This window comes from Streptomyces sp. NPDC048018 (assembly GCF_043202995.1).
Classification (GTDB): Bacteria; Actinomycetota; Actinomycetes; order Streptomycetales; family Streptomycetaceae; genus Streptomyces.
In genome coordinates this window covers 169,839-225,422 of sequence record NZ_JBIDBK010000009.1, presented here as the reverse complement: position 1 = coordinate 225,422, position 55,584 = coordinate 169,839, and the positions used below count along the sequence as shown (strand labels likewise).

Sequence of the window (55,584 nt, the reverse complement as noted above, 5' to 3'; positions counted from 1 at the left end):
GTCGACCGCATCAAGGACCTGGTGATCCGGGGCGGCGAGAACGTCTACTGCGTCGAGGTCGAGGGGGTCCTGCAGGCCCACCCGGACGTCCTGGAGGCCGCCGTCCTCGGCGTCCCGCACGCCGTGCTCGGCGAGGAGGTGGCCGCCGTGGTCCGGCTGCGGCCGGACGCGACCGCGGGGCCGGACGAGCTGCGGGCCCATGCCGGGGCGCGGCTCGCCGCCTTCAAGGTGCCCGCGCACGTCGTCGTACGGGACGGGGAGCTGCCGCGGAACGCGGCGGGCAAGGTCCTCAAGCGGGAGCTGCGCGCCGGGCTCACGGGGCTCGGGGGCCGGTGAGGCGCGCGGCGCGGGGTCAGCTCCGGGTGATGCGGATCCGGTAGCCGCCGGTCTCCGTGTCCTCGTCGAGGACGGTGACGCGGATGCCGTTGGCCCGGTCGTGGAAGCTCTCGCCCGGTCCGTAGGGGGCGTCCGAGAGCTCTGAGTGGACGTTCGGGCGCCGGGTGCAGCCGCCGCTGCCGTGATCGCTGTCGGTGACGGTGACCGGCCCGTGGCCGGTGTCCACGTCGGTGTCGACCCGGTAGACCAGGACGCCGGGCTTGCAGACCGCCTCGTCGTTGCCCTCGCGGGTGCGTGCCTCGATCGCGTAGCCGGAGGTGCCGGAGAGCGGGACGAAGGCGAGCTTCGGGCCGCCGGCGGTGGCCAGCGGGGTCAGGGTGTACTCGAAGTCGCCGGTCTTGGCGGCGCAGCCGACCTGGTCGTTGTCGAGCCAGCCGAGCTTCCACTTGTGCCAGCCGAGCAGGTCGTTGTTGGCCCCCCAGTCCTCGGACATGATGTCCCAGTGCCCCACGGTGCCGCCGCCGTCGACGGTGTAGAGGTCGGGCAGCCCGAAGACGTGCCCGTTCTCGTGGGGCAGGACGCGGTAGCCGGTGTCGGTGTAGTTCCCCGAGCCGTCGTCCTGCCGGCTGTAGACGAAGGACGTGTTGGCGAGCGGGACGCCGTCCGCGTAGGGGGCGTCGTCGTTCCCCGAGAAGGTCACGGACAGCACGGTGTCGAGGGCCGAGGGGCCGGCGTTCGGCGTGACGAGGACGTTGACCAGGTCGTAGGCGCTGAAGTCGACCCGGGAGTCGGCGGCCTTCACGATGTCCTCGACGAGCCTGCGGTAGCCCGGCTCGTACGGGGAGCCGCGCTCGATCCCGTACGAGGAGAAGGGGTGCGGCATCCGCAGCCAGTCGGATATGGGGGCGTCGGGCCGGTAGACCAGGCGTCCGTAGGAGCTGGTGCGGAACCACTCGGTGGTCTTCGGGAAGAACTCGTCGTAGCGGCTCGTCGCGGCGCCCTGCCCGGGCGCGTCCGGGAAGTCGATCATCAGGTTGAGGGCCCGGACCAGGCCCGTGGAGCGGGCGTACCCGGGAGAGGTGGGCATTCCCTCCGACATCTGCACACCCATCGCCGTGGCGATCCGGCACGGTCCCAGCGGCGCTTCCCCGGGGCCCGCGGCCACGGGTCCCGAGGAGGCGGGCGCCGGGCCGGGCAGGGTCGAGCTGGCCGTGGCCAGCGCGGCGAGCGCGAGTGCCGTGCCCGCGGCCAGGGCGATGGGTCTGCGTATCCGTCGGCGGGTGCCGTGCATCCGGTCGCCTCTCTGAGCAGCGTCATCGATGCGATCAGCCTCGGCCGGGGGCGGGGGGCGCGCGCGCCGGGTGGCCCGACCGGGGTAGTCCGAACGCGCCCCGCGGCATGTGACCCAGGTCACACGAGGGTCGGGAAATAACCGGGGACCTAGTCCCCGTTTAACCCTGTGTTCAGCGAAGTGGGGACTCGTTCCCCGGATGGCTTTCGGCGCTGGACTCCGAGACGGACAGAGGGAGAGGCACCGTGAGCACCAGCACCGCCGGCACCGCGCCCGCCCGCCGCATGCCGCGCCCCCGCGCGGACGCGCTGCGCAACCGGGAGCGGATCGTGGCGGCGGCCCGCGAGATGTTCGTCGAGTCCGGCGCCCAGGTGCCGCTCGACGAGATCGCGCGCCGCGCCGGCGTCGGCAACGCCACGCTCTACCGGAACTTCCCCGAGCGCGACGACCTCGTCCGCGAGGTGGTCGTCTCCCTGATGGCCCGCATCACCGAGCGGGCCCGGGAGGCCGCCGAGCAGGAGAGCGACCCCTTCGCCGCCCTCCGCCGCTTCACCCACGCGGCCGCCGACGAGCGCATCGGCGCCCTGTGCCCGATGCTCGACGGCGACTTCGACAAGCACCACCCCGACCTGGACGCCGAACGCATCCGCCTGGAGGAGGCCGTCGAAGGCCTCGTCGAGCGGGCGCGGGCGGCGGGCAGGCTGCGCGCCGACGTCGGCGTCGGGGACCTGATGGTCGCGGTCTCCCAGCTGACCCGACCGCTGCCCGGGACGGGCTGTCTGGACATGGACCGGTTCGTCCACCGCCATCTGCAGGTGTTCCTGGACGGTCTGGAGGCGCCCGCGCGCTCCGACCTGCCCGGTTCCGCCGCGACCCTGGAAGACCTGAGGAGCCGGTCCTGCTCCGGATCGTGACCCCGGCCGCGGCTCCGTAACGCCGCACCCCCCTTCATCTCCGTACCTTTTCGCTGTTTTTCACCGTTCCGCGCCAAGAGGTGGCTACCCCCATGTCGAAAATCACCGCGACCCCTCCCTCGGCCCAGGCCGACCCCAGTCGCTGGAAAGCCCTGGTCTTCATCGCCCTCGCCCAACTGATGGTCGTGCTCGACGCGACGATCGTGAACATCGCCCTGCCCTCCGCCCAGCAGGACCTGGGCATCTCCGACGGCAACCGGCAGTGGGTCATCACGGCCTACGCCCTCGCCTTCGGCGGACTGCTCCTGTTCGGCGGCCGGATCGCCGACCTGTGGGGCCGCAAGCGCACCTTCGTCGTCGGCCTGATCGGCTTCGCCGCGGCCTCCGCCCTCGGTGGCGCCGCCACCGGCGAGGCCATGATGCTCGGCGCCCGCGCCCTGCAGGGCGCGTTCGGCGCGCTGCTCGCCCCGGCCGCCCTCTCGCTGCTCGCGGTGATGTTCACCGACGGCAAGGAGCGCGCCAAGGCCTTCGGCATCTACGGTGCGATCGCCGGCGGCGGCGGCGCCGTGGGCCTGATCCTCGGCGGCTTCCTCACCGAGTACCTGAACTGGCGCTGGACCTTCTTCGTCAACATCCCCTTCGCGATCGTCGCGGCGGTCGGCGCCTACTTCGTGATCCGTGAGCCGGCCGGCGGCCGCAACCGCTCGCCGCTCGACATCCCCGGTGTGGTCCTGTCCACCCTCGGTCTGGTCTCGCTGGTCTACGGCTTCACGCGCGCCGAGTCCGACGGCTGGTCCGACCCCATGACCATCGGCCTGTTCATCGCCTCCGCGGTGCTGCTCGCCGCCTTCGCCGTCGCCGAGTCCCGCATGAAGTCCCCGCTGCTGCCCCTGCGCGTCGTCACCGACCGCAACCGCGGCGGTGTCTACCTCTCGCTCGGCCTCGCCGTCATCGCGATGTTCGGCCTGTTCCTGTTCCTGACCTACTACCTGCAGGTCGTGAAGGGGTACTCGCCGGTCAAGACCGGCTTCGCCTTCCTGCCGATGATCGCGGGCATGATCACCGGATCCACCCAGATCGGCGCCCGCCTGATGACCCGGGTCCCCCCGCGCCTGCTGATGGGCCCCGGCTTCCTGACCGCCGCCGTCGGCATGCTGCTGCTGACCCAGCTGGAGATCGGCTCCTCGTACGCCGGGCTGATCCTGCCCGCGCAGCTCCTGCTCGGCCTCGGCATGGGCACGGCGTTCATGCCGGCCATGTCCCTGGCCACGCACGGGGTCGACCCGCGTGACGCAGGCGTCGCCTCCGCGATGGTCAACACCTCGCAGCAGGTCGGCGGTGCCATCGGTACGGCCCTGCTGAACACCATCGCCGCCTCGGCGACCACCGCGTACCTCGCCGACCACGCGGCCGGGGCCACCACCCCGGCGTCCCAGAAGCTGCTCCAGCTCCAGGGCATGGTCGAGGGCTACTCGGCCGCCATCTGGTGGGCGGTCGGCATCCTGGCCGTCTCCGCGACCCTGGCGCTGACCCTGATCAACACCGGCAGGCCCGGCACCGGCGTGGTGGCCGGTTCCGGCTCGGGCGAGGGCGCGGGCGCCCAGGACGAGTTGAAGGTCCCCGTCATCGCCCACTGACCCCCGGCCGCCCGGTGCGGTCCACCTCCACGGCGCCTCCTGCCCTGGCCCCGCCGAGCTCCCGGCTCAGCGAAGCCAGGGCAGGTCCGCGTTCGGGTCCGTCGGCTGCAGGCCCTCGGCGACGGTCCGCATGATCGCGCCGAGCTGCTCGACCTGCTCCGCCGTCAGCCGGTCGAAGAGCGCCTGCCGTACGGCGTCGACATGACCGGGCGCGGTGCGGCTCAGCACCGCGTACCCCTCGTCGGTCAGCGTGGCGAACTGGCCGCGCTTGTCGGAGGGGCACTCCTCGCGCGCCACCCAGCCGTTCTTCTCCAGGCGCGCGATGGCGTGGGAGAGGCGCGAGCGGGTGATCTTCACGTCCTTGGCCAGCTCCGTCATGCGCATCCGGCGCCGCGGGGCCTGGGACAGCTGCACGAGCAGCCCGTAGTAGATGTGCGGCATCCCGGCGTCGCGCTGCAGCTGGCGGTCGAGATGGTCCTCGAGGAGGGTGGTGGCGTGGAGGTAGGCGCGCCACACGCGCTGTTCCTCGTCGCTGAGCCAGCGGGGTTCGGTCATGGATCCATGGTACGACCAATCCTTGAAAGTTGAACTAGATCGGGTCTAAGGTGGTCCCGAGCGTCAAGCTTGAAACTTCAAGGAATATGTCGGGTTCCCGGCCCCCGGACCCCCGGCGACCCCCTACGCGCAGCCAAGGAGGCGGACACCATGGACGCCACGCTCGAGCGGAACCCCGCCCCCACCACCCGGATGCCCGCCCTCTACCTCTCGCACGGCGCCCCGCCGCTCGCCGACGACCCCGTCTGGCCCGGCGAGCTCGCCGCGTGGTCCGCCGGACTGCCCCGCCCGACGGCGATCCTCATGGTCTCGGCCCACTGGGAGGAGGCACCCCTCGCCCTCGGTGCCACCGAGACCGTGCCCCTCGTCTACGACTTCTGGGGCTTCCCCGAGCACTACTACCGGGTCCGTTACGAGGCCCCCGGCGCCCCCGCGCTCGCCGAGTCCGTCCGCAAGCTGCTGCGCGCCCCCGGCACGCCGGTGCAGGACATCCCCGACCGGGGCCTCGACCACGGCGCCTACGTCCCGCTCGTGGAGATGTTCCCCGGGGCGGACATCCCCGTCCTGCAGATCTCCATGCCCACCCTCGACCCGCGCCGCCTCATGGACATCGGGCGCAAGCTCGCCCCGCTGCGCGACGAGGGCGTCCTCATCGTCGGCAGCGGCTTCTTCACCCACAACCTGGCCGCCCTGCGGCACCCCGGCGGCGGCGTGCCCGCATGGTCCGCAGAGTTCGACGCCTGGGGCCACGAGGCGCTCGCCGCACGCGACGTCGACGCCCTGCTCGACTTCGAGCGCAAGTCGCCCGCGGGCCGGCTCGCCCACCCCCGCACCGAGCACTTCGCCCCGCTCTTCGTCACGATGGGCGCCGCGGACGCGGCCGGCGACCTGGACGAGGAGCGCAGCGTGATCGACGGCTTCTGGCTGGGCCTGGCGAAGCGCTCGGTCCAGTTCGGATGAGGCGCGGGCGGCCGGGGAGGGCCCCTCAGAGCTCCTTCTCGAACCAGGCCACGTCCCAGTAGCGGCCGAACTTCCGCCCCACCTCCCGGTAGACCCCGACGGGGCGGAAGCCGAAGCGGGCGTGCAGGCGCGCCGAGGCCTCGTTGGGCTGCGCGATGCCCGCGTACACCCGATGGACGTCCTCCCCGGCCAGCGCCGCGAACAGCTCCTCGTAGAGGAGCGTGCCGATGCCCCGCCCGCCGGCCGTGGGGGAGAGGTACACGCTCACCTCCACGGAGGTGGCGTACGCGGGCTTCGGCCGGAACGCGCTGCTCGTCGCGTAGCCGAGGATCTCGCCGGACCGCTCGTCCCTGGCAACCAGAAGGCGGTGCGGGCCGTCTTCTCGATGGGAGCGGAGCCAGGGACGTCGCTGCTCCGGAGTGAAGGGTTCCGTGTCGAATGTGATCGCGGTCTCACGGACGTAGTGGTTGTAGAGCTCGGTGAGCGCGCCGAGATCGGCCTCTTCTCCCGCTCTGACCTGCACATCCGTGGGTCGCATGGCGCATTCCCCCATGTCGGCGGCGGAGTTTCGGCGGCGCAGGATACTGCATGATCGCGAAAATCCCTGCGCCGGTGGGAATTCTGTCCTGATTCCAGTCGTTGTTTCCGTCGGATGCAGGGCACCCGAAAGGTGTCGCGACCTACTCAGCAAGGGAGCACGCATGGCAACCCGTGCCGTCGCCCGTCGTCAGTCGTCCGCCGCGAGCGGAGGCAGCCGGGCAAGCAGCGTTCGCGCCGTGGGCGGGGAGATCGCCGACCGCGACCTGGTCGGCATGTACCTCGACGAGATCGCGCGCACGCCCCTGCTCGACGCCGCCAGGGAGGTCGAGCTCTCCCAGACCATCGAGGCGGGCGTCTACGCCCAGCAGCTCCTCGACGGCACCGTGACCCCGGCCGCCGGCACGGCCGGATCCGGCGAGGCGGGCGGGGCGACCCGCGAGGAGCTCGAAGCGCTCGTCGCCGAGGGCGAGCGGGCCAAGGACCTCTTCATCAAGTCCAACCTGCGCCTGGTCGTCGCCGTGGCCCGCCGCTACCCGCGCAGCGGCCTCCCGCTGCTCGATCTGATCCAGGAGGGGAACGCGGGCCTGGTGCGCGCGGTCGAGAAGTTCGACTACGCCAAGGGCTTCAAGTTCTCCACGTACGCGACCTGGTGGATCCGTCAGGCCATCACCCGCTCCATTGCCGACCAGTCCCGCACCATCCGGCTCCCCGTCCACCTGGTGGAGGAGCTCGGCCGCATCCGCCGGGTGCAGCGCGAGTTCAACCGTGAGCACGGCCGTGAGCCGGAGCCCGCGGAGATCGCCACCGAGCTGGGCTCGACGCCCGAGCGGGTCACCGACGTCCTGGACTGGGCCCGCGACCCGGTCTCGCTCAACATGTCGGTGGACGACGAGGGCGAGACGCAGTTCGGCGACCTCCTGGAGGACACCTCGGCGATCTCCCCGGAGCAGTCGGTCCTCACCCTGCTGCGCAGCGAGGAGCTGGACGACCTCATCGACAAGCTCGACAACCGCACGGCGTCCATCATCCGCATGCGCTACGGCATCGAGGACGGCCGCGAGCGCACCCTCACGGAGGTCGGCAAGGAGCACGGCCTGACCCGCGAGCGCATCCGCCAGATCGAGAAGCACGCGCTCCTGGAACTGAAGAAGATGGCCCGCGACACGGGCTTCGACGCGGTCGCCTGAGCGTCCCCGGGCGACCGGGACCTCGCTCCGCCGCACGGCCGGGCGAGGTGCCCGGGCCGCCCCGGCGGCCCGCCGCCGGCCCGCGTGCCGTCCGGCCGGCCGCCGCTACCGGCGGCCCGCCGCCGCGCCGAGACGCGTCGCCAGGTCCCGCGTGTACTCCACGAGCGAGACCGGCCCGTGGATCGTGAAGGGTGCGTCGACCAGCGCCAGCCGGACCGCCAGCCACTCGGTGGAGTCGCTGGTGCGCACCCGCAGCCGGCAGCTCGTCGCCGTCACCGGCGCCGGCGCGAGATGCGCCGGCAGGCGCGCCGCGACGAACTCCGCCGGCGCCTCGAAGGCGACGTCGAGCTCGACCTCGGGCTGGGCCCGCGCCATCGACCGCGTCAGATACGCCGCCGCGTCCCCCGTCGGCAGCTCCCGCGGTGTGAACCGGACCGCGGTCGGGAAGGGCTCGCTGACCCGGTCCACCCGGAAGGTCCGCCAGTCCTCCCGCCCCATGTCGTACGCGACGAGATACCAGCGCCGCCCGGTCGACACCAGCCGGTAGGGCTCCACGAGCCGCTTCGTCTCGGTGCCGTCGCCCGCCCGGTAGCCGAACCGCAGCCGCTCCTGCCCCGTCACCGCGCCCGCGAGCGCCGTGAGCGTGGACGGCGCGACCGTCGCGCCGTCCCCCCGGGTCAGCGGGATCGTGGCGTTCTGGAGCGTGGAGACCCGGTGCCGCAGCCGGGACGGCAGCACCTGCTCCAGCTTGGCCAGGGCCCGTACGGACGCCTCCTCGACCCCCTCGATGGCGTGCCCCGCGCCCGCCCGGAGCCCGACCGCGATGGCCACCGCCTCCTCGTCGTCCAGGAGCAGCGGCGGCATGGCCGTCCCGGCCACCAGCCGGTAGCCGCCGACCGCGCCCTTCGTCGCCTCGACCGGGTAGCCCAGCTCCCGCAGCCGGTCGATGTCCCGCCGGATCGTGCGTGCCGAGACCGAGAGGCGTTCGGCCAGCTCGCTGCCGGGCCACTCGCGCGGGGTCTGGAGGAGCGACAGCAGATTCAGGAGTCGTGCCGGGGTGTCCGTCATGTCTTCCAGGATGGCGCCCATCTAGGACATGAGCTGACCTATATGACCTCTACTTTCCTCCTATGAGTTCACACGACGCCGTCACGGATGCGGCTCCCACGGATCGGCGGCGCTGGATCGCCCTCGCCATCGTCATGACCGCCGCCTTCATGGACCTGGTCGACGCCACGATCGTCAACATCGCGATCCCCAGCATCGAGCGGGACCTGGGTGCCACGTTCGGCGCGATCCAGTGGATCACCGCCGGTTACGCGCTCGCCTTCGCCGCAGGCCTCATCACCGGCGGCCGGCTCGGTGACATCTACGGCCGCAAGCGCCTCTTCCTCGTCGGCACCGCGGGCTTCACCGTCGCCTCCGCGCTCTGCGGAGTCGCCGCCAACCAGGAGATGCTCGTCGGCTCCCGCCTGCTCCAGGGCGCGGCGGCGGCGCTGATGGTGCCGCAGGTCCTGTCGATCGTGCACGTCACCTTCCCGGCGCACGAGCGGGGCAAGGTGTTCGGCATGTTCGGCGCGATCATCGGCCTGGGCGCGGTCTCCGGGCCGCTGCTGGGCGCGCTGCTCACCCAGTGGAACGTCGCGGGCCTGGAGTGGCGCCCGATCTTCCTCATCAACCTGCCGGTCGGCGTCGCCGCGCTCGTCCTCGGCCGTCGCTTCATCACCGAGTCCAAGGCGCCGCAGGCGCTCCGGCTCGACCTGGTCGGCGTGGCCCTGGTGACGGTCGGCCTGCTCATGCTGATCTACCCGCTGACCCGCGGCCGCGAGCTCGGCTGGCCGCTGTGGGGCCACCTGATGATGGCCGGCAGCCTCGTCGTCTTCGCCGCCCTCGTCGCGTACGAGAAGTACAAGACCCGGAAGGACGGCTCGCCGCTCATCGAGCTGTCGCTCTTCAAGGTCAAGTCCTTCGCGGCCGGCGTAGAGGTTACACCCTGACACCTTGCAGAGATGCCCAGTTCAGAGAACGACGAAGCCCCGCCCGGCAGGTGCCGAACGGGGCGTTTTGCTGTCTGCGAGGGCGCCTAGATCGGGGCGTCCATGTCCGCGCGGTCCGCGTTCCACGCTTCTTCATAGCGCTTCCGGTCCCGCTTAAGCCGGTCCTCGGGCTTGATGTCCTCGGTCACGTACTCCGCGTGCTTAAGCGCGATCAGCGCGGCTCGCTCCATCCCTGCGGCGGTCTGCTTCGCCGACTTCTGTCGGGCGGGGCTGCTGTTCCGCTGTGAGTTCAGGACCAGTCCCCACGCCTCGCACACGATGTGCGCGTACACCGTGCTCACTTCCTCAGCGAGCGTCTGCGCGAGGTACTGCCGCTCTTGTGATGCCGGGGCCATGTCCGCCCCTCCCTTCTGTGCGGTGTCCGATAGTGCCAGTGCGCGGGCTCTAGGCGCCCTGTTCAAGCTCTCCGGGCATCGGGCCAGGGGTCAGTTCCTCCGCGTGCTCCGGGCACGCCCAAAGGGTTGTTCCGGGGCCGCTGTTGCTCTGAATCCAGCGGACGGCAACCGGCTTGCTCGTGAGCGTGTGGCACTTGATGCACAGAGCGACGTGGGCGGGGGGCAGCGGGTTGGTGAGTCCTTCGCGGGTCACGCGGTCACCTCCGCAGCGGCGAGACCGGCGAGGGTTGAGAACTGGTCCCCGTCATAGCTGTACGGGTAGTCCACGCCGAGTGTGGCGAGGACAGCAGCCGTGCGACGCTCGCCGATCACCCCGAAGCTCGCCAATTCGTGGGATGCGAGGACGTAGGGGCGAATCAGCGGAGTGTCCTCACCAGTGAGGGGCAGAGACCGCAGCGTCACATGGTCGGGGGTCGGGGTGGGCCACGCTGCCGCTCGGGGTGTCGCCACGGTCGGCAGGGTCTTCGGCGCCTGATAGGCGGCGGAGTGGCGTCCGGGCCGGCGAGGGGTCAGACCGAGGGCGCTCCACAGGATGAGCAGCGCTCCGGCCGCAAGGCTGGTGAGGGCGATAAACTCGCGCATGTCGTTTCAGCTCCCAATAGCTGATCGGCGGAGCCCCGGCGGACCGGTCCTAAGCGGTCTTCCGGGGCGCTTTCGTTTGGTGCTCCGTAAGACGGTAGAGCAACTGGTCTAACTGGTCTACCTCCTCTAAGGGGTCCACTGGTCTAAGTCGCCCGAATCTCGCCCGTTGTCTACGCTTCGCCTCATGTCTGACCAGCCGAGGAATCCGCACGCGCCGTACATGACGGTTCTCGACGTGCTCACGGCCGAGATTCAGGCGGGCAAGTACAAGCCGGGCGACAAGATCCCGAGCGACCGCGAGTTGTCCGAGCGGTTCGGTGTGGCCCGGATGACCGCGCGCCGAGCGGTCGCGGAACTCCGGGAGCGTGCACTCGTCCACACCGAGTGGGGGCGGGGAACGTTTGTAGTCGGCTCCGCCGGCTCGGGCAGCGAGGGCGACGACCAGGTGGACGCGTAGACCGCTCGGGGTTCAGCGGTGCGGGAGGTCTACGGCTTCCCAGGAGTGCCCGCACCCGTGGTCCGTGGGCAAGGTGCACGCCTGTTGCTGGCCCGGCGGCAGGGTCTCGTCTGACTGCCCGCACGGCGTCAGTCTCACGAACTCAATGTTCCCGTCGTCGTCCCACTCGACCCAGAGTTCCGGTTCCGTACCGCAAGCGAACTTGTACTCGGCGTGCCGCTCTCCGTGGCCGCTGCCAAGTTCACAGCAGCCAACCGAGTCATAGGGTCGGGGGTAGTCCTCTTCCTTTGCCCCAGCGTCCCGCATGGCAGCCACCAGCTCGTCAGGGGGGAGCCGAAACGTGTCGTTGCAGAGGTACATGGTCGTTCCTTGCTTCCGAGATGAAGAAGCCCCGCCCATGCGCCACGGGGGGGAGCGCACGGACGGGGCGGTATGTAGGCGCGCGTCGCGTGGCTCTACGTGGCGAGCATCAGCGCCGTGCAGATCTCATCGGCCGTCGGCCGGTCTGACGGGTGATAGCTCAACATGGCGTCCGTGAGCCTGCCGAGTTCCCCAGCGATCACGACCGGACGATGCGGCTTGTCTACGATCGCCTGCCGCTGTTCCTCCCGCGACGCATCGTCGGCGTAGGCAACGTGACGCCACCCGGTGGCACTGATCAGCAGGGAGGCGCCCAACGCGTACACGTCGGATTCGCGGGTGGGCTCGGCGGTGCCGTGCGCGAGGACGCTCCGAGCAATCTCGGGCGCTTCGTAGTGGACGAGACAACCCTTGTAGGGGAAGTCCCACCGAGCCGGAACGTGCCCACCTCGGGCGAGGCCGAGATCAATCAAGGTGGCCCCGGCGCTGCCCATGATCAGGTGCGCCGGCTGCACGTCGCCATGGACCCATCCGGACCGGTGCAGGTTGGCGAGGGCCGTAGCACTGGCGAGGGCATCGAGTCGACTCGGAACGGCCTTGTTGCCGGGTGCGCGGTGCGGCGCCCACTTGTCGTACAGGCTCGGGCCCGAGTGCCACGGCTGCACGCTCCACGTGCCCTCGGCCCATTCGCCGTCATGAATGGGTCCGACCCCGAGGGCGCGCAGGATGTGTGCTTCGCGGCTCGGAGCGAGGGCGGTATGGGCGTGCGTGTGGCTCGGGTATCCGATCTTCACCGCGTACGTTCCGCCCTCGGCCACGACGTGCCAGACCGTCGACCCTCGCCGGTTGACCACGGGCCGGGCGCTCGTCGGCGTGATCACGTCCAGTACCCCACGAGGGAATTCTTTGGGCGGTGTGCTTGTCGTCATTCTCGACTCTCCCAACGGCACGGAGCCGACCACCGAGACGGCAGCCGGCCCCGTGCACTCTCACAGCCGGACCGTACTGACTACACGGCCCGGTAGTCGCGCCCGCAGTCGGAGTCACACTGCGCCGCGTTCTCACCGTTCACGGTCCACAGGTCGTCCAGGACCATGAAGCCCTTCGCCTTCATGGCGTGCGCGGTCGCCTGCACCTCCTCCAGGACCCGACCGCCACCGCCGGGGCGCGGGTTGTGCTCCAGGAACCGGCCCGCGTACTTGTGGCAGAACTCGCGGTAGTCGGCGGTGTGCAGGATGAACGCGTGCAGCGCGCCGTCCACGTCGTCGGACGGGACCATCTTCACCGTGGCCGTGCCGACCGTGGCGACGAACGCCAACGCCTGGTCGGTCGCGCGCTCCGCCTTCTCCGGGGTGTAGCCGAAGTGCATCGCGGTGAACTCGGCGATGCTGTCGAACAGTTCCGCGTCGACCAGGCTGCGGCCGGTGCGGAGATCGGAAGATACAGCGGTCATGCTCTCACTCCTCTTGGTGGTGGTGCGCATGGAACCTGCCCGCGCAACGGACAGGGTCTTGCCCGTTCCCTCAGCTCGGGACCTCCCCGCAGATAGGGGCCAAGCCGAGGAAACGGAGTCTGTGTGCGGGTTCCGTCCATGCCCGGGGAGGAACGTGGACGGAACCCGTGTGCAGTCCCCCACCGCCAGCGTTGGAGGGAGCCGGCGGCACCGCTGTAGAGACCCGAGGGCGCCCTATGGGGTGGCTCCGCGCGGGGGAGCTTCCACCGTCCGATCCGGTTCGGGCGGTTCTTGGCTCGCAGGACTGCACGCCCCGCCCGTGGGGACGGGGAGCGTTGGACTACGGCTTCAGGACGCGGACGCCGTCGGGGAGCGTGAAACCTACGGCAGCCGGAGCGGGGTCGAGGCTCAACTGAACCGGCGTAGCCGGGTGGAGCATCGACCGGGCCCGCAGGGGGCCCACCCAGTCCACCAGGACCCACATGTGGTGGAAGCCGTGGCGCGTCTGCACCTTGTCCACAACACGCACAGTTCCGTTGCCCGCGAGAACGCGGTGTCCGCTCCGTAAGGCCGTCGGAGACAATCGCTCGGTACGCATGAGTTCGCTTTCGGGTTGGGCCCGCTCTCCCCGCCCGGTCGGGACCACGGGAGGGGAGAGCGGAGTATCAGCGGAGCACGATAAGAAGGAAGCCGACCAGGAACGCAGCTCCGAACTGCGTGCACTTCCAGGCGAGTTGGCGCCCGGTCATCGCGTCGCGACCAGAGCGAGGGTGAGCACCAGAGCGGAGCCGGTGACCACGGCCGCCACGGCCACGAGCTTCACTCGGTGCCTCCTGTGCGGGTCACCAGCGCCACGTATTCCAGGGCTACCGTGAAAACGTCGTGCCCGGTGTCGGCGGTGTGCGACTCACACGCCACGGTGGCGCTCGCCGGCTCGGTCGTCGGCTGTGTTTCCCACGTGCATTCTCCGTCGAGACAGCGAGCCGTCATCGTCACTTCCGCACTGGGGTGCTTGTCCATGCGGTAGACCGGGGATGCGACTACCGCCGTGGTCACGGTCTCGGCTCCGCTCGGTGCTGCGGCGGGGCGTGCTCCGGGAGGGTGAGTTTCGGCGGTGAGTGCGGGTGGTTCCGGATCTCCACCACGTAGTCCGTGGCGCGGGAGCCGTCGCCTTCCGCGATGTAGTGACGGGACCACTGTGCGAGCAGCGCACACGCGGTGCAGTCCTCGGCAGGCTCGGCGCGAGGGGCGAACCCTCCGTCGGGAGAGAGCACGACCGGGGCCGGGTCCGGGGAAGTCTGTCTTCCGTCCGTCACAGTTCCACCGCCGGAACAGGGGTCGTCAGCGTACGGATTCGTGCGCACTCGTCCTCGGTCGGGCGACGCAGCTCGGCAGGTGTCGCCGTCCACTTCGTGCCCCCACCCGGGGGCGACAGGTGGACCACGTCACCGTCCCACGCGGTCACCCTTCCGAGCCGGGACGCCCCAGTGGCGGTGTCTGCCGCCATGAACGTTCCGAGATCGGGGACGGGCGCCGGCTGCGGGCTCGGGCTCGGGCGAGCGTTGTGTTCGGGCACGATCGCTCCTCTCCGTAGCGCTTCCACTACCAGGGGCCGTAAGCGTGGCCTACAGTCGGAGGCCGTTCAACGTGTCAAGAGAGGACGACAAGTTGGGGGCAGAGTGGTGAACCGGAAGGACTTAGACCCGGATGCCTCACCGCAAGCAGCTTTCGGAGCACGTCTCCGCAGCTTGCGAGAGGAACGGGGGCTATCGCAGGTCGAGTTGGGTATCCCGATGGGATATTCAGGGACGCATATTTCGGGCGTCGAAACTGGGCGCAAGTTCCCGACTTTGCGGCTCGCTCGGCGCGCGGATGCGGCACTCGGGACCGGCGACATGTTCGAACGCGAGTGGCGCGAGATGAACCAGGGCTCGCTACTGGAAGGCTTCCCCGAGTACGTAGAACACGAGGGGCAGGCCGTAGAGCTGCGGCTCTTTGACATTGGGATTGTTCCCGGTCTGCTCCAGACTCCGGAGTACGCTCGGTGTCTGGCCAACAGCAAGGCTCGGCGAGGTGCCATAACGTACGAGCAAGCGGACGAGCTGGTGGCCTTTCTGGCGGAGCGGCAAGCCACGCTCGCGCGCCCTCGGCCACCCATGATGTTGGTGGTCATGGACGAAAGTTGCATCCGGCGACAAGTGGGGGGCCCCGGGACAATGGGGGCGCAACTGGACCGCCTGTTGGAGTTCGCCGAACTCCCGAACACGGTGCTCCAGATTGCGCCGTTCGAGATAGGCGAACAACGGGCGCTCTACCTCCCTACGAACCTGTTGACGCTGCCAGACATGACCGTCGTGGCCTACGCCGAGTCGCAGATGCGGGGGTACCTAGAGCGGGACTCGGCGGCAGTGTTCCCCCTACTGACGGCCTACCATCAGTTGCAAGCCGAATCCCTCGCTCAGAGTGCGACGGTTGACATGATCCGTGAGGTACGAAAGGGCTACCCGTGACCGAAAACCCGCAGTGGTTCAAGTCCTCCTATAGCGACACCGGCGGCAACTGCGTTGAGGTCGCCCGAAACCTCGTGCCGACCCTCGGTGTCGTCCCCGTCCGTGACTCGAAGACCCTCGCCGGTCCCGTGCTGAACCTGCCCGCCCCCGCGTTCGCCGCGTTCATCGAGGGCGTCAAGGGCGGGCAGCTCGGCGCCTGAAACGCCAAAAGCCCCGCCCTGCCCCCGAGTTGGGAGTAGGGCGGGGCTTCGTCATGCTGCCGCGCGGGGCCGCACTGGCGGCATGAAGGGCAGACCCACGGGCGGGTCCTCGTCGGGCGTCCGGTCAGTGAGCCAGACCCCCCAACCTTCGTCGTTCCGGGATACGGGGATGCGGTGGACACTTACGCCGTAGCGCTTGGTCAGTCCAGCACGGACCAGCACTTGCGCCATGCGCATGGAGTGGTCGTAAGCGTCGGTCTTGGACTCGAAGCCGTCGACAAACGTACGGGTGGGGGCAGCAGAGGTGTTCACACCGCGCCCCCGTTCTTCGCAGCCCGCTCGTTGGCGCGCTGCAACGCTTCAACCCGAAGCCGATCGTCCCAGACGCACCACGGCTCGCCGGCGGGGACCCAACGGCCGGATTCCGAAGATCGCACCCACGTCCATTCGCCCACGGGGTTGCCCGTGGTGAGGCAGTGCGCGGTGATCCGCCACGTCACCTCGGAACTTGCTTCCATGAGCCCGGCGACTCGCGGCCCATGCAAGGCGAGCTGTGCCGCGAGGGCGCTTTCCGTGTAGACAGCCACCCGCAGCGGGGGCACACAGTGCGCCGGTACCCACTCCCAGAAGACCCCCCCGGGTCCCGCTTGGAAGATTTCTACGCGCAGCTCGGCCGTGGCGGCGCCGCCCTCGCCGGCGCGGTTCGTCGTAATCGTGACCCTTTCAGGCTGCATACCCCACCCCTCCGTTCGAACAGCCTTTCGGCTGAGCCATCGAGATTAGGTCACGATCACGACACGAGCAAGGGGATTCCGTGATGATGTGTGCAGGTCAGAGGCGTTTGCGGGGTGTGAGCGGCCGAAGCGGAGTGGCCGATTCTCAACCTCCTTTCGTCTGGCGGATGTTGAGTGCTTAACCGCTTCCGGATGACGCTTGTTCCCGCCACGAGAGCTACGCGACGTAATCGCGTGTTTGTCAGGTTCGGGCGCGACGGGGCGGAGTCGACAGCAGTTGTGCAGCCTCGCCGGCTCGGCGGGTGACCGTGGCGACGGTCCGCCCCTCGGCGTCTCGAACATGGATGTCCACCAGGGCGCCGCATCGGGTCACGGTCACGGTTCCGCCGTCGCGGGTCGGTAGCGTCACCATGCGCGTGCACCAGCTCGGTACAGCTCGGCAAAGCGAACCTTGCCCTTGCTGCGCGCTTGCTTCACCTGGTCCGTGGTCACACCCATGTCGGCAGACAGGTCAGCGTCCGGCCCGTCGCCGTAGTAACCGACCGGGGCTATGCCGTGGTCAGCCTTTAGGACGTGGCGCTGCCGCTCGGACAGCAGCCCCAACGTGCGGTGCACGCACTCGCGGATGACGCGGCGGCGGTGGTTCGCGATGTCGTTGGAGTCCACCAGGTCGGCGGGCACGCCCATTTCCTGAGCGATCACGTCCCCGAGAGTGAAGCTCTCGCCGTGCCGAGCACTGTTGACCGGCCTGTCCAGAGAGTCGAGACCGAGCCACGAGAGGCGAGCTGCGCGGGCAAGATCAGGGGTCAGCCTGTCGGTTCCGCGTTCCTCTGATGCTGCGATTTTCTCGGCTTCGTAGGGGTCACCGCCAGCAAGGCAGAGCGCGTGCTCAAACCGCTTGGCCGTGTAGGCACTGACCCCGGGGCGAGTGGCTTCGCGCCGTGCGTCAGCCATAGCCCGGGTAATCCGGCGGTCTATGTGTGCCATGAACTGTGCGGGGTCGTCGCCGGCGAACTCGCCGAGCGCTTCCCACACCGCTATTCGACCAACCTGCGCAAGGTCTTCCACCAAGTCCGAGTCTGTGTGTCCGGCCGTGGTGGCGAACCTGCGAGCTCGGGCCTTTACGAGGTCTTCGGTTTCCCGGATTACTGACGACACCGCGTCAAGGTCGTTGGACTTGGCGTCGGAAATCTGAGCATGAGTGAGCTGAGTCAAGGGGCACCGTTCCGAGTGGGATTTGATGGGTCCTGTAGGGACCGGGGGTGTCCCGGAACGGAGCGGAAAAGGGCATGGAAGCCCCTCGGCTCGAATGCAATGCGCCTTGCAAAAGGGCATGAGAATGCCCCGTCCCGGATTAGCAGGACGGGGCTTGCGCATTGCCTTGTCGCTGCGTGGCACCGAAATTAGGTCGGCATCACGGAGCGGACAACGCCATAGATTCGTGCGTTATCTTCGCTTAAGCGGACAAAGGTTCTGGATTGGGCGTGTGACCGTTATCTGACGTGTCGTCATTGCTTGATTCGTGACCAAACGGAGGGCAACCCTCCCGCTTGATCACATGTCCGCGCGGACGCGGAATCGCAGGTTCTCGCAGGTCAGAGCGTCAGATCAGTAGTCCGCGCCGTACAGGGAGCCCCACGAGCGACCACCGATCTCGGGGTCAGCCGTGATGGGTACGCCGTACAGGTCCATGGACATGCAGCGCTGAAACTCCCTCGCGATGTCCTCGGCGTCACGCTTCGGCACGGACGCCAAAACCTCATCGTGAATAGGCAAGCGACAATATTCGAGCAGCCCGGCACCCTGAATGTTGAGTAGTGCTTGCCCGAGCAGATCGCGTGCCGCACTCTGGCAGGCGTAATTCACGACGCTGTAAGTCCTGTCCCGGTCCAAAGGCAGCCGGCGACCGGTCGCGGAAATGAAGACCATGCCGTTTTGGAAAGCCTGCCGCTGCCACCGTGAAGAAGCCCGTTTGATCTCCGGAAAGGCTCGGTCGTACGCGGTAACGGCCTGCGCAATCTCGGATTCCTCGGCACCGGTCTGCCGGGCGATCGTTTTTACGCCGCCCCCGTAAACCTTTCCGAATCCGGCCCCCTTGAAAATCTTGCGGTGTCGGGGGGTCGCGCTCTCGCCCTTGATGAGTCGCGCTGTGTAGGCGTGGATATCGAAATCGTCGCCACCGTTGACGAAACCGTCTTTCATGCGGCGGACGTTGGCGAGAGCGGCGAGGACCCGCATTTCCACCGCCTGAAAGTCGGTCGACACCATGACGTGTCCGGGCTCGGCGAGGATCGCGCGGCGGATGACGTGATCCGAACTCGGGAGCTGGTGCAGACCGTCCGTAACGCTCATGCGGCCCGTGCGTGCGGCGAGAGGGGAAATCGTGCTGTGAATGCGTCCGTGCGCGTCCAGCTTGGTCATAAAGCGTTCGGCATAGCTGACGCCCCACTTTGACGCTCGCTTCGCTCTCAGCACCGCATCGGCGAGCGCGTTCGGCTGTCGGGCCCCGATGCGCTGCCAGTCCCGGTCAAGGTCGGCGAGGGGCAGCAGGACGGCTTTATCCACCTTGAGCGCGCCCGAGTCGGTCCGCTCGGTCAAGGTCTCGCCCATGCCCAAGAGGGCTTCCGCCACCTGCGCAGGACTGCCAACCGAAGCGACCCCGTACCGAGCTGCCACGGCCGCGTAGGTGTCGGCTTCCTCGGCGAGCCGGCGAGCGAGCGGGCCCGCGTAGTCCTGGTCCACCAGCAACCCCGTGCGCTGCATGACCGCGCAGATACGCGCTAGCTCGTGCTCGTACACAACGAGCTGGTCCCGCACGCCGAGCCGTGCGAGTTCCCGCCGCAGCACCGGAGCGAGCCGGGCCGTGAGAATCACGTCAAGTCCCGCGTACAGGAGGTAAGTCGGATGCGTGAGCGGGATACCGGCCCACCCGGTCGCCTTAGTCAGACCAAGGGAATTGAAAACCTTTGTGAGCCCGCCTTGAGTGTCCGGGGCTGCGGGGTCGACCCACTTCGCCGAAAGGGGCTTGAGTGCGGTCCCGGCCCCGCCCTCGGAGGGCTGCCGAGGATCGATAAGAGCCGCGAGGATGCGAGTATCCGTGGTGTGGGGCGCAAGATCTTCCAACGGGATACCGGCGCACTGGCCGAGGACGAGCCAGTCATAGGCAGCGTTGTGAATCAGGATGTCCCGGCATCGGTGTAGCGCTTCACGGGCGTACTGCGCGTGATAGCCGCCTCGCTCGTAAAGGAGCACCCACGCGTCGCGCTCGTCTCCGAACTGGACCGTGCGCAGACGAAAGGAAGGACTGAAAATCTCAAGTCCCGTGGTCTCGGTGTCGACGGCGATTGGACCACGGGCGCGGGCCCGATATAGCCACTTCCAGAACTCCCCGAGGTCTTCTGTCGTCTCGGGAACGTGCACAGTTACCGGCTCGCCGGCTATCTCGTGCCGTAGCTCAATCATGCTTCCCCCTTGAAACAAAAAAGGGGCCGCCCACCTGGTCAAGGTGAACGACCCCGCGTATGTGGTGTCAGCTTCCGAAGATCCCCGGGCCGGTCTGTTCGGGGCTCTCGTCGGCGAGACGCAGACCACCGAGGGAGATACCCCGGTTGGTTCTCTTTTTGATCGCCCCGCGTTCCTCCATGGCGGAGTAGAAAGCCTGACGCGTCCAACGCTCCCGACCGGGGAGGTTTTCGGCCTCGCACCAGTCCAGATAGCTGTTGAAAGCGTCGTTTCCGCTCATGGTCACCGAGTCGTCGGCCCATTCCAGAACGCCCGGAAGGAAGCCGGCGAGCGGGTCCGAGGTCTCGCGGTACTCCTGACTCGCCCCCGTGATGACCTGCGGGTCTCGCAGTCCCTCGCGGTACCAGGACACGGCCCCGCGCACCGCCCATGCGGCGATTCCCTCGGACTCGGCGAGTAGCTTCCTATCTAGCGCGGAGTCTCGCTCCTCGGGAGCAAACCACCTGGTGAAAGGGAGCAACTTGACGCGTCGCCAAAGTCCCTCGTCCTGACTCTTAAACTTGGGCTTGTGGTTCGTCGCTAGCAGCAGCAGGAAAGACGGTCGGAACTCGAAGAATTCCTGTCGCAAGAACCTTGCCGAGATCATGTCCTTACCGGTTACCCGCTTGAGAATTGACTCGGACATGGGTTTTCCGGACTCGCCCTCGGACGCCATGACCAACCTTGCGCCCCGGAGTGCGGCGATGTCGTTCGGAATGCCGCCGCTCTTGCGTTCCTCGAACGTGGAGAAAGGCGTAGTGCGCGAGATTGCGCGGAACACGGATGTGAGGGTGTCCACGAGCACGCTCTTTCCGTTGGCGCCCTTGCCCCACAGAACCGCGAATGCCTGTTCCGTGGTGTGGCCCGTGATGCCGTATCCGACCATGCGCTGAATGTACGCAGGCATGTCCGGCATACCGGGGAAGATTTCCTGTAGGAATGCCTCCCAGCGGGGGCACTGTGCGTCGGGGTCGTAATCGATGTCGAGTGCGTACGTGAGTAGGTCGGCCTGGTCGTGGGGACGCAGCCGGCCCGTGCGCAGATCAACGGTCCCATTACGGAAGTTCAACAGGTCGGGGCGGTCGTCAAAGTCGGTCGCCGCAATCGACACGTTGGGCACCGAACACAACTCGGTCAGCAGCGCGTCAATGCGACTGGTCATGGTGAAGCCCCGCGCCAACTGGTTCTGACCAGCGAGCACCAGGGCGGCCCCCATGCGGTGGATTTCCTGGCGGACCCGCATGTCTGAACGGACCCACACTCGGCCGTCCCACGTGTAAAAGCCGAGCCCGGACGCGTATCGGATACGGCCCCCGGACCATGCGACCAGCGCGTGCGCGTTCATCGCGTCGGATTCGCCGTACGTGCTGACGAGCTTGGACAGGATGTCGGCAGCTTCGGCGCCCTGGTCGCGCGACACGGTGTCGGCACCGGTCCGACTGGTCAGCTCGGCGGTACGCGCCGCCGCTTCCCGCTCGGCGGTGTCCCTCGCGGGACGGGCCGCCTTGACTGCGCGGTGTAGCTCGGCCGCGAAACCGGCGGGGTCGCGTGCACGCCAGTCGGTCAGATCGTCGCCCTGGTGGGGGATGTCGAGCACGTACGCGGCGACCCCGTGGGCGGTCAGGCCCTCGGCGAGCCGCTGCGAGAATCCCGAGCCCGCACGGTCGGCGTCGCCGCAGATGATGACGAGCTGTCCGCGCAGCCCCTCGGCAAGCTCGGCGACCAGCTCGGGCGAGCCGGCGAGGGACGCCCCACGGATCACCACCGCGTCATAGCCGACGGCAACCGCCGTGAGACCGTCTCCCGGGCCCTCGGTCACCAGGACCGTGCCGTATCCGCCCTGACCGCGCATGACCCCGTACGGGGACCACCGGTGACCCCGAGGGTTCATGAGAGACAGCCACCGTCCCGGACAGTCGCCGGTCAGATCCCGCCCCTGTAGCCCCCGTGTGGCTCCGTCGAATCCCCGGAGAGGAACGGTCAGCCTCGCGTAAGCGCGGTACGCGCGGGACAGGTGGGGGAAGCCCTCGCCCTGGTGCCCGTCGTCGACACCGACCCCGAGGTCAACGGCGGTGTCCAGGTCGAGCCCGAACCGGTCCCCGAGGTACTTCCGGGCCCGCTCGGGCCACTCGCCGGCGTAGTCACCAGCGAGAGCGAGCGAGCACCGGTCCGCGTACGCAGCGAGGGCGGCAGTGTGGGCCACGGACACCAGCTCGGGGCGTCCAGCAGCCACCACGGCCCCGGGGCCGGTCGCGTCGAATAGATCGGACCAGCCGAGCCGCACCGCGCCGATCACGTCGCCCGTGTCGCAGCCGGCCCGACACGTCAGCCTGACCTTTCCGTCCTCGCCCCGCCAGATACGCAGTGAGGGCCGCGAGTCCTGGTGTGCGGGGCACAGCGCGGAGTACCCGCCGTCCGCCTCACTGGACACCGACTCGAACCGGGCGAGCAGATCAGCGAACAGCACGCGCGCTCACCCCCAAGGGGACGATGCGGCGGTAGTCGCCGACCACGTGAGCAAAGTCCCGCAGCGTGGTCGTCAGATACCAGCGGGACGTGTCGAGCCCGCGCAGCGAGACCGACCAGCCGTAGAGAGCCGCGAACTCGTCCGTGGGCATCCCGAGGTCGAGGCGGATGCGGGTCCACGTCCGCACGGATACATGTACGCGCCCCATGGCGACTGCGGACCCGCGTACCTTGCGCACGACCACGCCAAACGGAAATCCCGCGTGCTCCGCTTCGGTCTCTGCCTGCCGAATCCACGTAGGTACAGCGGGAGTTGCGGTGTTCTTCGCTTCCAGCACGAACGGGGCCGCGTGGATATCGCCCACGTCCTTTGAGCCTTCTTGCGCGGCTCGGCGGACGTTCGCGCCGTCCATCGGGTCAAGGAACTTCCCGCGCTCGTCCACCAGGCCGAGAGAGCTATTCAGATAGTCACGGATCGCGCTTTCCCACTGCGTGCCCTTGACCTTGTTCGGGTTAGCCAAGGTCGGCCCCCTGACGGATCACGCAACCCCGCCCCATGGCGTGTGCCGCTGCGGCGAGATAGCGCAGCCAATCCGGACGCGTCTTCCAACCGTCGTAAAGGTGCAGCTCGTCACCAGCTGACAGTTCGCGCACGTCCCCGATGGGTGGCGCGTAGTCGGCAGATATTTCGTAGATCATTCGTCCCCCACACAGCAGAGGGCCGGACAACCCGTTTCGGTCGCCCGGCCCTCTGCCTGGTCGTCGCTCTTAGTGCCGCTCGCCGGCTGCGCTCGGAATGATGAGCCGCACGTGTTCGGCGCTGATCCATTCCTTTCGGAGGGACCTGCGCTTGGTGAATCCGGACTCAATTCCGGTGGGCTGCACGCGGAGCATTGCGCGGAGTCGCCCGTCGACAAGTCGCGTGGTGACCTTGTCCACGATGGCGTCGACCATCCGGACTCGGTTTCCCTGCCGAGCGGCATACGCCACCAGGTCATTGCGGTAAAGCTCTTCACCGCTGTAGTCGGTGACTACGCCTCGCTTACCCATGCTCGTCCCCCTTGTGATTCAGTAGATGCAAGTACGCTGCGAAAGCCTGTTGCGATACCACGCCGTTGCCAGCAGCCTTTAGCTGCCGAGCCCTATTCAGTCCAGGGATGTGGGTGATCCAGCCCCTTGGCAGTCCCATTAGCCATTCCGCGAATACGGCGGCGAGGCGGCGTCCCCCGCGAGGACCGAATTCCACCGGGATAGGCGCGGGCGTTCCCATGAGAACTTCCCACCGGTGTACGGCCGGCGCGTAGTCCGCCCACCACTCGCGTGGACTGTGAAAAGCGCCCGGAGTCTCTTCGGCAACCTCGGGGTCTACGGGCAGCAGATAGGAAACCTCGTCATCGAGGGTCGGCCCATGCCCGCCTGCGCGGCGCTTGTCAGGATGCTGCGGAGCCCCATTCGCTCCCAGATTCGCGGTAGGGGTTTTGAAGAGTTTGTGCGCGCGTTCCTTGTCGAATAGGCGCGCCACGGCGGTAACGAGATCCTGCCCGCCGCTTCCGTCGCGTTCATCCCTCGCGAAATCAGGCCCCTTCGTGGCGTCGGATGCCAGAGGAGTGGGCAGCAGGGGAAGCGATGAGAAACCATCTATCGCGGTGGTGGGCGGCTCCAACTGCGGACGCCCGATGGCAACACCATCTTGCGTCATACCGTGCCTCGGCCAGTCCCGCGAGTACGTGCGCGAGGCCCCGGTTTCGGATGGCGGATACGTTCTCCAGGAAAACGATCCGTGGTCGAAGAACGCGAATGGCCCCGAGTACGCTTTCCCAGATACCCGACCTCTCACCGTGAATCCCCGCCCGCTTCCCTGCGTTGCTGATGTCTTGGCAGGGGAAACCTGCCGTAATGATGTCCACCTCACCCGCAATGGTGGACCAGTCGTATTTGGTAATGTCTCCGAGATTCGGCGCGTGCGGATACCTGTTGGCGAGGATCAGAGACGCATACGGATCGACTTCCGCCACGTATCTGATTCTCTCTCCGGTCAGTGCCTCTACGGCCCGACCGATTCCCCCGTATCCGGCGCACAACTCCAGAATTGGAATGTGATTACCCCCGTGAAAAAGGGGCCCTGGCCGTGCCGGGCCCCTCGGTCGGACTAGTAGGGAGTCGGCTCCGCTACGGCGTCCGACCAGGACTTGAGGACCTTTACGACGGGCTTGAAGTAGCTCACGTCACGGCCCTTCTTCGTGGTGTACTCCACCAGCTCAATCGACAGCTCGGCGAGGGCTTCACCCTTGACCTTGTCGAGAGCGTTGCCGATCTCGTGCAGCGTCTCGGCAAGCTTCCAGGAACCCGTCTGGAAACGGAAAAGGCCAAGCTCGTAGTCCTCGGCGAGCCGGAAATTCACCGTGATGGACGGGGACGGGCCGCGCTTGGTCTTCGCAGCAGCCTTACGGTCCTCCATGAGAGCCGGGCAGCCGCACGCCTTACCCCGGTCCTCGTCCGGAGAAAGGAACTCGACACCGTCGCAGTGGTGAATGAGAACGCTGCCGTTCCACAGCTTCATGTCGGACGTGATCGCGTCCGGGCCGGCGAGCACCACCTTGACGCGCTTAGCGTCGGTCAGAATCTCAATGAAGTTCTCCGACGTGGAGTCGGTCTCTTCCGGGGTGCCGCCCATGAGCTGAGCGATAGCGGCAGCCACCTCCGGGTCCCCCGTGGAAACCTTCCACTCCGAAAGGGCTTCCGGAATGCCGTTGACGGAGCGGCCCGAGTGGAATCGGCCCACCGTGTCGTCAGAGAAAGAACCCTTCGGCATCGCGTCCGGGTCGGTCTCGAAAATGCGCAGAGCCATGCTGTATCCCCCTGGTTTTAGGCATGAAAAAGGACGAGTCGCCGAGTTGCGCTCGTCCGGAGTTTGAAGTTTTAAGCGTCCTGCAGGATGGTTTATGCGGCTCGCCGCTGCGTGCCGGTGACAAGCCGGCGGACGCTCTCGGCAATCGGGACGCCGAAAACGGTCTTGGATAGGTCGCGGTCCCAGTGGAAGACGTGCCGCAGCGTCAGAAAGACATTGAAGATCTCTTCATCGATGCGGACCGGCTTGAAAACCCAACCCTCGGGCGTGATGTGAAGGACGGCAGCCCCGTCAATCTTCGGCATGGGCTCGGAAGTGCCATCCGGGGAAATCAGCCGGTCGGCGTGCGCGTACGCGGCAAGCTGTAGCGCGACGTCCGGATAAGCGGACTTGGACGTCTTCCAGTCGACAACGAGCGTGTGCCACTCGCCGTGTTCGTGGTCGGGCTTCCCGTCCTCGCCGAGCCGCACACGCACAATGGCGTCAAAAGAGCCGGCGTACCGGTGCTCATCCGACCACGCCACGTCTTCGGCACGGACGAGCTGCGGACGCACAGCGGTAAGGAATTCCGCGAAGCCGATTCGGTACGGCTCTAGATCGGGGTGCACTCGGCCGATCTCTTCCAGCCGAATCATGCGCTCGAACATGTCGTGTGCATCGCTACCCACCTTTGCGCGCAGCTTCGTGTAGCGAACGTGCGCGTTCCGCAGGAAATCGACGGCGCCCGCCGGGTCGCGCTCGGCGATAGCCCGCACAGCATCGAGGTTTTCAACTGCGGTTTCCGCAGTCATCCGAGCAGCCCAAAACGTCAGGTACGGCTTTGGAAGCATCGAGACGATAGAGGTCACACCCGGCACCTTCTCGGCGGTGGACGGGTTGACATAGAAGCGGCTGCCGCCGCGCTTAATGGTCCGGATAGCTCCGGGCATGGTTCCCCCTCTTAGTGCTTTGCATGGATGCGACCAGCGGCGCGAGGGGTGGCGAAGTGACGACCTTGCCTTACTTTTTTGGTGAACAAGAAAAACCCAAGAAAAAGAAGAACAGGGGCCACATTCACCACCCCGTCACCCGCTGGTCGTCAGCGTCGGACAGCGAGCCGGTCCGCAAGTGCGTGCAGCTCGGCGAGGCTGCCGCCGTTGGTCAGCACGGCGTCCGCCGGAAAGTCGTCTAGCTCGGTCTCGGACCGGTGCTCGCTCTCGTCCCGGCCGATCGATGCGCGGCCGGGGCGTTCCACCCGGACCAGCAGCGCCCCTCGTTGCCGCAGGGCTACCGCTTCGTTCTCGTACCGGCAGTCCGTGACGACCACGGGCAGCCCCCACCGCTCGGCGACATCGAGTTTGGAGAGGGCGAGCCGGAGCCAATACCGGTCGTCCTGGTCCCGGACCCCCTGCCCGAGCCGTTGCAGTGTTCGACGCACCTCGGGCCGCCGCTTCGCCCGGTCCCACCCCTCACGGCGCAGCACATCGGACAGCCGCAGCGGCACCGAGCTGCCCCCCGCCGGCTCGCTGGCAACGATCGGGTCCAGCGCCAGGGCGAGGTCCCGCAGCGGGTCCGCAAACGCGACCCGGACGAACTGAAAGCGGCTGATGAGCCGAGCGGCTGCCGTGTCCTTACCGGAGCCCGCGCGGCCCATGAACGCCACGTGCCTATAGGTCACGCGGTCGGCTCGGCGTCGGCCTGGTGCTCAGTCTCGGTCGGCTCGCCGGCCGTGGCGGTCTTCCGGTCCTCGGTGCGCTGGACAGCCTCACCGACACCGAGGACAGCAGCCACTAGACCGAGGACGAGCGCGCTCGGCAGCTCGGGACGGTAGTGGGCGACCAGGGCGAGGGCGGCGACCGCCACGGCGTAGATACGGGCCGGGTGCTTGCTGATGAACTGCATGGGAGTCCCCCTATTGCTGTGAGTGATGAATCCGGCGGATGTGCGGCCGAGCTGGTCTCCGCCGGACGGACCAGCCCCACGCGGTGTCACTACGGCTTCGGGACCCGCAGGGCGTCCCACGTCGCCTTGCCGGGCCACCCGTCCGCGTCGGCCCCGGTAAAGCCCCTCTTGCGCTGCCACGCCGCGTAGGACTTCCTGTCGCTCTCGGTCCACTGCGGACCGGGCCCGGACGAGTAGCGCCCGCAGCCCTCGGCCACCAGCCGGCGACCCATGGCAGTGATCAGGGCCGAGCGGGGTGCCTTAAGGAAGTACGCGGCGCCCGGGAACGGCGCATAGACGGGCTTCGGCTTGTCCGGGGGCGAGCCGGCGAGCCGCTTAGCCCGAGCGACGATCTCGGGAAGCTGCGCGATGATCTTCGGCCCCGGGCAGCTCGGGTGATTGCCCCACGGCTTCCCGCCCATGGCGTGGTAGCCGAGCCCGCGCCCGTTCGGGTCCGAGGTGACCTGTAGCGGTACGCCGTAGATCTTGTGGACCCACGCGAACACCTCGGCAATCCGGTCCATCTGCGCGGACGTGAGCGCGTCTCCGCCCTTCCCCTCGTTCTCGATGCTGAGCCACGAGGGGTTGCCGTATGCCTGTGCCCATGCCCGGTCGGTCGTGTCGACCCACTGCGTAAGCTCGCCACCCTTGCCCGTCCCGAAGTGAGACGAGGATCGGGCCGCAGGATTCCGGAACCAAGAATCGGTCCCGCCGAGCGTGCCCGCCATGATGTGTACGACCAGGCCCCGGACCGAACTCTGTCCGCCCTCGGTGTAGTTGATCGGAATGGGGCGCCACTTCGCCCCGCTGAACTTCGCCACGATTCCCCCTGTGTTGGGCATGAAAAAGCCCCGTCCGGTAAGCCCGGTACGGGGCGTGGAATGGTGCTGGTGGGTGTCTAAGCGCCGAGCTTGGCAACGGCGAGACCGGCGGCAACGACAGTTGCCACAGCTGTAATCAGCGCGACGGGCAGCGTGTACTTTGCACGCTCCGATTCGAGCCCGCGAATACGGGTTTCGTGGTCTTCCAGCGTCTCCGTCACGCTCTCCCCCTCCTGGCCGAGAGACCGCACGTCCTCGCGCAGCCCCACCACTTCGTCGTAGATCTCCCGCGCGCCGATGCGGACGCCTAGCGGGTCTTCCTGGTCGTCCATGTCCCTCCCTTATCTCGGCGGTGGTGCTCCGGGCCGTGTGGGTGGGTCCGGAAAGAGCCCCTGGTCTGTAGGCGGCCCGTTGGTCTGCGCCCCCCGCAGCGTGAGCGTCTGTTTCACGGCGGCATCGCTCCCCTCAGTACGCACACCAACAACCCACGCAAGGGTGTCCAGTACGGCACCCGTGTTGTCGACCACGCGCACCACGTCGCCGAGATCAATGCGGGGGTCGGGCAGGATTTCCACGCTTTGCAGGAGAGGCGCGGGAAAGGCAGCAGCCTTTAGAAGCGCGTCGGCCAGGGCCGAAGCGTCATTGGGGAACTGAACCCACGGGGTCGCGTCGTGTTCGTAAGCCTGCACCCCGTACGCCGCTTGACTCGCGGTGTCGCGCGCCACGGATATGGAAGTGGCAGGGGTTTTGGTAGACGAATCGTCGCGGTCAGCATCGAGCACCGACCCGTGATAGTAGATCGTGGAAGGGCCGCGATTAAGAATGGACAGGCGTGTTTCTCCACCGTCCCGCCGCACCTCCCATTCCGCGACGCCCCGGGCAAGCGGACTGGTGGCAAGCGCGCCCGTCCGCAGCACAAGAATCCCAATACCTTCTAGATCGGTACTGAGCGAGGGTGCGTCGCAGTCGTACCGATCCTCGCTGATCGGCAGGGATCGAATAGTGGTGAAGCCGGAAGGGATGGTAATCACATTCGCGTCCCGCACACCCAAGTACTCGTAGTCGTGCCCGCCGAAGTTGGACCATTTGACTGTCACGTCATTGCGACACGCGTCGATTTCCTCTGACACGGTGAGGCTAGCTAGCTCTCTCGCAGAGGACACGGTCACGGCCGGCGTGCTCGGAGTCGAAGCCCACCGAGAATACCCCTGCATTCGGAAAAAACCGTCCCGGTCAAACTCGACCGTGGATAGTGTCTTCTTGGCAATCTCGGTGATCACCGACCAGGAGTCTCCGGAAACCTTCGGGATGGAAGCGAGTTGGAAACCCGGCTTTCCGAGCGTTCCGCCTTTAAGCCAAGTCCCTTCAAGTGTGCGCTCGGCGTGCGTGGCTGGGCGCGTCTTAATCTTGGAAACCTGCATCGCTTCGGCGCGAATATTAGTCATCGCTAGATTGATCGCGTAAAGGTCGCCAGGGGGCGACGGTGTGGCGCCGAGCACACCGTTTGCCCCGTACCACCAGGCAGTAGACGAGCGGGAAATGTAGGGCGCCACGGTAGGAACTCCCGTTGAACTCCACTCGACCCACCAGCCGAAATGATGAACCCCTGAATTGCCCGTCAGAAACGAGGGCGTCCAAGTCACCTTCTGATTCAAGGCAGGGTCGTAGCTGGTGCCGTGGCTAGCGGTGATCACACCTGTAGTGAAGTTGATTTCTAGGCCGAGAAAGCGGTGATCCGAGGCGCCGCCGTTTGTGACGTCGTACTCCAGTCGATACCGAATGGTCTTGTCCATGGTGTCGGACCCGCCCTCGGTGTTGACCCACCCTTCCAGCCAGAGACCGCCACCGATCGCCCGGTTTACCGCAGTCGCTACAGGGCCATAATTCGCGGACGGTGAACTGTAGTAAGTAGCATCCGCGCAGCTCTCGAAAGGCGCCCTATCCTGCACCCACCAATTCCAGATACCGGAAAGGGTTCGTAGCTCTCCGATGGATGGGGCAGCCCCGCCGTGCATGGATGCGTACAAAATAGCGGTTGGTCGCGGTGGCGGACAGGTATGGATACCGGCTTTCCGTAGCAGCTCGTCCACCACCCATGTGCACGAAGCGGCCCACGCCGTATTCCCCTTATAGGGGTCCATCGTTCGCAGCGGAAATGAGGGGCGGGGTAGCTTTGCCGGCTGCCGTAGCCGCTCGGCCCCGTCCAGCGCGGTCACGGACACGATGTCCGTAGCGGACTCGGCCGAGCGGCTGCGGACCGTGCCCCGGAACGCGTCCAGGGGCTCACCTGCGATGCCCCATCCGGCCACGACGGACTGTCCCGGGCGGGCAGCATCGCCCGTGTACCGGGACGCCCATGGTCCGAGCGTGCCCGGTGCCGAATGACCGGCGCGGCCCGTCACGGACACGGCAAGCTCGGCGCTCGTCGACCCGGAGAAAGCCCGCACCGCTTCGGGGAGATCGGTCGAGTACGCACGGTCTAGAGACCAGCTCTGTACCCGGTCCGACATGTCCTCGCCCCCGAGCCGCACCACATGGGCGGGAGACCGCTCGCCGGCTCCGAGAGCAGCCGTAAGCGCAGCGCTAGCCTGACGCACTCGTCACCTCCACAAGATCCAGGCCGATATCCCGCCACGTCCCGTCCCCAGGGGTGGCGGCATGGCGGTACCCCGTGATGCTCATCCCGGGAGAGCCCTCGCCCATCGGAAGCGAGACACCCGAAGAGACCAGATAGGCAGCCGCATCCCCGAGACAGAGCACGGCCAAGCTGAGCGAGTAAAACCCTGTCGCAGATATCCGGACGTAAGGCGCCACGAATGCTGCCCCGGCCGGTGCGGTGGCAACCATGGGCCGGGTCGCGTCGGTCTGCGTGGTCGTGCTGAGCCAAGACCCACTCGCGTTGTACCACTTCAAATCAAAACCGCTGACTTTTGCCGCATGGGAGTACCCGAACGACCACGGCCACCACGTGACCGAGCCACCGGGGACCGGAAATCCGGCCCATGTCGGATGCTTCCAGCCGATTGCGGCACCATTTGAAGGGGCCGAGGTCACATTGGCGACCACCGAACTAGGGGCCGAGCCACTTGCGTACATGGTCACCTCTGACGCGCTGTACTCCCATTGACGGAAGTCCCCTCGCCCTTGCGACTGCCGCCCTGACAGCAGATTTCCCGAGAGGGGGTCCAGCACTACCAGCGGGCCCGCATAGGAAATCCGGCGAGCGAGCGCGTCTATATGCGCTGCGTCGCCCGGTGCCATTGCCCCCCATTCGAGAGAGTATCGGCGTGGCATGGCGGACGGGGCCCACGTCGTGACCCCACCAGCAAGCGACCGGAATTCCTTCACGCTCACCTCGGGGCTTCGCTCGAACTTGGTCGCTCCGTCCTTTATCTGACGGAGGTTTCCGGGAGCCCCAATCCACATGTGATCACCTCCTAGCTATTTGGCGGTTGCCCGCTGCCACGGCCCGAGCAATTTCCTGCGGCCCCACCCGCAGCACGATTTCCCGCTGGTTCTCACGCTCGGCGAGAACGCGCCGGAGTTCGTCCCACCACCAGGCACCAGGGCCCGCAGTGTCACGCGCCGGCCGCACACGTCCTGCCGCTCTTAGCCCGTCGATTCGGGGCACAGTCACCATGGACCGGATACGGGCGTCAAGCGTGGATTGCTCGGCATCGATACCTTCGATGACGCCAGGCGGAATCCACCGACCAATCTCATCCCTCATGAGACGCGAGGGTGAGTGAATACCGAGGGCGTCCGCGATTGGTCCGGGAATGGCACTCTTTGCCCACCCGACCAACTTTTCTTTCAGCCAACCGCCCATGCCTCTGAGACCTTCCCAGATACCACGAGCCAAGTCGGCGCCCTTGTCGAGCAGCAGCCGGCCAAAGTCTCCGAGCGAATCTTGGATGCGCTTCGGGAGACCCTTCACCCACTCTACGAACTCGCCGAACTTTCGTATTCCGGCGGACGCGAAATCAGCCACCCATCGTCCGGCGTCGCGGATACCCGTCGCCAGACTGGAGAACCAGCCGATAACGTCACCAATCCAGCCGATCACGGTTCCGAGAGCAGAAAAGAGCCCCGAAAAGATGGGCCCGGCCAGATTGATTATCACGGGAATGACGGCCCCGAGGATGTCCGCCGCGAGGCGCCCGAGCCACGAGACCACCGAGGTCACGACCTCGATAAGTGGCCGCGCCTTGTCGACTACCTCCCGCAGCTTGTCCCCGATCATTTGGGCAGCAGGCGCCACGCGTTCGGATATAAACGCGGAAAGGGATGCGAAAATCGGTTGCAGATTCTCGACCACGGACGTATAGACGCTCATGATCGCGGGCCAAATGACCTCTAGCAGAATCTTTCCGAGGGACGACAGGATGGGAACGACGGCAGACACCACGTTGGTGTAGAGCGTCATAAAGGCAGGGACTAGCTGATTAAAGAGAACGTCCCCGAGCCCCTTTAGGGCAGGCAGCAGCGTGGTTTGGGCGAGCGTTACGAGCCCTTGCAATCCCGGAAGGAACGCATCCCGAAGGGTCGTTCCGGCCGTAAGTAGAGCCTGCCCGAAACCCGTGATGGAAGCCCCGCCGGCTGACCCGGAAAAAGCGGTGAAGAACCCCGAGACGAAGTCCTTACCGGCGCTGAGTGCGGGCCCTAGGACGCTGCCGACCGTGGATGCAAAGCTAATCAGTGGCGGCAGGACGTTGTTACCTATGAAGTTGGATACGCCGACTTCTAGCGTCCGCTTGAATTGCTCGATCTTCGCCGACGCATTGTTGTGCAGCGCGTCACCCATATTGTTGGCAGCGCCCGCAGTGTCCCCGAGTGCCTTTACGGCGGTCTTCGGGTCCATCGCGAAAAGGGCGCGGCCTAGATCCTCAGCCTTCGTACCGAATAGACCGACTGCTACCGCGTTCTGTTCGGCAGGGTCCTTAATGCCTTTGATGCCGTCTAGGACTTGCTGCAAGCCCTCTTTAGCTCCGGCACCGCCACCCGCAATCTTGCGGGTCATTTCCTCGGCGCTGAGCCCGATAGCCTTGTAGGCGTCGGCGCTCGACTTACTGCCGTCGGTCGCCCTAATCTGAAATTCCTTTAGGGCGTCGGCGACGGTATCGGTATCGCGGGCACCAGCTTGGAGCCCCTGAGACATAAGCCCCATGGCGTCCGCAGCGGACAGGCCGAGATCCCGAAACTTGGTGCTGTACTCGTTGAAAGTGTCGGCCATGTCGTCGGCCCTCGGCCCCATGCGCTGCATTCCAGCGGTGAGGATGTCGAGAGCTTCGTTTCCGTCCTTGGCCAAGCCATTCTTGAGAATCTGACCAACGGCGTTGCTGGTCTGGGCTAGGTCCAATTCGAAAACGTCCGACAGGTTTGCAACCTTGCCGGTTATCTCTTCGATCTGTGCGTTGGTCGCATCCGGCGGGAGGATGCCCGAGCGCATAACGCCCGAGATTGCGGCTGCCGCGTCTTCCACGGACTCCGTGACACCGTGGGCGTACAGCTGTCCCGCAGCCTCGCCGTACCGCTTCGCTTCGGCGGGTGTGCTGCCTAGGGTCGCCTGTATTCGGCCGTCGATGCGGGTTTGGTCCAGGGCATCCATGAAGCCCTTTGCGAGGACAGCCGCAGCAGCCACACCCACAGCGGCGAGACCAGCCTTGAGAGCCCCACCCATCTTCCCGGTGAAGCCCTCGCCGGCTGCCTGCCCGCCCTCGGTTCCCGCGTTCTCTGCGGGGCCCGTGACTTGTCGTTGCAGCTCGGCGGCGAAGCCCTCGACCTCGGGGACGATGCTGACGTACCCCATGCCGACTTCCACGGCCATTAGCTCTCACCCCCCGAGTCGGGCTGCCACCGGGCGAGGTAGGCCGCGACCTCGCGCGGGTCCCGCTCGGTACCGCCAATGCGATCGGGGCGAACTCCGGGTCTTGGAAGGGGCGTTGGGCGTCGACTCGGCGACTTTGCCCCGGCATTTCCGCGCTGCCAGTTCGCTTCGGCTAGCCGGTCGTGCAGAGCTGCGAGTAGCTGCGTCTCCAGCGTCCATCCGGCGTCTTCGCCGGCGAGTGAGCGGCCGAGGGCCGACTCTTCGGGCAACTGCGTCACCAGGGCCCGGAGTCGTCGCCACGTGAGCCCCGAGTCCGGGCGGAAGAGGTCTCGGATATCGGTGCTGTAGTAGCGCGCTAGGTCTGCCTCGATGGCCTCTCCGTGCTCACTCAGGAGTCGGCAGAGGCCGAGGATTCCCCCAGCGGCACACCCTCGTGTGCCTGCCAGCGCCGGAAGAGTTCACCGAGGGCGCCGAGCGGGAGCGGTATTTCATCGAAGTTGGGCCACTCAGTGCCGAGACCAGCACGCAGCAGAGTGTCAATGTCCTGCGCGGACGGATTGTCCACGCTTACCTGTCGCAGGATGGACTTATCCAGCTCGCCGGCCGAGGGCATCTCGAATAGGCGACCGGCCACGGTGAACCGGAAAGGCTCGCGACGGGATTCCTTGACCCATACGTCAAGGTCAAAAGCAGTGGTCGTCATGATTCCTACCTAGAAAGTCGTTGGGTGCGGGTTAGGCGGGCGGGGCGGCAGACCAGGCAGGGTCATTGCTGTACTTGAGAGCTACGGTCCCGTCAGGGCCGGGATAGGCCGTAATCGTCAGCTCGTACGCAATGGCTTCGTCGCCCTTGTAAGTGATGTCGCCGGTCTCGGTGACCTCGCCGTCCGGAATGACGATGCGGATATGCGAGTCACCGTCGATAACGTCGAAACCGAACGTCCGCCGGTCCGGACCGGGAGCCTTTACGGCGAGCACGCTCTTGCCGGAAGTCGTGACCACCTTTGAGCCCTTGTGGTAAAGCTCAAGCACCGTCTTGCTGGTCTCGATGGCGGTAAACGAGAAAGTCATCTCGGACGAGCTGATGACCTTTCGGACGGTCTGCCCGCCCTGCCAACCCTTGATCTCGGAAGCGTCGGCCGAGTTGGACTCGGTAATACCGTCGTCCGAGATCCAGCCGATATCGGTAAACGCTGCGTTCCACGTCGATTCCGAGTCGGTGGGCAGCGTTGCCTTAGGCGGTGCCACGTATGCGGCACCTGTGACCGCTACGCGAACCGCATTAGCGGAAAGAGCCATGGGAGTACCCCCGTAGAGATTTCAGAATGGAGAGCGGCGAACTAGTCGCCGAGAGCGCGTCCGCGCATGTGGATTTCCACGGCGAACGCATAGCGCGGGGTGCTGGTCTGGTCGTCGGGCAGCCACATCGGGCCCCCGACTTCCCGAGTGCCGTAAACGGTGACTCCGTCGCGCACACCAGCGATCACGTGGACCAGGGCGCGGACCAGCTCGGCAAGATCGGCGGCAGCCGCTTCGGTCTCGGCCCACGCGTGGATGTCGAGTCGGGGCCGATCCGACACGACCGTCTGACGCGTGCCCCCGACCCGTTCCACCCGGACGAACCGAGGGGGACGGGTAGAGGGGATGCGGGACACGACCGGGACCGGTTCGCCGGCTGCCGCAAGAGCGGAGCGGAGATAGCCCGTGACCACGGCCACCGCGTCCGGCATGACAACGGCGGGCCGGGTGCTCAATCGGCACCGTCCAGCCCGCGCAGCAGCGCACGGCGGGTGCGCTCGGCTGCCCGCTGCCGCCGATAGTCACCGATCACCGCAGCACGCCACCTGCGGGCGCCTAGAGCTGCGTCGGTGCGGAACTCGCCCCCGTCCGCACTCGCGGAGGATGCGATGCGTTCGGCGACCCGACGCACCTCGGCTCCAACGTCGGGGGTCTTCATCAGGGAGTTGATCCCGGACCTGTTCGGGCGGAACTTCATCCGGTCACCTCCTTCAGCCGAGCTTCGGTGTGGTGGTGTCGCCCTGCGACCGTCCAGCGCGCCGCGTCTCCGTCGACATCGAGCAGCCGGCCGAGCGCCACGACGCGGTCCCCGGGCTGTAGGTCGATGTCGACGGCACGGCGTGTCACCAGTCGCCACCCGGTGACGACCACGGGCCGGTCCCCGGTGGCCTCTGTGGACACGTCGGGCTGGACGGACACCCTGCGGACGGTCGTCCTGGTCGCGCTCGACCAGTCGCGTTCCGACGTGGTGTTGCCGTACCGGTCGACGACGAACGGCGCACGCAGGACGACGACCGTTTGTGTGTAGTGGAGCGTCACCAGGGCCGCCCCTTGCCGAGCTGCACCACGGCAGCGCGAGGGCGGTACCGGGCGAGCTGGTCCCGCTCGATGGGGGCGAGGCTCGCGCCGATCGTCTCGGCCGCGTAGGTCACCGACACGGAGCCGACCGACTCTTGCCGCAGATCGGCGGGGTTGGTGAGCACTCGGCCGGCGAGCGTGAGCACGATGGAGCGCACGTCTGCGGGCACGTTGGCGTACCCGTGGGTGTAGGTGACGACCACGGACCCGTACGCGGCGGAGAGCCACAGCTCGTCCCGCCAAAGCCGGTACTCATCCGGGCGCAGCGCTCGACCCCCTGCCCGGACCAACTCAACTGATACGACGGGCCGTTGGGGGAGATTGAGCACGTGGTCCCGAGGGGAGAGCGCGACCGTGCTTGTCCCCCTGGTGAACCTTTGCCGGGCCTCGCTGCGGACGACCGCGCTTGCGGTGTCGAGCACCAGGGCGGCGCCCTCGGGAAGCTCCGCCGGCTCGCGCTGCATCCACGCGGCGAGTTCGTCCACGGTGGCCAGTGCGGGAAGTGCCATAACGCGTGCCTCCCTTGATCACTTCACTGTCTGAGCGCCGCACGCCAGACACCGCGAGACGGTCCGAGGGGCCCCGGAAGAATCGAGAACGGGAAAGCTCTCGACTCGTTCCGGGGCGCCGCACGAATCCGCGTGCGGAATCCGAGGGGCGGACGCTGCCCGCTTACGCGGTGGCATTCCGTCCCCCTCCGTTACTTGGCGAGCACGCCGTTAAGGCGAGCAGCGCCACGGCCACCGAAGACCGCGAGTCCGGTGTAGAACTCGATTCGCGTGCGGTAAGCCGGCTTGGACTCCAGCTCGCCGAGGTCGGTCACCTGAATTCCACCGTTGGTGAGACCGGTCACCGCGCGATCGTCCTCGGCCTGACCGAAGCGGACTGCGTAAATGGAAGACGCGTCCGTTGCGGTGCCCTGCGTCTCCGTCTGCGGAAGGATGTCCGCACCGGCGGCAGTCTGGCCCGGGTCGAGCAGGGGAATCCCGTTGTACGTCGGAACGGTCTTTCCGGTCAGGGACTCGCGGACCATTTCGTAACCGCCGATTCGACGGGCAGCGGACTTGATCTTTGCGATAACCGACCGGTTGGCGTACAGCGCGCCATTGCTCGCGGTCAGGCCCGGGACCTGAGCAATCAGCGAGTCCAGCAGATCAAAGAACGCGTGCGAGTCCTTGCCGTCGGTACCCACGATCGGAGCGCCGTTGGTGCCCGCAGAAATGACCTGAGCGCCAACCAGCCGCTTGCGCAGACCATCGAAACCCTTGGGCTCGGTCGCCACGTCGCCATTGAAAAACGAATCCTGGAACTTGAACGCGGCAGCCTTGATCTTCATGCGGGTCTGGACGGCGCGCTGATCGTTCAGATTGCCACGGGTCTTAACGATGAACTTGTCCACGTCGGCGTCACCACCGAGGATCACCAGACTCTCGGACTTCTGGTTAACGGTGCCGGTGGACTCGGCGTACGCCTCATTCACCGCACGGAACTGGACGCCGGGAAGGGTGCCTTCCTCGTTGTAGGCGTAGGAATTGCCCTCGATGGTAAGCAGCGGAAGCCGGTCCAGGATGCTGGATTCCTGAACGAAAGTCTCGATGACACCGCGCTGTAGATCGGTGTTCGAGAGCTTCGCGGCCTCGGGAAGGGTAAGTGCCATGTGCTGAATTCCCCCTGATGTTGGGCATGAAAAAGGGGACGGCGTCATTTAGACGCGTCCCCTGGAATAGGTGGTGAAGGGTGCGGGTGCTACTCGGCGTAGGCCCGACGCAGACGGTCGAGCGGGGTCGCCGGCTCGGGCTCGGCGGTGTCGTGCTGACCGGCGCCCACGTCGCCCCATGCCGGAGCGGAAGCGCCAGGGGCGGTCTCGACCGCGAGATAGGGCTTGGCCTTGAGCAGTGCCGCCACGGCCTTACCGATCGCGTCCGTATCGACATCGCCCCCGGTGCCGACCAGGGCAGCAACATCCACCAGGGCGAGAGCGTCCGCCGGGTCGCGCAGCTTGCCCGCAGCAGCCGCACGCAGCTCGGCGCGGACGAGCTGTGCTGTGAACTCGCCCCGGATCTCGTCGCGGAGCGCGTCAAGGTCTCCGGGCTTCTGTGCCGCATTCGACCGGCGGAGCCGCGCCGCTTCCGCTTCGGCGGTCTCGGCTCGCTTCTCGGCAGCCGCTCGCGCAGTGCGCTCGGTGGACAGCTCTGCGGCGGATTCGTTGCCGCCCTCGCCCGTCTTCGCGCCCTCGGGCGGGGTGCCGCTCGGCTGCGGGTCGCCCTCGCCGGTCTTCGGCTCGGGACCGGACGGAGCGGGGTTCGGGTTCGGATCGTTGGGCATGGGTCCCCCTCTTACGTGATGTAGCCGTGTTTCCGGAGCATCGCTATTTGGTGCTCTCGGTTATTGCCAGCAAGTTTGAAGATGGTTTCCGGCATTAGCCGGGCTTCCTTTGCGCGCTCGTAGCGCTTGCCGGGGACTTTCTCGAAACCGGAGTTCAGCGCTTTGCCGCCGATTCCGCGTTTCGTCGTCCCCTCGATGGTGACTTTCATCGGTCCTCGGCCGGTCGCCGCAGTCGCCAACCCACGCCGTGCGTTGATCAGTTGGCCGAGGTCCGCACCCGCTTCCAGTGCCTTGACCCCTGCGGCCCCGAGCCGCTTCCGCTGTTCGGCGGGGCTCATCTCCCGAAACAGATCCTCGGGTGACTTGGTCTGTTTCCACTCGGCATCCGTCATCGGCTGCATTCCGCAGTCGCAGCGAGGGTGCCGCTTGAATCCGGTCGAGTAGGAATACTGACGACCCGCCAGGATGATGCACCGAGCGCACGCGGGCAGCCGCACCACGCGGACGTACGAGATACAGCGCGGGTGCGCTGCCATGCCGATGGACGTAGCCGTACGGGACGCGTCGGCTACCTGCGTGCTCGCCATCATGGCCATTTGCGTCAGGCCACGGAGTGCCGCCACTTCGGCGCTCTCGCCGGCTGCGAGGGCTTGAGCCGTAGTGACGGACGGCAGTTGCAGCAGCGAGGCGAGCGGGCGCCCGTCCGAAGCGACACCCACCAGGGCGGACGGTTCGAGCACGCCGAGGGGGGCCGCTACAGCTCCCTGCGCAGCCATCGAAGCCCCGACGAACAGTTGGGCACCCTGCACCGCAGAGAGCTGCCCTGCGGTCACCGCAGCGAGAATCTGCCGCCCCGCTTCCCCCTGCATCGCGGACAGAATCCGGTCTGCCGGTACGTCGCGCCAAATCCCCTGCACGGCTTCCACAACCGCCCCGGAAATGCTCTGCACTTGGGTGTACCGATCGGCCGCGAGATCGGTCGGGTTCGGCACTACGCGGCTCCCTCGGGCGCGTCGTCCTCCTCGGCCTGGTCGTCGTCCTCGGTCTGGTCGGGCTTCACCCCGAACAGCGAGGACATGTCCCCGCCGAGGATCGCGCCCGCTGCATCCGTACGCATGGTCTTCCACCGCTCGATTTCGTCCGGAGTGACCCCGGGGATTCGCTCCCACAGAGCTTCATCCGGAACGCCAATGGACTTGAGCTTGACCAGCGCATCGGAGTATTGGGCGTCAGATCTGAACTGCGGGTCTCTCCACACCACGGAGCCGAGCGCGAGGGATTCCGCACGCCGAGCCTCACCCTGCGCGAGGGCTTCAAGTCGCATGATCTCGCGGAGCGCCGAACCGAAGTACCGTTGCCGCTCGGTGACCTTTGCGACTAGACCCGCCTCGCTCGCCGCAACGCCATCGGGCGAAACGTTGACGAGCTTCCCTGCCAAGTACGAAGGGGGCGTGCGGGTTTGGGCTGCAATGTGCTCGACTGCCACCGCGATAACCCGCAAGTAGTTGTCGAGATTGGCGGCGGAGAACTCGGCGATCTGCGCGCCCTGTTTCTCAAGCCACAGCAGACGGTCCGAACGGAACTTGTCGAGTGGTAGATCTTCCTCGCCGACAACTTCCCCGGTCTCGGGGTCCAGGATTTCCCGGACGGGCCGATCCATCCCGAGCACTGCCCGAGCGGGTAGCGCGAGACCGTCCGAAGCGGTCATCAGGTGGGCCCACAGCGTGTTTACGGCGTCCTGTAGCGGTAGGACCGTCGCAATCTCGGACCGTGGCTTTCCGTGCAGCCGTGAGCGGTTCGGCAGTTCGACCAGCGGCACCACGCCGAGGGGATTCGGGATGTGGCTCGGCTCGCCCCGGGAAAGCCCCGCAGTACGGCCGGTCCACCTTCCGCCCTCGCGGGTCGGACGCTGCCACCGGTAGACCATGGTCGGCGTGAACAGCGTGGCGAACTCGGTGTCATGGTCCTTCCACGTCATCAGCCCCGCTTTACGGAGCCGGCGACGACCGGGGACGTACTCGACTATCGCGCCGGATGCGTGCTGAAACGTGATCTCAACCCCACTGGAGTTGTTCCACACCAGTGCGTAAGAGCGACCCGTGATCAGTGCTTCCAGCAGGGCGAGGCCGATCTCTACATCACATTCCGAGCGGCGCCACGCCTTACCCGCATCCTTGTCTATGGACCCGTCTTCCAGTCGGAAGCCGAGCGGCATTAGTCGTTCAACCGTCGCGTCTGGAACCACGGCGCACCAGTTATCGGAGAACTCGTCAAAGAGCCCGCCGGTCTGCGTGCTGAATTCCGGCGACACGAACAACAGCGGGCGGTCACCCTCGTACGCCCGTGACCACTTTTCAGCGTTCGGCCGGCGACGCTGTAGCTTGCCGTAAAGCCGCTCCGTCATCTGTAGCGGTGTCTCTGCCATGTCCCCCCTTTCCTACGCACTCGCAGCGCGAGCCTTTTTCAGCGGTCGTCGCACGTAGCCGTCAAGCGCCATGACCGCAGCGGCTATCCCGTCAATTCGAGCGCTGGACTTTCCACGGTCCGGCTTGACGGGCCGAACATTGTCGTTGCCGTCCCGGTACACCTCGACAACGGACGCATTCCAGCGGAGCACCGGGTTTCCCCCGTGATGTATTCGGCCCTCGCGCAACAGCCGCTCCAGCTCTTTACAACCGGGCGACATGCCTAGGTAGGTTTGCGCAATCGGGACCACGTCGACCCCGCGTGTCTTCTGTTCGATGCGCTGCACAAGCTGACCCGCGAACATTCGGTCAAAGCTGATGCGCTGGACGTCGAGTCGGCGGCAGTCGGCAATGATCTGTTTCTCAATCGCGCCGTAGTCGATCGCGTCGCCCTCGGTGAGCGTCAGCAATCCGTCTGCGGCCCACTGCCGCAACGGGACCTGTAGCTGTGCCTCCAGCTCGTCTACGCGTTCCTCGGGCAGCCAAAAGCGGGATATGAGTTCAAGTTCAACCCCGGGCTTTCGAGACTCCACAGCGAGCACCCACGCGGAAAGGTCGGATACCGCAGAGAGGTCCACCCCACCCCATGCGCGCCGGAACCGAAACGACTTGTCGTCCACGGCACCCGCGTTCGCGTCCCACACCGGGAGCGGCAGCCACCGCGAGGACGAGCGCATACGGCGGTTAAGCGACAGCCGGCAGAACGTCGGGAAATAGGAAGGGGTGGACTTGGCCTTAGCAGCCTCGCGGCGCATGTAGGCGAGCGAGGGAGAGACGCCGAGCCCCGGATTCGCCTTACGCCATGTTTCCTCGGTGTAAGGGTCGTCGCCTTCCTCAGCAGCCCAAATCACTCCGTAGTGACCGGGGTCCGAAACCACGCCATCCGCACAACGACGGGTGTACGTGTGTTTCTCGTCGTAAATGCTGCCCTCGGTGCCCTCGTCCGCCGTCGTAATGAATACGACCAACGGCTGATCGCGTGCACCGGTGCCGGTCTCGATAGCGTCGATAAGGTCACGCCGTTTATGTACGTGTACCTCATCCACGATTGCGCCGCTCACATTCAAGCCGTGCGCGGTTTCGGCGACTTTCGAAAGGGCCCGGAAGACACCGCCGGTCCTCGGAACGCGGATAAGACCGCGCAGGACTTCCACGCGACCCCGGATAGCGCGACTTGTCAGAGCCATTCGCTTAGCGTCGTCAAAGACTCGCTCGGCCTGCGGCAGGGAGCCGGCTGCCGCGTAAACCTCGGCGCCGATTTCACGATCGGCGAGCAGCAGCACCAGGCCGATGCCGGACGACAGGGTTGATTTCCCAGCCTTACGCGGTACTTCGATCCATACCGTTCGGGCCACTCGGACCGGACGCCCCAATTCGGGGTCGTGCCACAGCCACCCGAAGATGGGCGCGATGATCCAGACCTTTTGCCACGGTGCGAGCTTGAGCGGTGTCCCGCCCCATCGGCCTTTCGTGTGCTTCATGGACTCGATAGCCGCGATAGCTCGGCGCGCAGTGGCCACGTCGAAATAGGCGCCCTCACGCTGCGATGCCTGGTGGGCGAGAACGAGCGGACGCGATTTCACAGCGTCGGCTATGTCGTCCTCGGACAGCCCGAGTTCTAGCAGCGCGTCATACGGGACGGGCAGCCCGTCAGTCAAAGATCCCGTCATCGTCGCCCCCGCTTTCCGGCGGGGTTATCCGCGTGGCTGACGCAGGGCTGAGCCCCAGCTCGCCAGTCAGCGCGCGAAAGTGTGCGCGATACTGATTGACGATGGTCACCCACGGGCTCTTTACATTCCCGCGCTCCGTCTCGACCACCAGGCCGGAACGGGATAGTTCGCGCTCGGCCTGCCAGAGTCGGGCGACCGTGACGCAATACTCAATGGCTGTCTCTCGCTGTGCGTCGGTAAGGCCGGCTGAGTGCACCAGGGCGGGAATCGTCCGCGCCCACACGTCTGCCGCTTTGCCGCGTACGCCTTCCGGGTCGTCCCCGGGTAGTAGCTCGGACCAATCCGGCTCGACAGGGGACAGCGGGGCGAACCGAGCGCCCTCGGAATTGCGGTCAGGGCGGTAAGTCCCTTCCCTGACTGCCTGGATATGGGGTTTGGGCTTTTGCCCGGGAACAGCCATGGGAAGTCACCTCCACCGAAACGGCCCAATGAGCCACGCGAGTTTTTTGCCTCCCTGCCGATCTTTTGGCGGGAGGGAGGGGAGTACCCCCCTGGTCGGCGTCACCAGCGGCGAGGCTGGACGCGCTCGGCTGCCCATCCGCCAGGCTGGTGCTTGGCTGTCTCGCGGTTGTGGCACGACGTGCACAGCGGACGCAGACGAGAGAACGCGTCCGGATCGGACACGCCACGTGCGACCAGCGAGCGACGCGACTCCGGGAAGTGGTCCGCGACAGTCGCAGCACGACCGCACAGCAGGCACCACGGGTTTCGGTACAGGTACGCCTTACGAATCCGCTGCCACCGTGTGCTGTAGCCCCGCTCTGCCGAGGAACCACGCAACCGCTCGGCCTCGCGCTGGTGCTCGGCACAGCGGCCACCACGGGCCGTCAGCTCGGGGCACCCGGGTACCGAGCACGGGGGGCGTGGTCTACGGGGCATGGGCACCAGCGCCCGCAGGGGACGTGCCCTCGGCCACGGGGGCAGTAGTGAAGACCAGTACGTTGCGGGGCGGTGCAGCGGCGAGAGCAGCAGCCACAGCGGCAAGCCGGTCCGCGTCCTCGGGGCCGTGGTCGTATTCCTCGCTAAGCCACAGCACGCGCACCCCCGAACTCGGTCCGGGTCTTCAACGCGTGGCATCCACGGCATAGGACTTGGACGTTCGAGTCCACGTCTTCCCCGCCGAGGGCGAGGGGCCGCACGTGGTCCACGTCCACGTCCACCACCGCGAAATCCTCGCGGCACCAGTCACACCACGCCCGGCCCTTCCGCGCGATGACCCGGCGAAGCCGTGCGGCAGCGTTGTTCCGCTCCGCTCGTCGTCGGCTCCGAGCACGACGGTTCCGAACGCTCGGGCGCCGCTCGTACTCCGTGTGGTGCCGCTCGCAGCGTCGGCGATGCGTCGCCGGCTCCGTGCAGTCGATACAGCGCATGGCGCCCCCTCGATGTTGTCGGCCTGGTCGTCGTTCTCTGCGTGCCCGCCCCCGGACTCGAACCGGGAACCTTCGCGGTCTAAGCGCGACGCCTCTTGCCATTGGGCTAGGCGGGCTGGTGGTGCTGAGTGCCCACCCCCGGACTTGAACCGGGGACCTCTGCGGCCGATATCCCGGACGTGCCGGGCCGGTACCGCGCACCTCTGCCGTTGGGTCAGTGGGCTTGGTCGTCCTCGCCGGCGGGGCCGGTCCGGACATGGTGGGGACCGCACGCGCTTACGACCCCTTTCGGCGCCCCCGGTCAAGGGGCGGTTACTCATGGGCGGTGCGGTCCCCGCGCTCTGCCTCACGACCCCTGCGGCCACCCCCGTAACGGCGGGGTGCGTGGTGCACGGGCAGAGCTGCGAGAGAGCGGGCACTCGGTCCGCCGGATTCCCCCTCGGGGTGGGTGCGCGGTAGTCCCGCTCTCTCTTGCCCCAGTAGTAGGGACCGAAGGTGTCCCGCGTCCTCGCCGCTTCGTGCGGTGGACGGTCGGGGTTGCTCGGTCCCTCCCTGGTGCCCCAGTAGTAGGGACCGAAGGTGTCCCGAGGGTGCCGAGCGGTGTCGGTGGTGACGACAGAGACCCCGGTTTCTCTTTCTCTGTATTTTTTCTATGCGTTCTAAAAAGTGTCGAAAGTCGTCACTCTCAACACCTCCTCGCCCCGCTGTGGGGCGGCCCCGCCCGAGCGCGCCGGCGAGGACGACCGAACCCGCGACGGACAGCCGACAGCCCCGGCGGTCACGTGGACTACTGGGGCCGGTCAGCGGGGCGGGTGTACTGCATTCTCGGACTGGTCCTAGATGCGCGCCCCTACCCCGCACACTCCATGTCGGCACGGGGCACACCGAGCCTATCCGGGGCCACGGGTGCCCCGCTGCGGGCAGCAGAAAGCCCCGGCAGTCACAGGAACCGACCGGGGCTCTCTTGGGCCTACACGGGGCTTACGCGGCTTGCTCGAACTCGTCCGCGTCGGGCTCGGCCCCTTCCGGGGTGGCCCACACGACGGTCACGCGCTCGTCGCCCACGAACCGCTTCCCCTTCCCCGGGGACTTGGACACGATCACGCGGTCTATCGCCAGTCCCAGCAGATCCCGCCGAAGCTGCGGGGCGGCTGCCTCCCACGTCTCCGCTGCCTTCCCCTCGATAAGGAACGTGATGTCTACACGGTCCCCGCCCGTCAGTTCCTTGACCTTGTCTTCGGCAGCGTCGAGCCGCTTTTCCGCAGCGATCTTTGTAGGGATGCGGTACTTAGCGGACCGGCCCGAGTAGAACCCCGCTCGGTCGTCGGCGTGGAACTTGTCGAGCCGGTCCGCTGCGGCTTTCAGCTCGGCCCGTGCTTCCTTGACCTCTGCCGTCTCTGTCGGTCGCTGTAGCTGTTGCCAGCGCTCGGCAACAGCGATCAACAAGGGGTCGTCGTCGTCTGACGCGTGCAGCCGGGTCGACCACAGATCGACTACGTAGGCTTCAAGGGCCTTTTGCATCACGTACGTAGGTGCCGCACAGACCCCGCCCTCTGCCGTTAGATCGCAGCGGTAGCCCCGTCCGCTCTTCGTCATCGCGCCGTTGCAGCCCGCGCATATGAGCTTTCCGGAGAGAGCGTGTACGGGGAGCCCGTCTTTCGGCTTGGGCTTTGTCCACTCTGCACCAGCGAGAACGCGACGTGCCTTGCTTGCGAGGGCCGAGGGGATCATCTCGGGCAGCGTGCTCGGTTCCACGCAGTGGACAGGGGACCCGTTCGCGTCCACGTAGCGCGTAGCGGTCTCGGCCGCCCCGACTGCGACCGTCAACCAACCCTCGTACACGGGGTGGTGCAAGATCTTGAGAATCTGCGGGGCACGCCACTGGGCGCCCGTGATCGTGCGGAGCCCAATGCGATTGAACATCCGTGCAAGCGCACGGGCAGCGGTTCCGGCCGCTACCGCGTTGAAAATGCACTCAACGACTTGCCACGGGGTGACTTCCTCGCGGGTGCTGACAAGACACGTGTACGGCGTGTGGTCGGGGCTCAAGCGGCGCGTGTCAGGGTGCGCCGTGAGGCCGAACGGTGCGCGGCCGAGCCACCGTCCTTCGTTGCGCTGACGCCCCTTGGTGGTGGTCACGTTGTGGCTCAAGCGCTGCGAGTATTCGCGGGCGTTCTCGGCACGGTCGATGATCCATCGGCGGTCTCGCTCGTCCATCGAGTCGAGCCGTTCGTAATCGAAGATCACGCGGGCTTTGCCGAGGATCGGCACCACCGATTCAGCGCCCTTCCGGCTGAACCGGTCGAGCGCATAGCACCACAGCGCGGGTACCTCACCGTTCAGCACTGCGGACATGGCTGCGTCGTACTTGGGGCGCCGCACGTCGCTCCACGCCGACAAATTCTCTTTCCAGACCTTACGAACGCAGTACCCGTGCTCATCCGCCCACGCTCGGCCCCGCTCTTCCTGCGCCCGGATGGAGAGGGCACGCTCGCCCTCACGGACCACTTTCGACTTACGGAGCAGCAGATCAACCCACGGTCGTCCGTGGCACGCGCAGACCCCGCCTTGAGTGGGTGTGTTCATGTCTCCGGTAGGGACCGAAGGTGTACGTGCGTTGCGCGTCAGGGTGGCCGTTGCCATCGAGACCCCTAGTGACCTGCGGGTTCGGCCCGCTACCGGTAGGTGTCAGGGTGTTTCGCCTACTGGCATCGCGGTGCAGCTGACCTTCGGCGTCGTGATGGGCATCTTCTTCCTGGTGTGGACGCTCTACATGCAGATCGGCCTCGGCTGGACCCCCCTGAAGGCCGGTCTGACCGGTGTGCCGTTCTCGATCGCGGTCTCCACGGCGGCGGGCCTGTCGGTGCAGCAGCTGGTGCCGCGCTTCGGCCGCAAGGTGCTCCAGGCGGGCGCCCTGACGATGGCGGCGGGCATCCTCCTCTACTTCCTGGTGGCCGGCCGCTACGGCGCGGACATCGCCCCCTGGCAGATGATCCTGCCCCTGGTCGTGATGGGCCTGGGCATGGGCCTGATCGTGGCCCCGCTGACGGACGCGGTGCTGTCGGACGTGCCGCGCGAGCACGCCGGTTCGGCCTCCGGTCTGATCAACACCACCGGGCAGATGGGCAACGCGCTCGGCCTCGGTCTGGTCTCGGTGGTCTTCTTCGGCATCGTGGACGACCGGCAGCCGATCACCTCGGCGGCGGCGAACACGGCGGCCTTCACGGACGCCTTCCAGAACTCCCTCGCCTGGGCGGCGGTCGTCCTCGCCGGCATCTTCCTCGTGATGTTCGCCCTGCCGGCGAAGCCGAAGCAGCACCTGGAGGGTGGCGCGGACGCGGAGCCGGCCGCCGTCGAGAAGGAGCCGGCGCTGGCCGCCTCCTGAGCACCCGCCGGACGGCGCACGCCTGGCGAAGGGCCCCGGCCCCGGGACGCGATCCCGGGGCCGGGGCCCCTCCCGCTCGCCGGGCCGGTTTCAGCGCACCCGGGAACGGGACTCCATCGCCCCGCGGGCGGCGTGCTCGTCCTCGTACACCTCGCACATGTGGCGGCCGTCCGGGGTCGCCGTGTGCTCGACCTCCCACAGGCTCAGCTCGCTGCCGTCGAGGAGCAGGAACTGGTGCTCGTAGAGCGTGAAGCCGGCGTCCCGGCCGCCCTCCGCGGTGCACCGGCGCCCGAACGCCTGCGTGATGTGGTGCGCGAACGCGAGCCGCAGCCGCCGGGCGGTGGCCTCGCCCGGCCGGTCCGCGTTCTCCGCGCGGCGCAGCACCCGGCGGGCGTGGTCCGCCGAGTTGTCCGGCACGTACATCCGGGGCTGCGCCGGTATCGGGCGGGCGAGCAGCGTGCTCAGCAGCTCCAGCTCCTCGTCCTCGGACGGGGAGCCGTCGGCGCGTTCCACCGGCCGGCCGAGCGAGGGACCGGCCGGCAGCCGGGACGCGGCGAGCCGGGCCTCGGACTCCTCCACGTACAGCTCGTGCTGGTCGGTGCCGCCCCGGCCGGAGTTGTGCACCAGCTCCCACAGGCTGACCGCCGTGCCGTCCGGGAGCAGATAGGTGTGGCGGTAGGTGGTGCGGTGCAGCGACGCGCTGTGGTGCGAGGAGTACAGGGTGCTCGAGTGGGCCAGCGCCGTCTCCAGGCGCTCGATCGCGGAGTCGGGCAGATCGAAGGAGTTGAGCGCCCGGCCGAGGAGTCGCTCAAGGTGGGTCTCGGTCGTCTCGTACGGATCGTGAGCATGATCCAGCGGATCGTTCAAGGGGGTCTCCAGGCCGTCGCCGCATGTCACTTGCTGCTTGCTAAACGTAGTCCCTGGGTCTGACATCGTGTCCGGCGTTCGGGAAAACGAACGGGGGCGCGTACGGAGTTCCCGCGCCCCCTGTGCGCATCCGTCAACTCCCCTTGGTATACCGGCAGTCCGTGGCCAGAGCTAGCCGTCGGACGCCTCCCCGTACAGCTCCCGGTACGCGGGGAAGTCCCCGCCCGGCCCCGAGGCCCCGGCGGACGGTGCGAGAACGGCCTGGACGATGGCCCGTGTGACGGTGTCCGCGCCCGCCGCGAGGACCTCGTTGAGGGCGAGCGGGCCCGGCGCGGCGGGCAGTTCGCGCGCCCCCGTCGCGAGGGCGAAGACGGTGTCGCCGTCGTTGAGGAGATGCACCGGACGGACGGCGCGCGCGATGCCGTCGTGCGCCGTGCCGGCGAGCTTCTGCGCCTGCGCGCGGGTCAGCGCGGCATCCGTCGCCACCACCGCGAGCGTGGTGTTCAGAGGGGGCGGGGCCGCCTTCGCCCGGGCGTCCGCGAGCCGCCGCAGCGCGGCCTCGTGCACCGCCCGCTCGGGATAGGAGGGGCGTACGCCGGGCGTGAAGAAGGCGCCGTACGGCACGCCCGTCTCCGGATCGACCGCCGAACCGACCGCGTTCACCACCACCAGCGCGGCGACCGTGATCCCCGACTCCAGGACCGTGCTCGCCGTCCCCACCCCGCCCTTCAGCCCGCCGACCACCGCACCCGTGCCCGCGCCCACCGCACCCGTCTCCACGCGCGCGTGGAGACCGCTCGCGGCCGCCGCCTCCACCGCGGCCCGGCCCGTCGCGGCGTCCGGGCGGGCCGTGAAGTCGCCGCCCCTGCCCAGGTCGAAGACACAGGCGGCCGGCACGACCGGCACCACGTGCGCCGGATCCGGGCCGACCCGCACCCCGCGGCGCTGCTCCTCCAGCCAGGCCATCACCCCGGCCGCCGCGTCGAGCCCGTACGCACTGCCGCCGGTCAGGACCACGGCGTCGATCCGCTGGACCAGATTGCGCGGATCGAGCGCGTCCGTCTCGCGCGTGCCCGGCCCCCCGCCCCGTACGTCGACGGCGGCCACCGCCCCGCCCTCCGGGGCGAGCACCACCGTCGTGCCGGACAGCGCCCCGGGCCCCGGCACCCGCGCGTGCCCGACCCGAAGGCCGGCCACATCGGTGAGGGCGTCGTGCGGGGGTACGCCGGAGGGAGACGCCTCACGCGAGGTCAGGGGGCGCCGGGCTGCGTCGTTCTCTTCTTCGGGCACCCCTCCTGCGTAGCACGGATACGGCTGCCCGGGCAGGGCGAGCCAGGGCGCGCGCGGAGGCCGGGAGCGTGGGGCCGGCCCGGAACCGCGCATCCGGGAGTCAGCGCTTCGGGCCCAGGTACGTGCCGCCGGAGGCGTCGACCACCGTGCCGGTGATCCAGCGCCCGTCCGGCGAGGCGAGAAAGGCGACCGGGCCGGCGATGTCCTCGGGCTGCCCCACCCACGGCAGCGCCTGCCCCGCGATCAGCATCTCCTCCAGCTGCGGCACGGCGGCCATGGCGGCCGTCAGGGCGGCGGTCTGCGTGGGGCCGGGGGCCACGGTGTTCACGTTGATCCGGCGCGCGCCGACGACATTGGCGAGGGTGCGCGTGAAGGTCTCCATCGCGCCCTTCGTCATCGCGTACGCCAGCTCGTCGGAGAGCGAGATGCGGGTGACGGCGGAGCCGATGTTGACGATGCTGCCGCCGTCGCGCAGGACCGGGAGGAGCTGCTGGACGAGGAAGTACGGAGCGCGGACGTTGACCGCGAAGAGCCGGTCGAACTGCTCGACCGTCTCGTCCTGGAGGTGCCCGCCGGAGGAGGTGACGGCCGCGTTGTTGACGAGGACGTCGAGCCCGGCGTCCCCGGTGCGGGCGACGAGCCCGGCCCGCAGGCCCTCGACGAGGGCGAGGACACCCTCGTGCGTGCCGAGGTCCGCGCCGACGGCGAAGGCCCGGCCGCCGCTCGTGTGGATCAGGTCGACGGTCTGCTGGGCGGCGACGGCGTCGGAGCCGTAATGGACGGCCACGACGTGCCCGTCCCGGGCGAGCCGGAGGGCGACGGCCCGGCCGATGCCGCGGGAGGAGCCGGTGACCAGCGCCGTGCGGGCGGCGGCGCCGGGGGTGCCGGGGGTGGTGGAGGTCGTGGTCTGCATGGTGCGGCGCTCCTTGACGGGGCAGGATCCGTGGTCCGGGGTCCTGCGTTCTTGCCGGGCGATCGCCTCGACAGGAGGAACAGTGGCCGGAGCCGCTGACCGCCCGCGCACCGCACGCTGACGGGCGCTGACGGGGGCTGGCGGGCTGGCTGAGGGCGCCTGCGGGCGTGGACGGGGGCTGGCGGAGGGCGCCTGCGGGCGCGGACGGGCCGCGACGGGGACGGGGGTGCCGGTCAGACCGCCGGGTTCGCCGAGTCTGCCGGGTCCACCGGGGTCGCCCGGTCCAGCAGGTCCGCCGGGTTCGCCGGGTCCACCGGCTCCGTCGACGCCGGCGAGTCCACCGGGTCCGGCAGCCCCGCCCGGCGTGCCACCTCGCGCGCGCGGGCGAGGTCGGCGGCGGCCGCGTCCGCGTCGCCCGCGGCCGTCCGGACGGCCGCCCGGCGTCCGAGAAGGTCGACGATGTCCTCGGCCACGCCCAGCGACTCGAAGAGGGCGAGGGCCTCGGCGAACAGCGGCAGCGGATCGTCCGACAGGGCGGCGAGGCCCTCCAGGGCGGTCGCCGTCCCCCAGCGCTCCCCGAGCGCCCGGAACGCCGTCAGGGCCTTGGTGAGGTGCTCCCGCGCCGTCGCCGCGTCGTCGCGCGCGAGCGCCAGATGCCCCTGGCCGACCAGGTCGAGGGCGCGCGACCAGGTGTCGTCGGGAACGGGGAGCCGTGCCTCGGGGCCGACCGCCGTGGCCCACAGGAAGGCGGTGAAGGGCTGCCGCAGCGGCTCCGTACGCCCGGTCAGCAGCGTCCGGGCGCGCGCGATCCGCTCCTCGTCCCGTGCCCCGGCGGCCAGCACGCACAGCGCGTACTCCTCGCCGAGGTGCCGTACGCCGGCCAGGCCCGCCCGCTCGACCGCGTCCAGCAGCTCCGCCGCGAGCCCCGCGACCTGCCCGCGCAGTCCGCGCAGCCACCAGTACGGAGTGAGCGCCGCCACGAGCCGCAGCCCGTCCTCCGGGGCGGCGCGACGCAGGGCGGCACGCAGGTTCGGCTCCTCGGCGTCGAGCCGGGCCAGCCAGACCGACTGGGCAGCGCCGCGCAACTCCGGGTCGGCGGCCCGGGCGAGGCCGAGGTAGTGGGCGGTATGGGCCGCGTGCGCGGGGTCGGCGGCGGGCAGCCGGCCGGCCGCGTAGGCACGGACGGTCTCCAGCATCCGGTACCGCCCGTCGCCTACGCCCGGGCCGTCGGCGCCGCGCACGCCCGGCCCGTCCGCCGCGACCTCCCGCTCCCGCGCCTCCCGTACCGCCCCGTCGACCGGGGTCGCGCCTGGTGCCGCCGCCCCGCCGGCCTCCGGCCCCGCCGCCCCGGCTCCCGCCGTCGCCGGTGTCACGGTCGGCCTCCTCACGGGCGTCGTCCCCATGGCCGACGTCCTGATGGCCGGCGTCCCCAGGGCCGACGTCCCCATGGCGGACGTCCTGATGGCCGGCGTCCCCCCGGTCGCTGTTCCCGCCGCCCTCTCCGTCCCCGCCGGCAGGCGCTCCACCAGGGACTTCTCCGTCAGCGAGACGAGCAGGTCCTCCGCGTCCCCGGGGTCGAGCCCGCACACCCGGGCCACGGACTCCGGCGTCGCGCCGCCGCGGAAGACCGACAAGCGGGCCGCCAGGGTGCGTTCCTCCTCGGTCAGCAGTTCCCAGCTCCACTCCACGACGGCGGCGAGCGTCCGGTGCCGCTCGGGCGCCGTGCGGTCCCCGCGGGACAGCAGCCGGAAGCGGTCGCCGAGGCGGTCGGCCAGCTCGTCCGCGGTGAGCGTGCGCAGCCGCGCGGCCGCCAGTTCCAGGGCCAGCGGCAGCCCGTCGAGGGCCGCGCAGATCTCCGCCACGCGCGCGTGGCCCGTGAATCCGGGCCGGGCCGCGGCCCCGCGCCGTACGAACAGCTCCTCCGCCGCCCGCGGCGCCAAGGCGGCCAGCGGCAGCAGCGACTCACCCGTGATGCCGAGCGCCTCCCGGCTGGTGGCGAGCACCCGCAGCTGCGGGCACCCCGCCAGCAACTCCCGTACGAGCACGGCCGCCTCCGTCACCACGTGCTCGCAGTTGTCGGCCACAAGCAGCACCGGACGGTCCGCGAGGGCCTGGACGAGGCGGTCCGGTGCCGCGTCCCGCACCCCGAGGGCCCGGGCGAACGCCCCGGCCACCTCGCCGGGGCCCACCGACCCCAGGTCCACGAAGACGGCCCCGTCCGCGACCGCCTCCACCGCGAGCCGTGTCTTGCCCGCGCCGCCCGGGCCGACCAGGGTCACCAGGCGTGCCGCAGTCAACAGAGCGGCGAGCCGCTCCCGTTCGCCCTCCCGGCCGACGAAGCCGGTCAGCGGCACCGGCGGACGTACGGGCCGGGAACCGGCCACGGGCGCCGGACGGACCGCGGCAGCCCCGGACGGCTCCCCGCGTAACACCGCCAGGTGCGCCTCAGCCAGTTCGTGCGCCGGGTCCGCGCCGAGCTCGTCGGCGAGCGCCCCGCGCACCTCCTCGTACACCGCGAGCGCCTCGGCCTGCCGCCCGGCACCGGCCAGCGCCCGTATCTGGAGCGCCCGCAGCCGTTCGCGCAGCGGATGCGCCGTCGTCGCCTCGGCCAACTCCCGGACGAGCGGCACCGGATCCCCGCCCGAGGCGAGCCGCGCCGCCGCCCACTCCTCCAGGGCGTCGATCCGCAGCGCGTCGAGCCGGGCCGCCTGTCCGCGCGCGTACGGGGCGTCCCGTACGTCCGCGAGCGCGGGCCCCCGCCACAGCGCGAGCGCCTCGCGCAGCAACCCCTCGGCCCCGGCGGGGTCCCCGGCCGCCCCGGCCCGGGCGCCCTCCCGCGCGAGCCGTTCGAAGCGGAGGGCGTCGACCTCGTCGGGGCCGGCGCCGGTCAGCCGGTAACCGGCGGGGGAGTGCTCCACGCCCACTCCGGCCGGCAGCACCCGGCGCAGCCGCGAGACCTGCGACTGGAGGGCGTTCGCCGCGCCCGCCGGGGGCTCGTCCCCGTACAGACCGTCGACGATCCGCTCGGCGCCGACGGTCCGTCCGGCGTCGAGCAGGAGCAGTGCCAGCAGGGCCCGGGCGCGAGGGCCGCCGGCGGCGGGGGCGTCGGCGACGGTGAGCGGACCGAGGAGCCGGAAGATCATGCGACGAATTCTGGCAGCACGGAGCGACGGCCCCGGCAGCTTCCGGCGGCTCGCGTCCGTTCCCGGCGGCCGGGCCCGGCCGTTCGCGGCGGCCGTTCCCGGCCGTTCAAGGCAGCGCTCGGAAGGTCGCGGCGACCTCCGGCCACCCCGGAGGGAGCGGCCGCGGCCCCCCGGGGAGCGGCCGCGCACCTCGTGGGAACGGCAGGGGACTTCGCGGGAGCGTCCGTGGGCTCCCTCGGCCGGAAGCCCGTGTCTCAGCCGGTACCGCGCGTGGCCGGGTTGGTGGCCGTGAGCGTCACGCCGACCGCCACGGTCGCGGCGGCCACGAGACCGGCCGCGAGGACCGCCCAGTGCCCGGCGAAGGTGCACATGAGGATGGCCAGGGACGACACCGGCAGCACGGCCTGCTGGGCGATGCCGACCTTGAAGTACCGGGCGTGCAGGAGCCACACGCACAGCAGGAACACGGCGGTGGGGATGGTCACGGCGGACGACGCGGCGAGCGTGGACAGGTGCGCCTTGCCGACCGCCTGCTCGACGGAGATCTCGATGCCGGCGCCGATCGCGGCGGCCGAGGCGAAGATCAGGTAGTGGCCGTAGCCCCAGAGGAAGCCCTGGCGGTTCGAGACGAGCCGGTCGTGCGCGGGCACGACGAAGTAGATCCACCAGGCGGCGAAGACGATCAGGAGCCCGCCGGCGGCGATCGGCAGCACCTCGCCGAGGGCGTCGTTCTCGGTGACGCCCGACTTCACGGCGACCGTCGCCGCCGCGATCGACTCGCCGAGCACGATGATGGTGAACAGGCCGTAGCGCTCGGCGATGTGGTGCGGATGCCACTGCGTGGTGACGTCCTTCTCGGCGTAGACGGGTACGGCCATCTCGGCCAGTGCCATCACGAGGAAGACCCACGGCCGGGCGTCCTCCGGCACCAACAGCAGTGCCACCCATCCGATCTGGCAGGCGATCACCCCGCCCGCGTACCGCCGGCACATCGTCCGCTCGGCGGCGTCGGTCGCGTGGTGCGCGGCCCGCAGCCACTGGGAGGACAGGGCGAGCCGCATGACGACGTAGCCGATGAAGACGACCAGGAAGTCGTGGTCCTCGAAGGCGCGCGAGACCCCGGCGGCGAGGATCAGCACACCGGCGATCTGGACGAGCGTGACCACGCGGTAGAGCACGTCGTCGTTGTCGTACGCCGAGGCGAACCACGTGAAGTTCATCCACGCCCACCAGATGGCCCAGAAGACCATCGCGTAGTTCAGGATCCCGGACCCGGCATGTCCCTCCGCCACGGCGTGCACGAGCTCGGCCCCGGCCTGCGCGACCGCGACGACGAAACAGAGGTCGAAGAACAACTCGAGCGGTGTGGCTGCCCGGTGCGCCTCGTCACGGGAACGAGCGGTCAGGGGGAGGAAGGGTTGCGTCATGCCCACAGAACACCAGATCAGCGGGTGGGGCGACAGCCACGACACCACGGGCCGCTCCCCACGGACCGGCCGCGGCGCCCACCGCGCCGAGGCCACCGGGCGAGCCCCCGTCCGGGGCCGCGGCGGCGGTGTCGTGCGCCGCCACGGTCCCCTCGGACCTCACGCTACGTCCGTCCGGTCGCCGCGCCGACCCGCCACAGGTCCCGTCCCGCAGGGCCGCAGGTCCTCCCCGCCCAGGTCCTTTCGGGAGCCGTGCCGGCCCCGCCTCCATCCTGCGCCCGGGCACGACGGACCCCAGGCGGCGCCCGCCGTCGCGGGGGCGGTGCCGGCGGCGCGGTGCCGGCGGCAGGGGCGCGGCTCCGGCGGCCCGGCGCGGTGCCGACGGCGTGGGCGCGGTGCCGACGGCGCAACGTCCCGTGTCCGACGGGACCTAGGCCCGCCCGTGCCGACGACCATCGCCTCTCACCCGCCCCTCGGGCGCGACGCAGCCTGGAAGAGCAAGGAACCCCTCGAAACGTCAGGGAAGCGCCATGAGTTCCGTAGCCCAGGACAGCAGAACGACGAGCGGGCCGGCATCCGCCTCGTACGACATGGAGCAGTACAGGCCCGGGAAGCCGATCACGGACTGGGAGCCGGAGAACGAGCTCTTCTGGAAGTCCGTCGGGCAGAGGGTCGCCGCCCGCAATCTGTGGATCGCGGTGCCGGCGCTGCTCGTGGCGTTCGTCGTGTGGCAGGTGTGGTCG

54 protein-coding genes, 1 tRNA gene and 2 pseudogenes (2 of these 57 running past the window's edge) are annotated in these 55,584 nt (G+C 68.3%); 12 read left to right on the top strand and 45 right to left on the bottom strand.

Translation table 11 applies throughout. The annotated features are described in order from the left end of the window. On the top strand, window positions 1-336 hold the final stretch of the coding sequence (locus ACGF1Z_RS29895) for a class I adenylate-forming enzyme family protein (RefSeq protein WP_393009133.1). The gene continues 1,302 nt to the left of window position 1, outside the view; the window shows 336 of its 1,638 coding nt (coding positions 1,303-1,638); its start codon lies beyond the left edge, outside the window; its stop codon occupies window positions 334-336. A gap of 16 nt (window positions 337-352) precedes the next feature. Here ACGF1Z_RS29895 and ACGF1Z_RS29890 read toward each other — a convergent pair whose 3' ends face one another. Beyond that, complete coding sequence (locus ACGF1Z_RS29890) at window positions 353-1,627, bottom strand: M6 family metalloprotease domain-containing protein (protein ID WP_393009132.1); 1,275 nt, start codon at window positions 1,625-1,627, stop codon at window positions 353-355. 284 nt (window positions 1,628-1,911) lie between these two features. Between ACGF1Z_RS29890 and ACGF1Z_RS29885 the strand changes: the two genes are divergently transcribed. Both ACGF1Z_RS29885 and ACGF1Z_RS29880 read left to right on the top strand, forming a co-directional pair. Beyond that, window positions 1,912-2,541 carry a TetR/AcrR family transcriptional regulator gene (locus ACGF1Z_RS29885; protein WP_393009186.1) on the top strand — a complete coding sequence of 210 codons (630 nt, stop codon included), beginning with the start codon at window positions 1,912-1,914 and terminating at the stop codon, window positions 2,539-2,541. A gap of 92 nt (window positions 2,542-2,633) precedes the next feature. After that, window positions 2,634-4,178, top strand: a complete 1,545-nt coding sequence (locus ACGF1Z_RS29880; RefSeq protein ID WP_393009131.1) for an MFS transporter — start codon at window positions 2,634-2,636, stop codon at window positions 4,176-4,178. Between the two features lie 66 nt (window positions 4,179-4,244). Here the strand turns inward: ACGF1Z_RS29880 and ACGF1Z_RS29875 are convergent, their stop codons facing one another. After that, window positions 4,245-4,733 (bottom strand): MarR family winged helix-turn-helix transcriptional regulator, encoded by a 489-nt coding sequence (locus tag ACGF1Z_RS29875; protein ID WP_393009130.1) that lies wholly within the window; start codon window positions 4,731-4,733, stop codon window positions 4,245-4,247. A gap of 150 nt (window positions 4,734-4,883) precedes the next feature. Between ACGF1Z_RS29875 and ACGF1Z_RS29870 the strand changes: the two genes are divergently transcribed. Further along, window positions 4,884-5,693, top strand: a complete 810-nt coding sequence (locus ACGF1Z_RS29870) for a dioxygenase (protein ID WP_393009129.1) — start codon at window positions 4,884-4,886, stop codon at window positions 5,691-5,693. Window positions 5,694-5,718: 25 nt separating this feature from the next. Here the strand turns inward: ACGF1Z_RS29870 and ACGF1Z_RS29865 are convergent, their stop codons facing one another. Beyond that, on the bottom strand, window positions 5,719-6,231 hold the full coding sequence (locus ACGF1Z_RS29865; RefSeq protein WP_393009128.1) for a GNAT family N-acetyltransferase: 513 nt from the start codon (window positions 6,229-6,231) through the stop codon (window positions 5,719-5,721). Window positions 6,232-6,394: 163 nt separating this feature from the next. On the opposite strand from ACGF1Z_RS29865, the gene ACGF1Z_RS29860 reads away from it, so the two are divergent. Next, complete coding sequence (locus ACGF1Z_RS29860) at window positions 6,395-7,420, top strand: RNA polymerase sigma factor RpoD/SigA (RefSeq protein WP_393009127.1); 1,026 nt, start codon at window positions 6,395-6,397, stop codon at window positions 7,418-7,420. A gap of 105 nt (window positions 7,421-7,525) precedes the next feature. Here ACGF1Z_RS29860 and ACGF1Z_RS29855 read toward each other — a convergent pair whose 3' ends face one another. Further along, window positions 7,526-8,488, bottom strand: coding sequence for a helix-turn-helix transcriptional regulator (locus ACGF1Z_RS29855; RefSeq protein ID WP_393009126.1), 963 nt, complete (start codon window positions 8,486-8,488; stop codon window positions 7,526-7,528). A gap of 62 nt (window positions 8,489-8,550) precedes the next feature. Between ACGF1Z_RS29855 and ACGF1Z_RS29850 the strand changes: the two are divergent. Beyond that, a pseudogene (locus ACGF1Z_RS29850) lies at window positions 8,551-9,408 on the top strand (MFS transporter); the annotation flags it as partial. A gap of 95 nt (window positions 9,409-9,503) precedes the next feature. On the opposite strand, the gene ACGF1Z_RS29845 reads toward ACGF1Z_RS29850, so the two are convergent. Then, complete coding sequence (locus ACGF1Z_RS29845; protein ID WP_393009125.1) at window positions 9,504-9,812, bottom strand: hypothetical protein; 309 nt, start codon at window positions 9,810-9,812, stop codon at window positions 9,504-9,506. A gap of 249 nt (window positions 9,813-10,061) precedes the next feature. Next, window positions 10,062-10,454 carry a hypothetical protein gene (locus ACGF1Z_RS29840; protein WP_393009124.1) on the bottom strand — a complete coding sequence of 131 codons (393 nt, stop codon included), beginning with the start codon at window positions 10,452-10,454 and terminating at the stop codon, window positions 10,062-10,064. Between the two features lie 184 nt (window positions 10,455-10,638). On the opposite strand from ACGF1Z_RS29840, the gene ACGF1Z_RS29835 reads away from it, so the two are divergent. After that, window positions 10,639-10,911: a GntR family transcriptional regulator gene (locus ACGF1Z_RS29835; RefSeq protein ID WP_393009123.1), complete on the top strand. Its 273-nt coding sequence runs from the start codon at window positions 10,639-10,641 to the stop codon at window positions 10,909-10,911. A 12-nt stretch (window positions 10,912-10,923) separates the two neighbouring features. Here ACGF1Z_RS29835 and ACGF1Z_RS29830 read toward each other — a convergent pair whose 3' ends face one another. The 5 genes from ACGF1Z_RS29830 to ACGF1Z_RS29810 all read right to left on the bottom strand — a co-directional run bounded on the left by ACGF1Z_RS29830 (window position 10,924) and on the right by ACGF1Z_RS29810 (window position 13,744). Further along, complete coding sequence (locus tag ACGF1Z_RS29830; RefSeq protein WP_393009122.1) at window positions 10,924-11,271, bottom strand: hypothetical protein; 348 nt, start codon at window positions 11,269-11,271, stop codon at window positions 10,924-10,926. Between the two features lie 95 nt (window positions 11,272-11,366). Continuing rightward, window positions 11,367-12,152: a protein kinase gene (locus ACGF1Z_RS29825; RefSeq protein WP_393009121.1), complete on the bottom strand. Its 786-nt coding sequence runs from the start codon at window positions 12,150-12,152 to the stop codon at window positions 11,367-11,369. Window positions 12,153-12,280: 128 nt separating this feature from the next. Then, a complete protein-coding gene (locus ACGF1Z_RS29820; protein WP_393009120.1) occupies window positions 12,281-12,724 on the bottom strand; it encodes a hypothetical protein in 444 nt (147 codons plus the stop codon). Between the two features lie 340 nt (window positions 12,725-13,064). Next, window positions 13,065-13,244, bottom strand: a complete 180-nt coding sequence (locus ACGF1Z_RS29815) for a hypothetical protein (RefSeq protein WP_393009119.1) — start codon at window positions 13,242-13,244, stop codon at window positions 13,065-13,067. 299 nt (window positions 13,245-13,543) lie between these two features. Beyond that, a complete protein-coding gene (locus ACGF1Z_RS29810) occupies window positions 13,544-13,744 on the bottom strand; it encodes a hypothetical protein (protein WP_393009118.1) in 201 nt (66 codons plus the stop codon). 659 nt (window positions 13,745-14,403) lie between these two features. Between ACGF1Z_RS29810 and ACGF1Z_RS29805 the strand changes: the two genes are divergently transcribed. Together ACGF1Z_RS29805 and ACGF1Z_RS29800 are read left to right on the top strand one after the other, a co-directional pair. Continuing rightward, entirely contained in the window at window positions 14,404-15,234 is an 831-nt protein-coding gene (locus ACGF1Z_RS29805; protein WP_393009117.1) for a helix-turn-helix domain-containing protein, read from the top strand. Continuing rightward, window positions 15,231-15,434, top strand: a complete 204-nt coding sequence (locus tag ACGF1Z_RS29800; RefSeq protein ID WP_393009116.1) for a DUF397 domain-containing protein — start codon at window positions 15,231-15,233, stop codon at window positions 15,432-15,434. The genes ACGF1Z_RS29805 and ACGF1Z_RS29800 overlap by 4 nt, the downstream gene beginning before the upstream one ends. Window positions 15,435-16,573: 1,139 nt before the next feature. Here ACGF1Z_RS29800 and ACGF1Z_RS29795 read toward each other — a convergent pair. The 3 genes from ACGF1Z_RS29795 to ACGF1Z_RS29785 all read right to left on the bottom strand — a co-directional run bounded on the left by ACGF1Z_RS29795 (window position 16,574) and on the right by ACGF1Z_RS29785 (window position 21,521). Beyond that, window positions 16,574-17,383 carry a sigma factor gene (locus tag ACGF1Z_RS29795; RefSeq protein WP_393009115.1) on the bottom strand — a complete coding sequence of 270 codons (810 nt, stop codon included), beginning with the start codon at window positions 17,381-17,383 and terminating at the stop codon, window positions 16,574-16,576. Window positions 17,384-17,776: 393 nt separating this feature from the next. Continuing rightward, a complete protein-coding gene (locus ACGF1Z_RS29790) occupies window positions 17,777-19,630 on the bottom strand; it encodes a DNA polymerase (RefSeq protein WP_393009114.1) in 1,854 nt (617 codons plus the stop codon). Between the two features lie 67 nt (window positions 19,631-19,697). Continuing rightward, complete coding sequence (locus ACGF1Z_RS29785; RefSeq protein WP_393009113.1) at window positions 19,698-21,521, bottom strand: phage/plasmid primase, P4 family; 1,824 nt, start codon at window positions 21,519-21,521, stop codon at window positions 19,698-19,700. Between the two features lie 162 nt (window positions 21,522-21,683). On the opposite strand from ACGF1Z_RS29785, the gene ACGF1Z_RS29780 reads away from it, so the two are divergent. After that, window positions 21,684-21,932, top strand: coding sequence for a hypothetical protein (locus ACGF1Z_RS29780; protein WP_393009112.1), 249 nt, complete (start codon window positions 21,684-21,686; stop codon window positions 21,930-21,932). 190 nt (window positions 21,933-22,122) lie between these two features. Here the strand turns inward: ACGF1Z_RS29780 and ACGF1Z_RS29775 are convergent, their stop codons facing one another. From ACGF1Z_RS29775 to ACGF1Z_RS29650, 26 genes are all read right to left on the bottom strand, one after another. Beyond that, window positions 22,123-22,656, bottom strand: a complete 534-nt coding sequence (locus tag ACGF1Z_RS29775) for a hypothetical protein (protein ID WP_393009111.1) — start codon at window positions 22,654-22,656, stop codon at window positions 22,123-22,125. A 247-nt stretch (window positions 22,657-22,903) separates the two neighbouring features. Beyond that, window positions 22,904-23,185: a hypothetical protein gene (locus ACGF1Z_RS29770; protein WP_393009110.1), complete on the bottom strand. Its 282-nt coding sequence runs from the start codon at window positions 23,183-23,185 to the stop codon at window positions 22,904-22,906. 524 nt (window positions 23,186-23,709) lie between these two features. After that, window positions 23,710-24,216: a DNA cytosine methyltransferase gene (locus ACGF1Z_RS29765; RefSeq protein ID WP_393009109.1), complete on the bottom strand. Its 507-nt coding sequence runs from the start codon at window positions 24,214-24,216 to the stop codon at window positions 23,710-23,712. 68 nt (window positions 24,217-24,284) lie between these two features. After that, complete coding sequence (locus ACGF1Z_RS29760; RefSeq protein ID WP_393009108.1) at window positions 24,285-24,983, bottom strand: hypothetical protein; 699 nt, start codon at window positions 24,981-24,983, stop codon at window positions 24,285-24,287. Between the two features lie 92 nt (window positions 24,984-25,075). Beyond that, window positions 25,076-25,912, bottom strand: coding sequence for a hypothetical protein (locus ACGF1Z_RS29755; protein ID WP_393009107.1), 837 nt, complete (start codon window positions 25,910-25,912; stop codon window positions 25,076-25,078). Window positions 25,913-26,061: 149 nt separating this feature from the next. Continuing rightward, window positions 26,062-26,616 carry a hypothetical protein gene (locus ACGF1Z_RS29750; RefSeq protein WP_393009185.1) on the bottom strand — a complete coding sequence of 185 codons (555 nt, stop codon included), beginning with the start codon at window positions 26,614-26,616 and terminating at the stop codon, window positions 26,062-26,064. A 20-nt stretch (window positions 26,617-26,636) separates the two neighbouring features. Next, window positions 26,637-26,864 (bottom strand): hypothetical protein, encoded by a 228-nt coding sequence (locus ACGF1Z_RS29745; RefSeq protein ID WP_393009106.1) that lies wholly within the window; start codon window positions 26,862-26,864, stop codon window positions 26,637-26,639. An 89-nt stretch (window positions 26,865-26,953) separates the two neighbouring features. Then, a complete protein-coding gene (locus ACGF1Z_RS29740) occupies window positions 26,954-27,724 on the bottom strand; it encodes a peptidoglycan-binding protein (RefSeq protein WP_393009105.1) in 771 nt (256 codons plus the stop codon). A 77-nt stretch (window positions 27,725-27,801) separates the two neighbouring features. Continuing rightward, entirely contained in the window at window positions 27,802-28,056 is a 255-nt protein-coding gene (locus ACGF1Z_RS29735) for a hypothetical protein (RefSeq protein WP_393009104.1), read from the bottom strand. Window positions 28,057-28,065: 9 nt separating this feature from the next. Next, a complete protein-coding gene (locus ACGF1Z_RS29730) occupies window positions 28,066-29,517 on the bottom strand; it encodes a hypothetical protein (protein WP_393009103.1) in 1,452 nt (483 codons plus the stop codon). 1,637 nt (window positions 29,518-31,154) lie between these two features. Beyond that, entirely contained in the window at window positions 31,155-33,551 is a 2,397-nt protein-coding gene (locus ACGF1Z_RS29725; protein ID WP_393009102.1) for a phage tail tape measure protein, read from the bottom strand. Between the two features lie 388 nt (window positions 33,552-33,939). After that, window positions 33,940-34,254 (bottom strand): hypothetical protein, encoded by a 315-nt coding sequence (locus tag ACGF1Z_RS29720; protein ID WP_393009101.1) that lies wholly within the window; start codon window positions 34,252-34,254, stop codon window positions 33,940-33,942. Between the two features lie 31 nt (window positions 34,255-34,285). Then, window positions 34,286-34,849, bottom strand: coding sequence for a hypothetical protein (locus tag ACGF1Z_RS29715; RefSeq protein WP_393009100.1), 564 nt, complete (start codon window positions 34,847-34,849; stop codon window positions 34,286-34,288). Between the two features lie 41 nt (window positions 34,850-34,890). Continuing rightward, complete coding sequence (locus ACGF1Z_RS29710; protein ID WP_393009099.1) at window positions 34,891-35,304, bottom strand: hypothetical protein; 414 nt, start codon at window positions 35,302-35,304, stop codon at window positions 34,891-34,893. Then, on the bottom strand, window positions 35,301-35,546 hold the full coding sequence (locus ACGF1Z_RS29705) for a hypothetical protein (protein WP_393009098.1): 246 nt from the start codon (window positions 35,544-35,546) through the stop codon (window positions 35,301-35,303). Before ACGF1Z_RS29705 ends, ACGF1Z_RS29710 begins: the two co-directional genes overlap by 4 nt. Continuing rightward, window positions 35,543-35,887: a hypothetical protein gene (locus ACGF1Z_RS29700; RefSeq protein ID WP_393009097.1), complete on the bottom strand. Its 345-nt coding sequence runs from the start codon at window positions 35,885-35,887 to the stop codon at window positions 35,543-35,545. Before ACGF1Z_RS29700 ends, ACGF1Z_RS29705 begins: the two co-directional genes overlap by 4 nt. Further along, a complete protein-coding gene (locus ACGF1Z_RS29695) occupies window positions 35,884-36,435 on the bottom strand; it encodes a hypothetical protein (RefSeq protein WP_393009096.1) in 552 nt (183 codons plus the stop codon). The genes ACGF1Z_RS29700 and ACGF1Z_RS29695 overlap by 4 nt, the downstream gene beginning before the upstream one ends. Window positions 36,436-36,626: 191 nt before the next feature. Continuing rightward, a complete protein-coding gene (locus tag ACGF1Z_RS29690; RefSeq protein WP_393009095.1) occupies window positions 36,627-37,583 on the bottom strand; it encodes a major capsid protein in 957 nt (318 codons plus the stop codon). Window positions 37,584-37,672: 89 nt separating this feature from the next. Then, the gene (locus ACGF1Z_RS29685) at window positions 37,673-38,251 is read right to left on the bottom strand and encodes a hypothetical protein (protein ID WP_393009094.1); all 579 of its coding nucleotides are present in this window, start codon (window positions 38,249-38,251) and stop codon (window positions 37,673-37,675) included. 11 nt (window positions 38,252-38,262) lie between these two features. Further along, window positions 38,263-39,243 (bottom strand): hypothetical protein, encoded by a 981-nt coding sequence (locus ACGF1Z_RS29680; protein ID WP_393009093.1) that lies wholly within the window; start codon window positions 39,241-39,243, stop codon window positions 38,263-38,265. Further along, entirely contained in the window at window positions 39,243-40,676 is a 1,434-nt protein-coding gene (locus ACGF1Z_RS29675; RefSeq protein ID WP_393009092.1) for a phage portal protein, read from the bottom strand. Before ACGF1Z_RS29675 ends, ACGF1Z_RS29680 begins: the two co-directional genes overlap by 1 nt. Window positions 40,677-40,688: 12 nt before the next feature. Beyond that, the gene (locus ACGF1Z_RS29670) at window positions 40,689-42,386 is read right to left on the bottom strand and encodes a terminase large subunit (RefSeq protein ID WP_393009091.1); all 1,698 of its coding nucleotides are present in this window, start codon (window positions 42,384-42,386) and stop codon (window positions 40,689-40,691) included. Next, on the bottom strand, window positions 42,367-42,846 hold the full coding sequence (locus tag ACGF1Z_RS29665) for a P27 family phage terminase small subunit (protein WP_393009090.1): 480 nt from the start codon (window positions 42,844-42,846) through the stop codon (window positions 42,367-42,369). Before ACGF1Z_RS29665 ends, ACGF1Z_RS29670 begins: the two co-directional genes overlap by 20 nt. Before the next feature lie 622 nt (window positions 42,847-43,468). Next, the gene (locus ACGF1Z_RS29660; protein WP_393009089.1) at window positions 43,469-43,816 is read right to left on the bottom strand and encodes an HNH endonuclease; all 348 of its coding nucleotides are present in this window, start codon (window positions 43,814-43,816) and stop codon (window positions 43,469-43,471) included. A 42-nt stretch (window positions 43,817-43,858) separates the two neighbouring features. Beyond that, window positions 43,859-43,932, bottom strand: a tRNA-Leu gene (locus ACGF1Z_RS29655). 865 nt (window positions 43,933-44,797) lie between these two features. Then, the gene (locus ACGF1Z_RS29650; protein WP_393009088.1) at window positions 44,798-46,402 is read right to left on the bottom strand and encodes a recombinase family protein; all 1,605 of its coding nucleotides are present in this window, start codon (window positions 46,400-46,402) and stop codon (window positions 44,798-44,800) included. 121 nt (window positions 46,403-46,523) lie between these two features. Here ACGF1Z_RS29650 and ACGF1Z_RS29645 point away from each other — a divergent pair. Beyond that, window positions 46,524-47,201: pseudogene (locus ACGF1Z_RS29645) on the top strand (MFS transporter); the annotation flags it as partial. A 90-nt stretch (window positions 47,202-47,291) separates the two neighbouring features. On the opposite strand, the gene ACGF1Z_RS29640 reads toward ACGF1Z_RS29645, so the two are convergent. The 5 genes from ACGF1Z_RS29640 to ACGF1Z_RS29620 all read right to left on the bottom strand — a co-directional run bounded on the left by ACGF1Z_RS29640 (window position 47,292) and on the right by ACGF1Z_RS29620 (window position 54,841). Continuing rightward, window positions 47,292-48,068, bottom strand: a complete 777-nt coding sequence (locus ACGF1Z_RS29640) for a DUF6227 family protein (protein WP_393009087.1) — start codon at window positions 48,066-48,068, stop codon at window positions 47,292-47,294. A gap of 171 nt (window positions 48,069-48,239) precedes the next feature. Continuing rightward, window positions 48,240-49,322: a P1 family peptidase gene (locus ACGF1Z_RS29635; RefSeq protein ID WP_393009184.1), complete on the bottom strand. Its 1,083-nt coding sequence runs from the start codon at window positions 49,320-49,322 to the stop codon at window positions 48,240-48,242. 136 nt (window positions 49,323-49,458) lie between these two features. Continuing rightward, window positions 49,459-50,271, bottom strand: a complete 813-nt coding sequence (locus ACGF1Z_RS29630) for an SDR family oxidoreductase (protein ID WP_393009086.1) — start codon at window positions 50,269-50,271, stop codon at window positions 49,459-49,461. A 233-nt stretch (window positions 50,272-50,504) separates the two neighbouring features. Further along, window positions 50,505-53,414: a BTAD domain-containing putative transcriptional regulator gene (locus tag ACGF1Z_RS29625; RefSeq protein ID WP_393009085.1), complete on the bottom strand. Its 2,910-nt coding sequence runs from the start codon at window positions 53,412-53,414 to the stop codon at window positions 50,505-50,507. Between the two features lie 254 nt (window positions 53,415-53,668). Further along, entirely contained in the window at window positions 53,669-54,841 is a 1,173-nt protein-coding gene (locus tag ACGF1Z_RS29620) for a low temperature requirement protein A (RefSeq protein ID WP_393009084.1), read from the bottom strand. 530 nt (window positions 54,842-55,371) lie between these two features. Here ACGF1Z_RS29620 and ACGF1Z_RS29615 point away from each other — a divergent pair. Further along, window positions 55,372-55,584, top strand: partial view of an MFS transporter gene (locus ACGF1Z_RS29615; RefSeq protein ID WP_393009083.1) — the beginning only. 1,212 nt of this gene lie beyond the right edge of the window; only the first 213 of its 1,425 coding nucleotides appear in the window; it begins with the start codon at window positions 55,372-55,374; the stop codon falls past the right edge of the window.

What these genes read in the sequence shown, in the direction of transcription:
- ACGF1Z_RS29890 (WP_393009132.1), bottom strand. Translation starts at nt 1,627, where the DNA reads ATGCACGGCACCCGCCGACGGATACGCAGACCCATCGCCCTGGCCGCG.
- ACGF1Z_RS29885 (WP_393009186.1), top strand. Translation starts at nt 1,912, where the DNA reads ATGCCGCGCCCCCGCGCGGACGCGCTGCGCAACCGGGAGCGGATCGTG.
- ACGF1Z_RS29880 (WP_393009131.1), top strand. Translation starts at nt 2,634, where the DNA reads ATGTCGAAAATCACCGCGACCCCTCCCTCGGCCCAGGCCGACCCCAGT.
- ACGF1Z_RS29875 (WP_393009130.1), bottom strand. Translation starts at nt 4,733, where the DNA reads ATGACCGAACCCCGCTGGCTCAGCGACGAGGAACAGCGCGTGTGGCGC.
- ACGF1Z_RS29870 (WP_393009129.1), top strand. Translation starts at nt 4,884, where the DNA reads ATGGACGCCACGCTCGAGCGGAACCCCGCCCCCACCACCCGGATGCCC.
- ACGF1Z_RS29865 (WP_393009128.1), bottom strand. Translation starts at nt 6,231, where the DNA reads ATGCGACCCACGGATGTGCAGGTCAGAGCGGGAGAAGAGGCCGATCTC.
- ACGF1Z_RS29860 (WP_393009127.1), top strand. Translation starts at nt 6,395, where the DNA reads ATGGCAACCCGTGCCGTCGCCCGTCGTCAGTCGTCCGCCGCGAGCGGA.
- ACGF1Z_RS29855 (WP_393009126.1), bottom strand. Translation starts at nt 8,488, where the DNA reads ATGACGGACACCCCGGCACGACTCCTGAATCTGCTGTCGCTCCTCCAG.
- ACGF1Z_RS29845 (WP_393009125.1), bottom strand. Translation starts at nt 9,812, where the DNA reads ATGGCCCCGGCATCACAAGAGCGGCAGTACCTCGCGCAGACGCTCGCT.
- ACGF1Z_RS29840 (WP_393009124.1), bottom strand. Translation starts at nt 10,454, where the DNA reads ATGCGCGAGTTTATCGCCCTCACCAGCCTTGCGGCCGGAGCGCTGCTC.
- ACGF1Z_RS29835 (WP_393009123.1), top strand. Translation starts at nt 10,639, where the DNA reads ATGTCTGACCAGCCGAGGAATCCGCACGCGCCGTACATGACGGTTCTC.
- ACGF1Z_RS29830 (WP_393009122.1), bottom strand. Translation starts at nt 11,271, where the DNA reads ATGTACCTCTGCAACGACACGTTTCGGCTCCCCCCTGACGAGCTGGTG.
- ACGF1Z_RS29820 (WP_393009120.1), bottom strand. Translation starts at nt 12,724, where the DNA reads ATGACCGCTGTATCTTCCGATCTCCGCACCGGCCGCAGCCTGGTCGAC.
- ACGF1Z_RS29810 (WP_393009118.1), bottom strand. Translation starts at nt 13,744, where the DNA reads ATGGACAAGCACCCCAGTGCGGAAGTGACGATGACGGCTCGCTGTCTC.
- ACGF1Z_RS29790 (WP_393009114.1), bottom strand. Translation starts at nt 19,630, where the DNA reads ATGATTGAGCTACGGCACGAGATAGCCGGCGAGCCGGTAACTGTGCAC.
- ACGF1Z_RS29785 (WP_393009113.1), bottom strand. Translation starts at nt 21,521, where the DNA reads ATGCGCGGTCAGGGCGGATACGGCACGGTCCTGGTGACCGAGGGCCCG.
- ACGF1Z_RS29770 (WP_393009110.1), bottom strand. Translation starts at nt 23,185, where the DNA reads ATGGGTAAGCGAGGCGTAGTCACCGACTACAGCGGTGAAGAGCTTTAC.
- ACGF1Z_RS29760 (WP_393009108.1), bottom strand. Translation starts at nt 24,983, where the DNA reads ATGGCTCTGCGCATTTTCGAGACCGACCCGGACGCGATGCCGAAGGGT.
- ACGF1Z_RS29755 (WP_393009107.1), bottom strand. Translation starts at nt 25,912, where the DNA reads ATGCCCGGAGCTATCCGGACCATTAAGCGCGGCGGCAGCCGCTTCTAT.
- ACGF1Z_RS29750 (WP_393009185.1), bottom strand. Translation starts at nt 26,616, where the DNA reads ATGGGCCGCGCGGGCTCCGGTAAGGACACGGCAGCCGCTCGGCTCATC.
- ACGF1Z_RS29745 (WP_393009106.1), bottom strand. Translation starts at nt 26,864, where the DNA reads ATGCAGTTCATCAGCAAGCACCCGGCCCGTATCTACGCCGTGGCGGTC.
- ACGF1Z_RS29735 (WP_393009104.1), bottom strand. Translation starts at nt 28,056, where the DNA reads ATGGACGACCAGGAAGACCCGCTAGGCGTCCGCATCGGCGCGCGGGAG.
- ACGF1Z_RS29730 (WP_393009103.1), bottom strand. Translation starts at nt 29,517, where the DNA reads ATGGACAAGACCATTCGGTATCGACTGGAGTACGACGTCACAAACGGC.
- ACGF1Z_RS29725 (WP_393009102.1), bottom strand. Translation starts at nt 33,551, where the DNA reads ATGGCCGTGGAAGTCGGCATGGGGTACGTCAGCATCGTCCCCGAGGTC.
- ACGF1Z_RS29720 (WP_393009101.1), bottom strand. Translation starts at nt 34,254, where the DNA reads ATGACGACCACTGCTTTTGACCTTGACGTATGGGTCAAGGAATCCCGT.
- ACGF1Z_RS29715 (WP_393009100.1), bottom strand. Translation starts at nt 34,849, where the DNA reads ATGGCTCTTTCCGCTAATGCGGTTCGCGTAGCGGTCACAGGTGCCGCA.
- ACGF1Z_RS29705 (WP_393009098.1), bottom strand. Translation starts at nt 35,546, where the DNA reads ATGAAGTTCCGCCCGAACAGGTCCGGGATCAACTCCCTGATGAAGACC.
- ACGF1Z_RS29695 (WP_393009096.1), bottom strand. Translation starts at nt 36,435, where the DNA reads ATGGCACTTCCCGCACTGGCCACCGTGGACGAACTCGCCGCGTGGATG.
- ACGF1Z_RS29690 (WP_393009095.1), bottom strand. Translation starts at nt 37,583, where the DNA reads ATGGCACTTACCCTTCCCGAGGCCGCGAAGCTCTCGAACACCGATCTA.
- ACGF1Z_RS29685 (WP_393009094.1), bottom strand. Translation starts at nt 38,251, where the DNA reads ATGCCCAACGATCCGAACCCGAACCCCGCTCCGTCCGGTCCCGAGCCG.
- ACGF1Z_RS29675 (WP_393009092.1), bottom strand. Translation starts at nt 40,676, where the DNA reads ATGGCAGAGACACCGCTACAGATGACGGAGCGGCTTTACGGCAAGCTA.
- ACGF1Z_RS29670 (WP_393009091.1), bottom strand. Translation starts at nt 42,386, where the DNA reads ATGACGGGATCTTTGACTGACGGGCTGCCCGTCCCGTATGACGCGCTG.
- ACGF1Z_RS29665 (WP_393009090.1), bottom strand. Translation starts at nt 42,846, where the DNA reads ATGGCTGTTCCCGGGCAAAAGCCCAAACCCCATATCCAGGCAGTCAGG.
- ACGF1Z_RS29660 (WP_393009089.1), bottom strand. Translation starts at nt 43,816, where the DNA reads ATGCGCTGTATCGACTGCACGGAGCCGGCGACGCATCGCCGACGCTGC.
- ACGF1Z_RS29650 (WP_393009088.1), bottom strand. Translation starts at nt 46,402, where the DNA reads ATGAACACACCCACTCAAGGCGGGGTCTGCGCGTGCCACGGACGACCG.
- ACGF1Z_RS29630 (WP_393009086.1), bottom strand. Translation starts at nt 50,271, where the DNA reads ATGCAGACCACGACCTCCACCACCCCCGGCACCCCCGGCGCCGCCGCC.
- ACGF1Z_RS29625 (WP_393009085.1), bottom strand. Translation starts at nt 53,414, where the DNA reads ATGATCTTCCGGCTCCTCGGTCCGCTCACCGTCGCCGACGCCCCCGCC.
- ACGF1Z_RS29620 (WP_393009084.1), bottom strand. Translation starts at nt 54,841, where the DNA reads ATGACGCAACCCTTCCTCCCCCTGACCGCTCGTTCCCGTGACGAGGCG.